Below are 54,844 nucleotides of genomic sequence, written 5' to 3'. Positions count from 1 at the left end.
TGCGCGCCAGCAAGCTCAGGCGCAGCTTGTTCAAGGGCTGCTTGAGTCGCCGCTCCAGCAGTTGTGAGGCCACCAGCGGTTCGTCGCCCGCCACTTCGCGCACCATGAACAGACGCCGCTTGGATGCCTGGCTGTCGGTCAGCACCATGTCCAGCACCACTTCATGGATGCCCAGGAAGGCGTCGATCAGCACTGCCGTGCTGGACTGGCCCTTCAACGTGCCCGATGCCTGCTGCATGGCAGGTTCAAAGCGGCCGCGGATGTCATCGGCGATGAACTGGGCGCAGGCCCGGTAAACCCCCTCCTTGTTCTCGAAGTAGTACTGCAGCGCCGGCGCGTTGACGCCGGCCGCCGCCGCGATATCGCGCGTGGATGCGCCCGCGTAGCCATGCTCGCCGAACAAGGTCACGGCCGCGTCGATGATGCGCTGGCGCGTTTCATCGCCGCGCGCATAGCCTCCGGCCGACGAGTGCCGAGGACGTTTGGATGGGCTCATGCACGGTTCTCCTGCTTGCTCCCCGGAAATATATCATTTGACAAAGTTATTCCAATCGGAATAAATCTTCCAGCTGGAATATATTGGACACACCCTCATGCCCGCCTCCTCCGGCTCCACGCCCGGCGAAGTAAAGAAAGATCCCGCCATCCCCAGCTCGCGCCGCACCAGGGCGGGCAAGATCCTGCTGCCCGTCGCCATCGTCCTGGCCGTCATCGCGGTGCTGGCCCTGGGCTATTGGTGGGTGGTCGGCCGCTACATGCAGAGCACCGACGACGCCTATCTGCGCGCCGACAGCATGACCGTGGCGCCCAAGGTCAGCGGCTATGTCACCGATGTCTATGTGGGCGACAACGCCACGGTGAAGGCCGGTGATCCGCTGGTGCGCCTGGACGGGCGCCAGTACCGCGCCGCGCTGGACCAGGCCCAGGCCACGGTCGATGCACGCCAGGCCGATATCCAGCGCGCGCAGGCAGCCATCCTGCAGCAGCGCGCCGCGATCGAGCAGGCCAAGGCCCAGCAGCTGACCGCCCAGATCAGCAGCCGCCACGCCGAGGAAGAAGTGCGCCGCTACGGCCCGCTGGCCACCACGGGTGCCGAGAGCAGCGACCAGCTGTCGGTGCTCACCAGCAACCGCGACCAGGCCAGGGCAACCCTGGCGGCAGACACGGCCGCGCTTGACCAGGCCCAGGCGAAGATCGCCGACCTCAACGCGCAGATCGCCCAGGCGCGCGCGCAACTGGAAGCCGCCCAGGCCTCGGCCCGGCAATCGAAACTTGACCTCGACGACACCTTGATCCGCAGCTCGCTGCCCGGGCGCGTGGGCGATCGCACGGTGCGCGTGGGTCAGTACGCGCAACCGGGCACGCGCATGATGACGGTGGTGCCGATCGAAGGCGTCTACCTCACCGCCAATTTCAAGGAAACCCAGATCGGCCAGATGCGCGCAGGCCAGCATGCCAGCGTGCGGGTCGATGCCTTGCCTGATACCGAGTTGCAGGGCGTGGTCGAGAGCTTCGCGCCGGGCACCGGTGCGGAATTCGCCCTGCTGCCACCCGAGAATGCCACCGGCAACTTCACCAAGATCGTGCAACGCGTGCCGGTACGCATCCGCCTGGAGACCGACGAACAGACCCGCAAGCTGCTCGTGCCGGGCCTGTCGGTGACGGTGAAGGTGGACACGCGCCAGGCGCACGAAGACGGCAAAGTCGCGTCAGCAGAACGACGTCATGGCTGAGGCAGTCGCCCAGCCTGCCGCGCATCCTGAGCGCGCGAGCGTCGCGGACTGGATCGCCGTCGCGGCCGGTTCGTTGGGTGCATTGATGGCGACGCTCGACATCTCCATCACCAACTCGGCCCTGCCGCAGATCCAGGGCGAGATCGGTGCCACAGGCACCGAGGGCACCTGGATTTCCACCGGCTATCTGATGTCGGAAATCGTGATCATCCCGCTCGCCGCGTGGCTGACCCGCGTGTTCGGCTTGCGCAACTTCCTGCTCGGTTGCGCCGCGTTGTTCATCCTGTTTTCGATGATGTGCGGCATCTCGACCACGCTGATGGCGATGATCATCGGCCGCATCGGCCAGGGCCTGACCGGCGGTGCGATGATACCCACGGCGCAAACCATCATCCGCAGCCGCCTGCCGATGTCGCAGCTGCCGATCGGCATGACCGCGTTCGGCCTGATCGTCCTGCTCGGTCCGCTGCTGGGCCCGGTGCTGGGCGGCTGGCTGACGGAGAACATCAGCTGGAGCTGGTGCTTCTTCATCAACCTGCCCGTCTGTATCGGCCTGATCACCTTGCTGCTGGTCGGCCTGCCGTCGGACAAGCCGCATTGGGAGGCTTTGCGAAAGGCCGACTGGCTGGGCGTGTTCGGGCTCACCATCGGACTGAGCTCCTTGACCGTGGTGCTCGAAGAAGGCCAACGCGAACGCTGGTTCGAGTCCGGCATGATCATCTGGCTCAGCCTGCTGTCATTGGCCGGCATGGTCCTGATCGCGATATCGCAGTTCACCGCTGCCAAGCCGGTGATGCGACTGAGCCTGTTGAAGAACCCGCGCTACGCCAGCGTGATCTTCATCGTGCTGGTAGTGGGCGCGGCGCTGTACGGCGTGATCTATGTGATTCCGCAATTCCTCGGCCTGATCGCGGGCTACAACGCCGAGCAATCGGGCTGGGTCATGCTGGTATCGGGCGTACCGGCCTTCATGATGATGCCGATCTTGCCGCGCCTGCTGGGCAAGGTGGATTTCCGCATCCTGGTGATCACCGGCCTGCTGTGTTTCGTGGGCAGCTGCATGCTCGACATCCACCTGACCGCTCAGTCCGTCGGCGATGACTTCTTCTGGTCGCAGCTGGTGCGCGGCGCCGGCCAGATGCTGGCGATGATGCCGTTGAACCAGGCGTCGATGGCGGCGGTGTCGCGCGAAGAATCGGGCGATGCGGCCGGCATCTACAACATGGCGCGCAACCTGGGCGGCTCGATCGGCCTGGCCATCATCGGCACCGTCATCGACCGGCGCAACACCTTTCATGTGGCGACCATCCGCGAATCGCTATCGGCCAATTCCGTACTCGGCCAGGATCGCATGGCAGCCAATGCAGCGAGCTGGTTCGCGCAGACCGGGGATATGGCCTATTCGAAGATGCGTGCCCTGGCTCAGCTGGCGCAGCAGATTCAGCAGCAGGCCCTGGTGATGACGTATTCGGAAATTTTCTATGTGCTGGGCATCGCCCTGCTCTGCTGCATACCGCTCGCCTTGCTGCTGAAGACGCCAAGCCACCACGCGCCGGCGGCGACGGGCCATTGAGGATGTTTGTCATGACTACGCTACCATCGCGCGCGCCGTGCACCTTGCTGCTGGCACTGCTTGCCTCGGTCACTGCACTTTCGGGCTGCACGGTCGGCCCCGATTACCGCGGCGCGCCTGATATTCCCGGCAGCCAGGGAAATGCTTTTGTACGTGCGCCAACCGCAGGCCTCGCCACGACACCGGCGCCCAGCCCGTGGTGGACCACGCTCCATGATCCGCAACTCAATGCGCTGATCGACGCGGCACTGGCACACAACCCCAACCTGCAGGCGGCACAGGCACGCCTGCGGCAGTCGCGCGAGCAACTGTTGCAACAACGCACGAAAGCACTGCCCAACCTGTCGGTGGACGCGGCGGCCGTGCGCGTGCGCGAACCGGATCTATCGCTGCTGCAGTCTTCCAACAACACGCAGGGCGGCCAGGGCACGAACCCCTCCAGCGGACGCGGTCCGCTGCAGTTGTATACCGCTGCATTCGATGCCTCCTGGGAGCTCGACCTGTTTGGCGGCGTGCGGCGCGCCACCGAGGCCTCGTCGGCGCAGGCCCAGGCCGTCGAAGCCGACTTCGCCGATGTCCAGGTATCGTTGGCCGCCGAAGTGGCCCAGGCTTATATCGGCCTGCGCGATCAGCAGCAGCGCCTGGTGCTGGCCAATCAGTCCAGCGAGCTCGCGCAGAAGACGCTCGAGCTGGTGCAGCAACGCCGTGCACGCGGCGTCGCCGCCGATGCGGACGTCGAGCGGCAAACCACCCAGGTTGAGAATACGCGGGCAACCCTGATTCCGCTGGACGAGCAGATCACCGAATCGCTGGATCAATTGGCGGTGCTCACCGGCCAGGCGCCTGGGGCGCTCGACCAGGAACTGTCGAAGCCGGCCGCACTGCCGGTCTTGCCGGCAGCGGTGCCAGTGGATGATCCGGCAAGCCTGCTGCGACAGCGCCCGGATATCCGCGCCGCCGAGCGTCGACTGGCCTCGAGCAACGCGCAGATCGGCCAGCACACCGCCGATCTGTTTCCCAAGGTGACCTTGATGGGCTTCCTCGGCACCACGGGTGTGAACCCCGCCGACCTTGCGAAGAAGAGCGCTTTCACCTGGCTGGGCGTGCCTTACCTGCAGTGGAACGTATTCGATTTCGGCCGCACCCACAGCAGCATCCGCCAGGCCGAAGCTGGCCGCGATGAGGCCGCCGCCACCTACACGCAGACCGTGCTCGCCGCGCTGCAGGACGCCAACAACGCCCTGTCCCGCTACGGCCACCAACGCGACAGCGTGACGCGCCTGCAGCAGATCGAGGCATCGGCCAATCGCTCTGAGCGTTTGATGCACCAGCGCTACGGCGCCGGCGCATCCTCGCTGATCGACCTGATGGACACGCAGCGTACGCAGTTCACCGCCCAGCAGAACCTGATCGAGGGGCAGGCCGATCTGCTCAAGGACCTTGTGTCATTGCAGAAGAGTCTTGGACTGGGTTGGCAATAAGCGTGGCGGCGACGCACGACTGAACTATCGACGTCGCGCTCAGGCATGAGCGTGGAGCCAAACGCTCACCAGGGCCCTGTACCCGCGTCGCCGGCGCGCTGGAACGCGCAGCCCTGTTCTGCACGAGCTAGTCGCTGGCCGCGCACGCGGCCCGCCGCTCAGCCGCGATCCCCGAACAGGATGGCAAGCAGGAAGGCCTCGACCAGATGCTGCATGCCTTGCGACACCAGCGCGTCCGCCGTATCGCCGCCCAGCTCGGCGATCGGCGTCTGGTGCCACCATTCGGAGATACGCAGCTCGTCGGGTTCGATCATCAGCGCCAATTGCAGGAGCTGGTGCTGTCCCACGCGGTCGATGACGCGCGCGTTGCCGCTGGGCTTGCTCCAGCGGATGGGTACCGGCATGGGATTGCACGATGAGCGTGGCTTGACCAGATACATAGTCATTCACCGCTGCGCTTGCGCGTCGGCCCCGACGGATTGCCGGCCAACCGAGGGCCAATGTAAGTCGATCCAGCACGCTCGTCGATTGTACCTGGGTATCGTTTTTCCCGAGAAAAACCCGATGAAAAGCGCTTACATCGCCTGCTGTCATCGAAGCGCGGACTGCCCGACGGGCACCATCAAATGATGTCCACGTCGACGGCCCGGAATCGTTTCACTCTTGATACAGTGAAATTAATCACATTGAAAACGCGCGAAACGCGGCGTAGAACCGAGTTGCAGGCCAACGACGTCGTGCTCGCCAGCATGAAGCCGCCGTCGATCGCCTGCATGAGCCACGTGCGGATCCGTGCGGGTCGCGGCGCCACACATCTTGAATCGCGCGACAGGGGCGCCTCTGCCATCGGAGATAACGATGCGCCCGCCCCACTCACCGGACCGGGACTCCGCGCACCCTCCTATCCCGTCTGCCACGCCCATGGTCTTCGTCGTCGACGATGACTTGTCGGTGCGCGAGGCGCTCGAGGCGATGATTCGCCTGGAGGGATGGCAAGTCGAAACGTTTGCGTCGGCCCAGGCCTTTCTGGCACGCCCGCGCGTGTTCGCGCCCAGCTGCCTGATCCTCGACGTCTCCCTGCCGGATCTTGATGGCCTGGATGTGCAGGATGCCATCGCCCATGACCGGCTCGACATGCCGATCATCTTCATCACCGGCTTTGGCGACGTACCCACCACGGTACGCGCCATGAAGGCGGGCGCGGCGGAATTCCTCACCAAGCCGTTCGACAACGAGGTGATGCTGGAGGCCATCCGCCAGGCCATCGAGCATAGCCGCGCCACGCTCGAGCAGGAGCTCGATATCCTGGTGCTCGAACAGCGCTGCGCCTCCTTGAGTCGACGCGAACGGGAAGTGATGGCGCTGGTGGTGGTGGGCCTGCTCAACAAACAGATTGCCGCGGAACTTGGCATCAGCGAGATCACCGTGAAGGCCCATCGCGGTCAGGTGATGCGCAAGATGATGGCCGGCTCACTGGCCGAACTGGTGCGCATGGATGCCCGGCTTCAGCAGGCGCACGCGGCAAGGGAGGCGCACGATCATCCACGGTGATCAGCGAATCGCCTGGAACGACGATCGATGATCACACGCGGCGGTGGTCAGACCGGCGGACCAAACAGCTTGTGCGCAATGCGCCACTGATCATCACGACGCAGCAGCGACAGCACGTTGTAAAAGTGGTTGCCGAGAAAACGCAGCTCCGCCGTCACCGTGGCCATATCGCCCAGCACCTGGATGGACAGCACACTCATGTTGAACGACTCGCCAGCCGCGCGTGGGCTTTGGCGGGAGCCAACGGCCTCGATGTATTGATGGGCCGTGCGCGAGCGGAAGCTACCGGTCACCAGGTCCTCGACACGCGCATCCGGCATGAATACCTCATGCAAAGCTTGCGTGTCGCCCTCATAGATGCCACGCAGGTACCGATGGGCCAGTTCGAGTACTGCCTGATCATGAGTCATATGCGTTGCCTTATCCGACCCTGGTGTCGAAACGCGAACCGGTCACGGTGCGCACCCGCGAAATCAGCTGCTGCGCGTCGATATACCCCGGCGCGACGCTATAGAGTTTATCGCCATCCTCCAGCAGCAAGGACGGAAAACTCGCGATGCCCCAGCGACGCGCCTGCAGGAAATCCTCCTGTGTTGCCGTCACGGCCTCGACCGATTGCCAGGCGGCCAGGAAATCCGCTGCGGTGGTTGCAAAACCCAGCGTGTCCATGATGGCGGATGCCACCTCGGCGAGTACGTCACCCTTGGTGATATCGCGCCCGTCGACATAGAACGCGCGCTGGATGCTGCGCAGCACTTCAAGCTGATCGATGCCGGGCGCCAGTCGTCGCGCAGTGACCACGGCACGGCATGCCGGCTCGGCGTCATAAACCAGATGGTCGTTGGCCAGGAACGCTTCGCGATTGAACGGCAGGCCGCTGGCGGCTTCCACGCGCGACCAGTGCTCCAGCCGCGCCACACGCTGCGACCGCGGCATCACGGCCGTTTCACCGGGGCGCAAACCGCCGACCACGACTTGCAGCTCAAGCCCGGGCACGGCTTCACGCAATGCCGTGACCTCTTTGCCAAAGCCATAACACCAGGAACACATGGGGTCGGCGATCAGGATAAGTTTCATGCGTATTGCCTCGAATGCTTCACGGAGCACGCACTCTATTCCTGCATTCCATGGCGTTGAATGTGGTTCAATGCATTTCACTTGATACGTGGCGTAACGAATCATGCGTCGCCAATTTGACGATGTGCTGCTGGGTAGCATCGAGCTGTTTTGCCTGGCCGGGGAACTGGGCAGTTTCACGGCCGCCGCTGCGGCGGCTGGCGTCACTCCCGCCGCGGTCAGCCGTTCGGTGGCCAGGCTGGAAGAGCGCATGGGTGTGCGCCTGTTCGTGCGCACCACCCGACAGATCCGCCTGACCGATGTCGGTCGCGCCTATTTTGAAGAATGCCGGCAGGCACTCGCCCAGCTGATCGAAGCCGAACGCATGGCCACCGGCGAGCAGCTGCGCCCCGTGGGCACACTGCGCATCAGCGTGCCGACCACCTACGCCCACTACCGCTTGCTGCCGCTGCTGCCGGCGTTCCGCGCGCAGCATCCGGAAGTGCAGCTGGACGTGCACGTGAGCAATCGCAATGTCGATTTCTCCGAGGAAGGCTACGACCTGGCCATCCGCGTGCGTGCACCTGCCGATTCGACCCTGATCGCCCGCCACCTCGAAGATGCCGAACTCGTCGTCGTGGCGACGCCCGAATATCTGGCCAGGCGCGGCACGCCGGTAGTACTGGACGACCTCAACCGTCACGAATGCATCCAGTTCGATCTGCCCAGCAGCGGCAGGCGTATTCCTTGGCTGTTCCGGGACCAGGGCAAGGATGTCGAGATCGCCGGCGACGGCGGCTATGTCCTGTCCGAAGATGTCTTGGGCGGCGTCACGCTTGCACGCCACGGCGCCGGCCTGTTCCAGACCTATCGTTTCATCGTGGAAGACGACTTGCGCGATGGCCGCCTGGTGGCGGTGCTGCCTGCCTTTGGCGGACGATCGCGCCCCTTCAGCCTGCTCTATCCGCACGGTCGTCACCTGCCCTTGCGCGTGCGCAGCTTTATCGACTTCCTGGTGCAGCAGGTCGCCTGAGCGCCCGAAGGCTTGTTACGCCAGGTATCAACAGAAATGTTTCACGGCGCGTATATGCGCGCCATCGCATTGACTAACATACCCGGCTGCCCCAGCCACCCACGCCGAGCGCCCCATGATCGATCTGTACACCTGGAAAACGCCCAATGGCCGCAAGCCGGTCATCGCACTGGAAGAACTGCAGCTCGACTATCGCGTGCATGCGGTGGACATCGGCAACGATGAGCAGTTTCTGCCCGACTTCGTCGCCATATCGCCCAACAGCAAGATACCGGCGATGGTCGATCGCGAGAACGGCCTGACGCTGTTCGAAAGCGGCGCCATCCTCCAATATCTCGCCGACAAAACCGGCAAGCTGCTGCCCACCAGCGGCACAGCGCGATACACCGCGCTGCAGTGGCTGAACTGGCAAGTGGGCGGCGTGGGTCCGATGTTCGGCCAGCTGGGCTTTTTCGCCAACCGTGCCAAAGAGCGCCTTCCGCTGGCGATCGATCGCTACCTCACCGAATCCAATCGCCTGCTCGATGTGCTCGAGCAACGCCTGTCCCACTCGGCTTACGTGGGCGGCGATGCGTACGGCATTGCCGATATCGCGATCTATCCGTGGGTGGTGGCGGTGATCACCGCCAACCCGAGCCTGCTCGGCGAGGCTCGCGCCAGGCGCCCGGCCATGGATCGCTGGATGACGCAGCTTGCCGCGCGCCCTGCGGTGATCAAGGGCATGAACGTACTGCAGGATGCGGCCTGAGGCGGGATGCCACGGTAGGTGCGGCTGCCCGAATCACTTATCATGCGCGCATGCGCAATCGAGCTGATCTCCCGTTGTCGACGCTGCTGAACGAAGTCAGCCGCGATGGTTTCGCTTTTGCGGCGGCCGACCGCATGCAACCGCTGCTGACTGCAGCGGGTGAGTTGTCCGACTGGTCGGCATTCGCGGACAGCTGGAACCATCTGGAGCCGGATCCCTACCTGGCTGCCAAGGGACGCTTCCGTCGCCGCCGGCACGCCACCTTCTCCGCCACGGCACAAGGCGGCGTCAGGCCCGAAGCCCATCAGGCGCATTTCCAGGCGCTGCAGTACAACGCCTTGCAGGGCGATATCGAGCGATGGTTCGCGCCTATCGAAGCTTCCGTCGTTGCGGGCGCCAGCATGCGCCGCGTCCTCGACTTCTGCCGGGAGTTCTTCGGGACGCTGGCGCCCGGCGTGCCTCGCTGGCATATCGAGGTCCACCAGTTTCGCATCGAGGCCACCCGCGACGCCGCGGGCGAGCCCACGCCCGAGGGCAGCCATCGCGACGGTGTCGACTACGTGCTGGTGCTGCTGATCGACCGACACAACATCGCCAGCGGCACCACCACCATCCATGCGCCGGATGGGCGCCTGCTCGGCGACTTCACCCTCACCCATCCGTTGGATGCGGCGCTGATCCACGACCCCAGCGTCTTCCACGGCGTCACGCCGGTGCGGCCGCTGGTTGCCGACGAACCGGCGTTCCGCGACGTGCTGGTGGTGACGTTTCGCGCGTCAAGCTGATCCACTAGCGCTTGCGCACACCCAGCTCGACGCCCTGCGGCTGCTGCGCGCGATAGATCAGGTAGGACAGCGTCCAGGCCAGCGCGAACATGCCGATCACGGCGAAGCCAAGGCTGTCCGTGTGGTTGTTGAGCGCATCGATGATCGTCCATCCGGCGCCCTGCCAGCGCATCGTTTCGCCCAGCCATCCCATCGCTTCGGTTCCCGCCACCGCGATCGCCACCAGGGCGGATACGAGCGTGATGGTCATGTTGTAGTAGAGCTTGCGCACGGGCCGCACGAATGCCCAGTCGTACGCGCCCAGCATCAGCACGCCATCGGTGGTGTCGATCAAGGACATGCCTGCGGCGAACAAGGCAGGCAGCACCAGGACCGCCATGATGGACACGCCCTTGAGCGCCTCCTGCGCGGACACGGTGAACATCGCGATCTCCGTGGACGTATCCAGCCCCAGGCCGAACAGCAGGCCGAGCAGGAACATGTGATGGCTGCGCGCCACCAGGCGAAACAGCGGTCGAAAAATACGGGCCAGCCATCCACGCTGATGCAGCAGGCGATCGAGGTCTTCCTCGATATACACACCGTCGTTGCGATAGCGCCGATAGCTCTTGTGGATCGACAGGAAGATGGCGAGATTCATCACCGCAATGGCAAGCAGAAAGGCAACGGACACCGACGTGCCAATGGCTTCGCCCAGGTTGCGCAGATGCTGGAACACCGCCAGCGAGCGCGTCGCGAAGGCTACGCAAACGGCGACCAGCACCACGATCGTCGAATGACCCATGGCAAACCAGAAGCCCACGGCAACCGGCCGCTGTCCCGCCTGCATGAGCTTGCGCGTGACATTGTCGATGGCGGCGATATGGTCGGCATCCACGGCGTGACGAAGGCCAAGCCCGTAAACCAATAACGCCACGCCCAGCAGCGCAGGCCTGGCATGCAGCGCCGCGATCGCCCAGAGCCATGCGCCCACATTGAAAACGATCAGCAAGGCGTAGACGATCTGCAGCTTCTTGCGAATGCCGGCACTGTTGGCTTGCGCGGAGAGAGCGAAGCGTCGCCGATGGGTGGTGGGGAGCTGTCGGCATGGGCCGTGCGCAGAGTGCATCGCCCTACTAGAGCGCCCCCTGCCATCCACCGCAACCCATACTTCCGCACAATTGCGTGCCCCGTGCACGCAGCGCAGCATCCGGTGGTCCGTTTGCGTGAGTGCGAAACACCCTGATGCCGTCATGAAGACGCATACGCCTGATGGAACGGCGCGGGTCGCGCCATGCATCCCTCCATCACGAGCAGGCGGTGACTCATGTCGCACCACTATCCCGGCCCGGACTTCGGGTTTCCCCATGGCGATGCCCGCCTCAATCTCACCGACTTGTATGCCTTCCCTAAACCAGGCAGTCCGGACAAGTCGATCCTGGTCATGAATGTGCACCCTTCGGTGGGCTTGAGCCCCGAAGGGCCCACCACCAACGAACCGTTCTCGGCAGAAGCGATCTATGAACTGAAGATCGATACCGACGACGACGCGGTCGCCAATATCTCGTACCAGGTGCGCTTCTACTCCAGCAAAGGCTGGGCCCTGGCTGCCACGCTGCACCGACTTGAAGGAGCACAGGCCGCAGGCATCGGCAACGGTGGCAGCTTGATCGTCGACGAAGCGCCGGTGTCCACCGGCCCCATGGCCGTGGTCACGGAGGCTGGCGACTACCGCTTCTTCGCTGGCTGGCGCAGCGATCCGTTTTTCTTCGATACGCGTGGCGCGCTGAACAATCTTCAGTTTACGGGCGAGGATTTCTTTGCCGAAGGCGATGTATGCAGCATCGTGCTGGAAGTGCCCAACGCCGCGCTTGGCGCCGGCGAACTAGGCTTGTGGCATCGCACGCTCAATCGCGTGGACGGGCAATGGGTGCAGGCGGATCGTACCGCGCGTCCATCGCAGGAAGTCTTTCTGGCGGGCGACCAGAAGAGTCTCTATCTGGCCAGCGAGCCCGCGCAAGATGCGCGCTTCATTCCCACCTTTGCTCACTCGCTGGAACACACCGGCGGATATACGCCGGCAGAAGCCACGCGCGTCGCCACGTCGATGCTTCCGGACATCCTTCGTTACGATCCCGGGCAACCCGCCTCCTTCCCCCGCAACGGCAGGACCCTGACCGACGACGTCATCGATGTGTTTCTTCCCTTGATCACCAACGGCAAGGTGCTGGGAGACAAGGTAGGGCCGCACAAGGATCTGCTCAGCGAATTTCCCTATCTTGGGCCGCCGCACAAGGTACGCACGGAGGCCTGACGCCGATACCGCTGGACGCGCCCTGGCCTATAGACCGTCGACGGCGGCTCTGGCAGCGTCGTCTGCGCCTCTATCGCGAAGCTGCTCGCCATAGTGCCTCGGCGAAAGACCGACCACACGCTTGAACGCGTGACTGAAAGCGCTCTCAGAGGCATAACCCAAGGTTTCTGCCAGTGTCGCCACCGGCGCGTCGCCGCGGCGCAGCGCCTGTTCGGCCAGCCGCATCCGCCAGCGCGTGAGATACGACAGAGGGGCTTCGCCTGCCACGGCCTTGAAGTGCGTGGCGAAGCTGGTGCGCGACATCGCTGCGGCGCGCGCCAGCTGATCGAGCCGCCAGGCGCGCCCGGGTTCGCCATGGATCAGGCGCAAGGCAGGCGCGAGGCGCGCGTCGGTCGCCGCCCGCAACCAACCGGCACGCAACGCGCCGCCCGCGGCCAGATGCGCGCGCAGCACCTGGATAAACAACAGATAGCCCAACTGCATCGTGGCCAGGCTCGATCCAGGCAAGTCGGCGCGCTCGCGCTGCAGCTGATCGAGGATCCAGCGCAAGGCCTGTGCCTCCGGCGCAGCGCCGTGCACGTGGATATAGGTCGGCAACACATCCGCCAGCAACGCGCCGTAGGAATGATGCAGATGCACATGGCCACCGATCTGCACGACGTCCGCGTCGGCGATCGCCACGCCATCGACGGCCACCATCGGCTCGCTGCGTCCGGCAAACAACTCGTGCGAGTCGTGCGGCGTTGCCGTCAAGTCACTCGCCAGCACGAAGTTGCGTTTGGCCGCGAGCAGGATCACGTCACCAGGCTCCAGCCGCAGCGGACTTGCCTCGCCTTCCAGTTGCAGCCAGCACGCGCCACGCACCGCCGCGAAAAACTTGATCTTGTCCGGTGCTGGAAAGCGGATCGCCCACTGACCTGACGCGGCAAAGCCGCCGGTCACCAGCGATTGCACATTGGCCAGCTTGAGCACATCGGAAAGCGGATCGTTGAGCATGCCTGAACGATTGGGCATGAATGCAGGATTTTCAAGCATTCATCGTACGAGTTGCGCTGCCTAGACTAAGCGTCACCTTCATCGGAAACCTCCCCATGCCCAGCCTGCAAGCCCCCATCCATTCCGGCTTTTCTGCGGCCTCGACGGCGCAGGACGTGCTGGCCGGCATCGACCTTGCCGGCAAGACCGCCATCGTCACCGGCGGCTACTCGGGCATCGGCACCGAGACGGCGCGCGCACTGCGCGAAGCAGGTGCGCGCGTCATCGTGCCGGCACGCGATATCGAAAAGGCCAGGAACGCCCTGGCCGGCATGGATGTAGAGATCGCGGCCATGGATCTCAGCGACCCGACGTCCATCGACGCCTTCGCGGCGGCCTTTGTGGCCTCCGGCTCGCCATTGCACATCCTGATCAACAGCGCCGGCATCATGGCCTGCCCGCTGATGCGCGATGCGCGCGGCAATGAAATGCAACTGACCACCAATCACCTGGGGCACTATCAGTTGACGGCGTGCCTGTGGCCGGCCCTGCGGCGTGCGCGCGGCGCCCGCGTGGTCGCGTTGTCGTCGCTGGGTCATCGCTACGCGGCCATGGATTTTGACGATCCCAATTTCGAACATCGCGAGTACGACCGCTGGATCGCCTATGGCCAGTCCAAAACGGCCAACGCATTGTTCGCCATGGGCTTGGATACGCGTGGCGCGCCTCACGGCGTGCGCGCCTTCTCCGTCCATCCAGGCCGCATCGTCACCGATCTGGCCCGACACATGAGCACCGAAGAGCTGCAGAAGATCGGCGCCATCGACGAACACGGCCAGGCGGTGGTCGATCTTGCGCGTGGCATGAAGAGCGTGGCGCAAGGTGCCGCGACCAGTGTGTGGGCAGCCACCAGCGCGCAACTGGATGGCATGGGCGGCGTCTACTGCGAGGATGGCGACATCGCCGAGCTTGCACCCGACACCGAAGCTACGGCGGCAGGCCAGGCGAGCCTGTCGAGCGGCGTGCGCCCGTGGGCAGTCGATCCGCATGCAGCCGAGCGCCTGTGGACGCTCAGCGAACAATTGACCGGCGTGAGCATGACATCGACGTAAGCTTTACGGCGCATCGCGTCTAATCATTCGGCTTGCTGATCCACACAGCGCGTGATCAGCACACGAGTGAACGCCATGACGACGTATCAGAGCGTCCAGGTCCAAGGCCTGAATCTCTTCTATCGCGAAGCCGGCAGCAAGAGCGCGCCCACCGTGCTTCTGCTGCACGGCTTTCCGTCGTCGTCAAGGATGTACGACAAGCTGATACCCATGCTCGCCGTGCGCTATCACGTGATTGCCCCCGACTATCCGGGCTTCGGCCATTCCGATGCGCCAGACCCTGCCATCTTCGCCTATACGTTCGGGCATCTTGCATCGGTCATCGAGGCCTTCATCCGGCAGCTCGGCCTGCAGCAGTACACACTGTTCATGCAGGACTATGGCGGGCCGATCGGTTTCCGGCTGGCGCTCATGCATCCCGAGCGCATCCATGCGTTGGTGATACAAAATGCCGCGGCGCACGAGGAAGGGCTCGGGCCGCTTTGGGTCACGCGCCGCGAATATTGGGCCGACCGGACCGCCTGGGCCGACAAGCTGCGCGCGAACCTGATTTCCTTCGAGGCGGCCAGGCAGCGACACCTGGGGACTGATCCGCACACCGAGCTATACGATCCGGATCTGTGGACCGACGAGTCGGCTTTCCTGAGTCGCCCCGGCCAGGATCGCATCCAGGAAGATTTGTTCTACGACTACCGCACCAACGTGGCGTCGTATCCGCAGTGGCAGGCTTACCTCAAGACACACCAGCCACCCTTGCTGGTGTTGTGGGGAAAATACGATCCGTCGTTCGTGGAGCCCGGCGCCTGGGCCTACCAGCAGGATGTTCCGGCGGCGGAAGTCCACCTGCTGGATGCCGGCCATTTCGCGATGGATACCAAGGCCCTGCAAGTGGCCGATCTCACCCTGCAGTTTCTGGATCGCCATCGCATGCGCATGGCGCAGGCCTGAGGCAGCCTGCCGGAAAGGCACTAAGGGATTGTTGCTGCTCGCGGAAGACTGACTATCGATTCGTGGCTATTCGATCCTTGCGTGCAGCGTCATAGAGTTGAAGCCAGTCGCATGACGTTCGCGGTGATCCGGTGCCAGGGCAAGGCCGGCAGCGGGCGCCGCGTTGGCCACCCACGATGAGGTGTTCGCATGGCTCGTGATCGCATCCGTCTGATCTCCCTGCTGCTACTGCTGCCTTTCGTAGGACTGCTTTGGGTCTCGTCCTATAACAAGGCCGAGCCGGCGCTGTGGGGCTTCCCGTTCTTCTATTGGTACCAGTTGTTGTGGGTGCCGATCACGGTGATCCTGCTGTGGATCGTCTACGGGACATCGCGCCATGACGACTGAGCCCGACTATGTCGCCATCGGCGTGTTCACGGCGCTGTTTGCACTCGTCACTGTGATGGGCTTTCTGGCGGCGCGCTGGAAGCAGTCTTCCGAACCGACGAACCTGGATGAGTGGGGCCTGGGCGGACGACGCTTCGGCACCTGGATCACCTGGTTTCTGGTCGGCGGCGACTTCTACACCGCCTATACGATCATTGCCGTGCCTGCCCTGGTCTACGCCGTGGGCGCGTACGGTTTCTTTGCCCTGCCCTACACCATCATCGTCTACCCGTTCGTGTTTGCCGTGATGCCGGTGCTGTGGCGCATCGCCAAGGCACAGGGCCATATCACGGCGGCGGATGTGGTCTACGGACGCTTCGGATCGCGCGCGCTCGAACTGGCCGTGGCGATCACCGCCGTGATCGCCACCATGCCGTATATCGCGCTGCAGCTGGTGGGCATGGCGGCCGTGTTTGCCGCGCTGGGCTTGCGCGGTGAAATACCGCTGATCATCGCGTTCGTGATACTCGCCGTTTATACGTACTCCTCCGGCATTCGCGCGCCGGCACTGATCGCCTTCGTCAAGGACATCCTGATATACGTCGCCGTGATCGCGGCAGTGGCCGTCATTCCCAGCAAGCTGGGCGGTTATGGCGCCGTGTTCGATGCCGCCGCGCAGGCGTTCAAGGACAAGGGCAGCGGCGGCATCCTGCTGGATCCCAATCAGTTGCTGCCCTATGCCTCGCTGGCACTGGGCTCGGCGCTGGCAGCGTTCATGTACCCGCACACCCTGACCGGCATCTTTGCCAGCAAGAGCGCCAACACCATCCGCAAGAACGCGATGCTCCTGCCTGCCTATACCTTGCTGCTGGGCCTGCTCGCCTTGCTCGGTTACATGGGACACGCCGCTCATCTGAAGCTGGCCAGCAACAACGACGTGGTGCCGGCCTTGTTCAAGGCGCTGTTTCCCAGCTGGTTCGCCGGCTTTGCCTTTGCTGCGATCGGCATCGGCGCGCTGGTGCCTGCCGCGGTGATGAGCATCGGCGCGGCCAATGTGTTCACCCGCAATTTCTGGAAGGCCTATGTGAATCCGGCGGTCAGCCCGCAGGGCGAAGCGCGTATTGCCAAGATCGCCTCGCTGGTCGTCAAGGTGGGCGCGCTGCTGGCGATCCTGTATCTGCCCACGCATTTTGCGCTGGACCTGCAACTGCTGGGCGGCATGTGGATCCTGCAGACTTTTCCTGCACTGATGTTCAGCCTGTTCACCTCGCGCGTCGCTGCGCGCTGCCTGATGACCGGATGGGTCGCCGGCATGATCAGCGGCACCTGGCTTATCTGGTCGGATGGACTCAAGCCCATCCATCACTTCGCCTGGGGATCGCTGTCGATCTCGCTGTATACGGGGCTGGTGGCGCTGATCCTCAACCTGCTGGCGGTGGCGATCGTACACGCGATCGGCAGTCTCTCGTCCGCGAAGTCAACACACCCATAACCACTGCATCGAAGGAGTGAATGCCATGTCCTCTGCAAGAATTCTTGCGCTCGCCATGTTCGCTGCGCTTGCATGGTCGGCGCCACTGCCGGGCCATGCCGGCGGCTTGCCGGTCAAGACTTTCGGTTCCGTGTTGCCAGAGGACATTCAATGGGAAGCGTTCCCCGCCTTTCCACCCACGGCGCGGCTGGCCATCGTGGTCGGCGATCCGAAGCAACCGGGTCCTTACGTGGTGCGCGTCAAGGTTCCCGCAGGGGTCAAGCTGATGCCGCACACGCATCCCGAGGATCGTATTTACACGGTGATTTCCGGCGTGTTCTATATCGGTCTCGGCAAGACCTTCGATGAATCCAAGCTGGTGGCTTATGGTCCGGGTAGCGTGATCGTGCTGCCTGGCAATACGCCGCATTTCCATTGGGCAAAGTCGGGGGAATACGTGACCCAGGTTTCGGGCTATGGGCCGCTGGGCATCGATTACGTCGACGCCAACAACGATCCACGGCATCACTGATTTCACCCTGCCGTGTCGCAGCGTCGAGGCGACTGGTACGTAAGTGCAATTGCCCGTTCACGCCGCCCTCCGCAAGAATCAGGTGAATCATGGGGTGAGAGAAACACGCTCACCCCGGTCACCACGGGAGAGCGCCGACCATGGACCGCATCGAGGCCATGAAGATTTTCGTCGCGACCATCGACGAAGGCAGCCTTGCTGGCGCAAGCAGGAAACTGGGGCGATCGCCGGCGGCGGTCAGTCGCGCTGTGGCCTTTCTGGAAGCCTATGTGGGCGTCCAACTGCTACACCGCACGACGCGATCGATCCGGCTCAGCGAAGCCGGTGAGCCCTACGCCAGCGCCTGTCGCCGGTTGCTCGCCGACTTGCGCACGGCCAATATGCAGGCGGCACGGCAAAAGTCTGTCGCGCGTGGAACGCTCACCGTCACCGCGCCGGTGATGGCTGGTGAAGCTTTTGTCCGTCCCATCGTGGATGCCTTTGTGCAGGCCTATCCCGCAGTCAATGTTCGCCTGCATCTGAGCGACTGCCCCGCACCGTGGCTCGACGACGACATCGACGCGGCGCTGCGCATCGAACAGCTCGCCGATTCCAGCCTGATCGCCTTGCCCGTGGGCGAAGTGCGTCGCGTGATTGTCGCCTCGCCTCACTATCTGACGGGGCATCCCGTGATCCGCGAACCGGTCGATCTGGCGGGTCACGCGATCATCGCGATGACGCAATTCGGGCTGGACTCGTGGAGCTTTCCCGCGCTGCCCGGCGCGTCCACGCCGCGTGTCGTCCATTTCATGCCACGCCTGATCGTCAACAGCGTGCGCGGCGCCATCGATTCGGTGCTCGCCGGCGCCGGACTCACGCGGCTGTTTTCCTATCAGGTGGCTGCCGAAGTGCGCGAGGGTTCACTGCTCGTGGTCTTGGCCGATGCGGATCGGGCCCTGACCCCGGCGCAGCTGGTCATTCCCCATGGCCGTCTGTCCGTGCCCAAGGTCCGTGCGTTCGCGGACTTCGCCGTGCCGCGGCTGCGCGCGCATTTCAGCGGCGCCGCGGCGCCATGGCGGGCGCCGCGCCTGGCGGAGTTGTCCGTTCCGGTGGAATAGACGGCCACTCAGAGGTGATCGACATCCACCATGGCTTTGGCGAAGGCCTCCGGTGCCTCCTGCGGAAGATTGTGGCCAATGCCGCCGGCGATATCGCGGTGCGCATACTTGCCGGTGAATTTCTTCGCGTACGCGCTGGGATCAGGATGCGGCGCGCCGTTGGCGTCGCCTTCCATGGTGATGGTGGGCACGGTGATGACGGGACCGGCCGCGAGCTTCTGCTCGTACTCCTCATACTTCGCCTCGCCCTGGGCCAGGCCAAGACGCCAGCGGTAGTTGTGGATCGCAATGGCCACATGATCGGGATTGTCGAAGGCCGCCGCGGAACGATCGAAGGTGGCGTCGTCGAAATTCCATTTGGGCGAGGCAAGTTGCCAGATAAGCTTGGCGAAGTCGTGCCGGTATTTGTCGTAGCCCTCCTTGCCGCGGTCCGTCGCAAAGTAGAACTGATACCACCACTGCAGTTCCGCCTTGGGCGGCAGCGGCGTCTTGCCTGAGGCCTGGCTGCCGATCAGGTAGCCGCTTACCGACACCATCGCCTTGCAGCGCTGCGGCCAGAGTGCCCCGATGATATTGGCCGTACGTGCGCCCCAGTCAAAGCCGCCGATGGTCGCCTGCTTGATCTTGAGCGCGTCCATCATCGCCACGATGTCGACCGCCAGCGCTGCCGGCTCGCCGTTGCGCATCGTGCTGTCGGAAACAAAACGGGTGGTGCCATAGCCGCGCAAATACGGCACGATCACCCGATAGCCCGCCGCCGCCAGCAAGGGTGCCACGTCCACGAAGCTGTAGATGTCGTAGGGCCAGCCGTGCAGCAGCAAGGCCACCGGTCCGCCGGCGGGACCGGCTTCGGCATAGCCGATATCCAGGTCGCCGGCCTTGACCTGCTTGAGCGGTGCAAACGAGGTGTGTGCACTCGCCTTGGCGCCACCCTGCTGCGCATGGCCCAGGGTCGCCACGCCCAGCTGCGTCGCGGCGAGCGTGACTGCCGCGGCGCCAACCAGCTGGCGACGGCGAACGTCGATGTCATCGGTGGAGTCGGTGCGATTCATGGCGGGCCTCATGGGAGTGGAACACGTGCAGCCTTGCTCACGCAGTGGGCGATTCAGCCAAAGGTGAAGACAAACGCTTCGGCACCCGGATCGAGAAACTCGATTGCAAACTCGTGATCGAAAATCGGCAGCGGTTGCCGGATCAACTGATACATCCGCGGCGCCGTCACCGTGCCCTCGCCCTGCTCGTTCACGTCGATACCATGGGCTGACCCTGGCGGCTTGCCGTCGATGCTCACGCGAAAGCGGATGGACGATCCAGGCGTTGCCGGCCCCATCACCAGATGCAGGTCGCGCGCATGAAAGTGGTAGACGATGCGCCCTTGCGCCTTGTTGAGCACGGCCGAATGCTTACCCACCGTCCAGTCGCCCACCAGCGCCCAATGGTTGAGGCTGAGCAGCGAGGGCTTCGCGTAGATATTTCGCTCGCTGAAAAGACTTGCGCCGGTCGAGGCGAAATTCTCGCGTCGCTCGGAACCGACATAGGTTTCCGGTGACCTCACGTCATCCCAGTCAGGGGCCGCTTCGACACCGCGCGCATCGACGGTCACCAGCTCATGGCTCACCTGGGTCGCGCCGGCTTCGATCAGCAATTGCTGGATGATCCGCTCGGACGTGTCGTACTCGCCTTCGCCAAACACATGATGGCGTATCGCGCCCTTGGCATCGATAAAGTACAACGCCGGCCAATACTCGTTGTGGAAGGCGTTCCAGATGGCATGATCGCTGTCGATCGCGGTGATCATCGGAGGCCCGAAGCGCAGATCCTTCACCGCCTGGCGAACGTTGTCGGGGTCTCTTTCAAACGCGAACTCGGGCGCATGCACGCCGATCACCACCAGGCCCTGGTCCCGGTATTTGCTCGCCCAGGCGCGGATATAGGGCAGCTGCCGGATCGAGTTGATGCACGAATACGTCCAGATATCCACCAGCACCACCTTGCCGCGCAAGGCCGCCGGCGTCAGTGGCGGCGAATTGAGCCAGGCCACGGCGCCACCCAGCGACGGGAAGGATCCTTCATGAGGCAAATGGATCGCTCCGGACGTCGGCGCCTCGGCGCCAAGCTTTTCCCGCGCATGCGTCGCCAGTAGAAACACGGTGGCGAACACCGCCAATGCGACCAGCAGGCGCTGGTTTGCTTTCATGTCTTAGCCTTGATCCTCGTCGCAAACTGGACACCCGCGGCCGCGCTACGGACGTCTACTGCGCCATGCCAGGCAACGCCCGCGTCGTCGCGTCATCGCCAAACCTGGTGGTCCGCCTGCGCCCGCTGCCCTACCCGTCCGCGAGGCTGCACCCGTCGCCCATCCAGCGTCTATCGAGCTTTGGTATTGGTCTGCCTCGGACCCAACCGGCGCGCCGTGCCCGCGTCGTCACATCGTCTCCACACATGACGGCGCGAGCTGGGAGGGTCGTATGCCAGCGTTGTTGCTGGACGACAGGGTCGACATTGAAGTCACGCGCCGGCGGCCACCATGCGCACAGGCCGCGACGCGTCCGGCCGCTCGTCGACACCAAAGTACCATGGACGACGCTCGGAACTGTGGCGCATAAAACGTCGAGGAAGACCGTCGTGCAACACGAGTGGAACCGCATCTTCGACGCGCTCCCTGTCCCTGCGTGGACGGCGCTTGCCGACGGATGCGCGGACTTCGTCAATCCAAGCTGGTGCGAGTACACGGGACTGGGTTTCGATGAGGCCTTGGGCCAGGGCTGGCAAATGGCGATACATCCTGACGATCTTTCGGCGCTGCTTGCTAACTGGGATGCCATGGTGGCTACCGGAGCCCAGGGGGAGCTCGAAGTGCGAATGCGGCATTGCGAGGGAAACTATCGCTGGTTTCTGCTGCGGATGGGCCCGCTGACCGACGCGTCCGGCCTGGTGGAGCAATGGTGCGGCATCACCACCGACATCGACGAGCGCAAACGCGCCGAACTGGCCGCGCCAGCAGGCTTGCCGGATTTGCGCGCCACGCTGGACAGCATGCCGGTACCGGCAGCCGTCACGACCCGATCCGGCAAGTTGCTGCGCATCAACCAGCCCACGCGCCAGTACTTCGGCAAGACTTTCGCGCAACTCAAAAGCCTCAAGCCGTCCGATGTCGTCCATCCCGACGATCTGCCGTACATCCTCGGTGCGCAGTCCAAGGCATACGAGAGCGGCTCCACCTACAACGTACAGAGTCGCCACCGGCGCTCCGACGGCGTCTATCGGTGGTTCAACGTTATCGGCATGCCGTGGCGCGATGGGCATGGCGAGATCGCCTGCTGGCTGCATCTGCTGATCGATATCGACGATCAGCGTCGGCCCGAGGAAGCCCTGCGCACCGCCGAACGCAACCTGCACGCCACCATCCACACCATTCCTGCGCTGGTGTGGTCGGCGCGCACCGACGGATCGGCGGAGTTCTTCAACCAGCATTATCTCGACTATGTCGGACTGAGTGCGGAGCAGGCGCTGGGCTGGGGCTGGATGGTGGCCGTGCATCCGGACGATGTGGACAATCTCACGGTCTCCTGGCGCCTTATCCTGGCCTCGCACGAACCCGGCGAGATCGAAACCCGCCTGCGACGCTGCGACGGCGAATACCGCTGGTTCCTGTTCCGCGTCAATCCGCTGCGCAACGAGTACGGCGGCATCGTCCGCTGGTATGGCATCAGCATCGACATCGACGATCGCAAGCGCGCCGACGAAAAGCTGCGCCGCAGCGAGGCGTTTCTTGCCGATGGACAACGCATCAGCCTTACCGGCAGTTTTTCGTGGTGCCTGGACAGCGACGAGATCGTTTTCTCCGAAGAGCTCTATCGCATCTTCGGTTTTGCCCAGGGCAGCGCCGTCACGCTGGAGCGGATCACCGATCGCGTTCACCCCGACGACCTGCCGCTGCTTACCGAGAAGCGGATCGACGCGCGCACCGCGGGCAACGACCACGATTACGAAATGCGCCTGCTGATGCCCAATGGCTCGATCAAGCACGTGCACATCGTTTCCCACAGCACGCGAGGCCGTTATGGGCGGGAGTATCTCGGCGCCGTGCAGGACGTCACCCAGCGCCGCAATTCGGAAGAAACCCTCGGTGTCCTACGCGCCGAGCTGGCGAGCATGGCCAAGATCAACAGCCTGGGCGTGCTCACCGCATCGATCGCGCACGAGGTCAACCAGCCCTTATCCGGCGTCATCACCAACGCGAGCACCTGCCTGCGGCAACTGGCGGCCGATCCGCCGTGCATCGAAGGGGCCATCGACACCGCCAGGCGAACCATCCGCGACGGCCATCGCGCGGCCGATGTGATGACGCGCGTGCGCGCCCTCTTCAGCAACAAGGCCACGGTGTCCGAGTGGGTGAATTTGAACGACGCCACCCGCGAGGTCATTGCGCTGTCGCAGAGCACGCTCAAGAGCAGCCGCGTGATGTTGAAGGCCGAGCTGCTCGATGACATGCCGCTGGTGATGGGCGACCGCGTGCAACTCCAGCAGGTGATCCTCAATTTGCTGATGAACGCCACCGAAGCCATGCGCGAGGTCGACGATCGTCCCCGGCAAGTGGTGATCCGCACGGAGCGCGACACCGGCGATCGCGTACGCCTGACGGTGCGCGACTCGGGGGTAGGTTTCGGCCCCAAGGGCGTGAGCAAACTGTTCGACACGTTCTATACGACCAAGGATGGCGGCATGGGCATCGGGCTATCGATCAGCCAGTCCATCATCGAGCGCCACCGGGGGCGGCTATGGGCCGTGCCCAACGACGGGCCGGGCGTGAGCTTCTGGTTTTCCATTCCGCGCGCCAGCAAAGACGAGCCCGCCACACAGGCCGCAGCCACCAGCACGACGCGCAGCACGGGGCCGCTGTGACCGCAGGCCCCCTGGTCACCGTGGTGGACGACGACGAATCCGTGCGCGAATCGTTGCCCGACCTGCTGATGGAATTTGGCTACTCGGTGCGGGCCTTCCCATCGGCGGAGGCCTTCCTCAATTCGGACTGCATCGGCGCCGCGCGGTGCCTGATTCTGGACATGGCCATGCCGGGCATGTCGGGACTGGAATTGCAGCAGGTGCTGGCCCAAAGCGGACGCGATATCCCCATCGTCTTCATCACCGCCAGCCGCGACGAAACCATACGGGCGCTGGCGCTCAAGCGCGGCGCGGTCGATTGCCTGTTCAAGCCATTCAGCGAGTCGGTGCTGCTTGCCGCACTCAACACCGCCTTTCAATGAAGCGGACACCGAAGGTGCCCTCTGCGTGGAGACCGTCATGCGTTGGTTGAATGAGTTGGACCATCAAGCCAAACCCGGCAGCGACACGCCCGCTGCGCCCACCGTCTACATCGTGGACGACGATCTTTCGGTACGTGAATCACTCGATGCGCTGATCCGCTTCGAGGGTTGGCAGGTGGAGACGTTTGCTACGGCCGCGGACTTCCTGAATCGCCCACCGGTGCTGTTGCCCGGCTGCCTGGTCCTGGATCTCGCGCTGCCAGGGCTCAGCGGACTGGACCTGCAGAAACGCATAGCCGTCGAATGCGGTCATCTGCCTATCATCTTCATCACCGGCCATGGCGACGTCCCCACCACGGTCCAGGCCATGAAGGCTGGCGCGATCGAATTCCTCACCAAGCCGTTCGACCACGGCGTGCTCTTGCGCGCGATACCCAACGCCATCGAGCGTAGCCAGCATGCGCTTGAGCAGGCCGCCCAACAACGCGAGCTCGAAGATCGCTACGCCTCACTGAGCCGGCGCGAGCGCGAGGTGATGGCGCTGGTGGTGGCGGGCCTGCTCAACAAGCAGGTCGCCTGGGAACTGGGCATCAGCGAGATCACCGTGAAAGCCCATCGGGGCCAGGCGATGCGCAAGATGCAAGCAGGCTCGCTGGCCGAACTGGTGACCATGGCCGCGCGCTGCCAGCTTGCGCCACCGGAAAAGCGGCTCGCCTTCCCGCCTGCGGCCGTGGCCGGTTGAAACCCTACGGGGCGAGGTGCGCGGCAGCCGCCGCGCACCCGTCGCGATTACGGCGCCTTCGGGCTCTTCATCTGCTCGACCACGCTGAGCGACTTGCTCACGTGATCCTTGGGATGCAGGTGGTCGGTTTCCGAGGAAAGCACGGCAGCGATCTTGCCGTCGCTTCCGATCACGAAGGTGGTGCGTTCGATGAAGCCGTGATCGATGGCCACGCCGCGCACGTCGACCGCCTTGGGATCGGCGGCGGAGACCTTCAGGCCATAGGACTGGGCGATCTTGCCGTCGGGATCGGAAGCCACCGCAAACTTGCCGGCGCAGTAGTTGGGATCGGAGGAGAAGGTATTGAGGCGCTGGATGCTGTCCTCGGAGACGCCGATCACGGTGGCACCGGCGGCCTTGAACTTCTCCGTCTCCTGCGCAAACTCATGCGCCTCGATATCGCAGCCGCCGGTATAGGCCGAGGGGAAGAAGTAGACGACCACCGGACCCGTCTTCAGGGCGTCGGCCAGCGAGAAGGAGATGGTCTTGCCCGCCTTGCTGGCCGGAGCGTTGAAGCTGGGCGCGGTGTCGCCCTGGCCGGCGGCTGCAAAGGCTGACGTCGCCAGGGTCAGGGCGGTGATGGCGAGCGAACGGACAAGAACGTGTTTCATGGCGTGGAGCCCTTGTGGTGGAGAGGGAAGCCTGGCCGGGTAAGCCGCAAGCGTCCGCGGTTAGTACCCGTTGTGCGCGGGAAGGTTGCCATCTTGCTCCAACATGGGGCAATCCGCTCGTGTCACGGTTCGAGATGAAAGAGTTTTCATCTCGCCCGCGACGCCGCGCCAGCGCTCGGCCTGCACGCGCCTCAGACGGGCAGCTCCAGCGCCACCGCCGTGGCTTCCCCGCCGCCGATGCAGAGCGCGGCCACCCCTCGCTGCAGCTTCGCGCGCCGCAACGCGTGCACCAGGGTCACCAGCAAACGCGCCCCGGTGGCGCCAATCGGGTGGCCCAGGGCACACGCGCCACCGTGGACATTGATCTTGTCGCGCGGGATGCCCAGCTCCTTGGCGGCAATCATCGGCACCACGGCAAAGGCTTCGTTGATTTCGAACAGGTCCACGCTGTCGATCGACCAGTCCAGGCTCGCCAGCAACTTGCGGATCGCCGGCACCGGCGCGGTGGTGTACCACGCGGGCTCGTGCGAATGCGTGGCGTGGCCTTTCACGATGGCCAGCACGGGCCAACCCTGCTGCTCGGCGATCGAACGCCGCGTCATCAGCAAGGCGGCCGCGCCATCGGCATTGGCCGAGGCACTGGCGGCGGTGATGCTGCCGTTTTCCCGAAAGGCGGGCTTCAAGGCGGGAATCTTTTCGACGGAGACACGCTGTGGGTGTTCGTCGTCCTGGAACACGCTGGTACCCGTGCGGTCGTGCAGTTCGATCGGCGCGATTTCATCGGCAAAGGCCTGCTCGCGTGCCGCGGCCTGCGCGCGCTGCAGGGTCTCGATGGCCCAGGCATCCTGGGCGGCGCGATCGAAGCCGTAGCGCTCGGCGGCCATTTCGCCGAAGTCGCCCATCGGACGGCCCTGCTCATAGGCGTCCTCCAGACCATCGAGCATCATGTGGTCGAAGATCTGCTCGTGACCGACGCGATAGCCGCCCCTGGCCTTGGACAGCAGGTAGGGCGCGTTCGTCATCGACTCCATGCCGCCGGCCATGACCACCCGCGCCGAGCCGGCAGCGAGCAGGTCGTGCGCCAGCATGGCCGCCTTCATGCCCGAGCCGCAGACCTTGTTGATGGTGGTGGCGCCTACCTCGCGCGGCAGGCCCGCACCCCAGGCTGCCTGGCGCGCCGGCGCCTGCCGCTGCCCGGCCGGCAGCACGCAACCCATCAGCACTTCGTCAATGATGTCTGGCGCAACGCCCGAACGGGAGATGGCGGCGCGCATGGCGATGCTGCCCAGCGCATGACCGGCAAGACCGGATAAAGCTCCCTGGAAACGCCCCAGCGGCGTACGGGCGGCGGCGACGATAACGACGGGGTCGGCGGTGAGCATGGTGGGTCCGTAATCGAGTTTCTGGTATCCAGATTGTTATATGATTAGTGTCATATACAAGTTAAGGGCGGAGCAGTCGGGCGTTTCGCTCGACGCGCGCAGCGCTATCCTGCAAGCCCATCCAACGAGCGCCCCGACATGACACGTCTGCAGCTCCCGCTGGTTCCCGCAAGCTTCTTCGGCATCGTGCTTGGCCTGGCCGGACTGGGTAATGCCTGGCGCGTCGCCCATCGGGTATGGCAGTTGCCGGCCGTGGTTGGCGAGTCGCTGCTGCTACTGGCCGCCCTGGTATGGATCACCCTGGTGGCCTTCTATGTGGCCAAATGGATTTACGCCAGCCAGCACGCCAAGGGCGAGTTGGGCCACCCCATCCAATGCTGTTTCGTCGGCCTGATCGGAGTCACCGGTATGCTGGTGGCGGGCGCTGCCCTGCCCTATTCGCGCGGCTTCGCGCTTGGCCTGTTCGTGCTGGGCGTGGTCTATACGATCGCATTCGCCGCATGGCGTACCGGCGGACTCTGGCAAGGCGGACGCGACACGAGCCACACCACAGCCGTGCTCTATCTGCCCACGGTGGCAGGCTCCTTCGTCACCGCGGCGATCGCGTCCACCCTGGGCTATCCACAATGGGGTGAGCTTGCCTTCGGTGCGGGCCTGTTTTCCTGGCTGGCGATCGAATCGGTGCTGATCCACCGGCTCTACACCGCCGATGCATTACCGCTGCCGATTCGTCCCACCTTGGGCATCCAGCTGGCGCCGCCGACCGTGGGCGCCATCGCGTATCTGAGCCTGAGCAGCGGCCCGCCGGACCTGTTCGTGCATGCGATGCTCGGCTATGGCTTGCTGCAAGCCCTGATCCTGCTCCGCCTGCTGCCGTGGATCCGCGCGCAGCCGTTTTCGGCCGGCTACTGGGCCTTCACCTTCGGCGTCACGGCCCTTGCGGCCGCGCCGCTGCGCCTGATCGAACGCGGGGAAACCGGGCCGCTCGCGCTGCTCGCACCCTATCTGTTCGTCATCGCGAACCTGATCATCCTGGTGATGTCCGTGGCGACACTGAACCTGCTTGCCCGGGGTCGCTTGATACCACCGGTGGCCGCAGCGACACCGCCGGCGCCTGCTGCGCCATAAGCCAACGCCACGCCGGGGAACACCCGGCGTGGCGCGGCATCGATCAGGCAGCGAGATCGAAACGGTCCAGGTTCATCACCTTGACCCAGGCCGCCACGAAGTCGCGCAGGAACTTCTCCTTGCCGTCCTGTGCCGCATAGACTTCCGACAGCGCACGCAGCTGGGCATGCGCGCCGAAGATCAGATCGACGCGACTGGCCTTCCACTTCACCTTGCCGCTCTTGCGCTCGCGCCCCTCGAACACATCGTGCGAGGTCGACGACCATTCCACGCCCATGTCGAGCAGGTTGCGGAAGTAGTCGTTGCTGAGCGTTTCGGGCTGGTCGGTGAGTACGCCATGGGCGTCCTTGCCGGTGTGCACGTTGAGTACGCGCAAACCACCGATCAAAGCGGTCATCTCCGGCGCGGTCAGCGTCAGCAGCTGGGCCTTGTCGATCAGCAGCTGCTCGGCCGGGATGCTGTACTTGCCCTTGAGGAAGTTGCGGAAGCCATCGGCCACGGGCTCGAGCATGGCCACCGACTCGACTTCGGTCTGTTCCTGCGTCGCGTCCATGCGGCCTGGCGAGAACGGCACGTTGAGCGGATGTCCCGCGTTTTTCGCCGCCTGTTCGATGCCGGCGCTGCCGGCGAGTACGATCAGGTCGGCCAGCGAGATCTTCTTGCCGCCAGACTGGCTCTTGTTGAAGTCGTCGCGGATGCCTTCCAGCACCTTCAGCACCTTGGCCAATTCTTCGGGCTGGTTGACCGGCCAGTCCTTCTGCGGCGCGAGGCGAATGCGTGCGCCATTGGCGCCGCCACGCTTGTCCGAACCGCGGAACGTCGATGCCGAAGCCCACGCCGTCTGTACCAGCTGCGCGACGGAAAGTCCGGACGACTGCAGCTTCTGCTTGAGCGACGCGATGTCCTTCTCGTCCACCAACGGATGGTCGACGGCGGGAATCGGATCCTGCCAGATCAGTTCTTCCTTGGGCACTTCGGGCCCGAGATAACGGGCGCGCGGCCCCATGTCGCGATGGGTGAGCTTGAACCAGGCGCGGGCGAACGCGTCGGCGAACTGGTCCGGATTCTCCATGAAGCGCCGCGAGATTTTCTCGTACGCCGGATCCACGCGCAGCGCGATGTCGGTGGTGAGCATCGATGGCGCGATGCGTTTGTCCTTGTCGTGCGCATGCGGCACGGTGCCGGCGCCGGCACCATTCTTCGGCTGCCACTGGTTGGCGCCGGCCGGGCTCTTGGTGAGCTCCCATTCGAAACCGAACAGGTTCCAGAAGAAGTTGTTGCTCCAGCGCGTGGGCGTGCTGGTCCAGGTCACTTCCAGGCCGCTGGTGATGGTGTCGGCACCCTTGCCGCTGCCGAACGTGCTGACCCAACCCAGGCCCATATGCTCCAGATCGGCGCCCTCGGGTTCGGGGCCCACATGATCGGCGGGACCGGCACCATGCGTCTTGCCGAAGGTGTGGCCACCCGCGATCAGCGCCACCGTCTCCTCGTCGTTCATCGCCATGCGGCCGAACGTATCGCGGATGTCGTGACCGGCAGCGGCCGGATCGGGATTGCCGTCCGGGCCTTCCGGATTCACATAGATCAGGCCCATCTGCACGGCGGCCAGCGGGTTTTCGAGATTGCGTCCGCCGTCGGTGCGGCTGGTCTCGCTGCCATGCAATTCCGGCTCGGCCACCAGCACGCCTTCCTTCTCGTTGCCGGGCGTGCCCTTGCCGTAGCGGATGTCGCCGCCCAGCCAGGTCTTCTCATTGCCCCAGTAGACGTCCTGGTCGGGTTCCCAGGTGTCCTCGCGTCCGCCGGCGAAACCGAAAGTCTTGAAGCCCATCGACTCCAGCGCGACGTTGCCGGCGAGGATCATCAGATCCGCCCAGGAAATGCTCTGGCCGTACTTCTGCTTGATCGGCCACAACAGGCGGCGTGCCTTGTCCAGGCTCACGTTGTCGGGCCAGCTATTGAGTGGCGCAAAACGTTGCTGTCCGCGCCCGCCACCGCCGCGGCCATCGCCGATGCGGTAGGTGCCGGCGCTATGCCAGGCCATGCGGATGAACAGCGGGCCGTAGTGGCCGAAGTCGGCGGGCCACCAGTCCTGCGAATCGGTCATCAGTGCGGTCAGGTCCTTCTTCACCGCGGGCAGGTCGAGCTTCTTGAATGCCTCGGCGTAATTGAAGCCTTGATCGAGCGGATTGGATTTGCTCGAGTGCTGTGCAAGCAAGTCCACTCGCAATTGCTTGGGCCACCAGTCCCGGTTCGTCGTACCGCCACCGGCGGCATGGATGAAGGGGCACTTTGCTTCGGTTGACATGCGCTCTCTCCTTGGGAGGATGAACCCACTACACGTTCTTTCGATGCGTCAGGCGTCTATGCCCCTGTCGTGGCGGGAAACCGAAAGCGGTCGCCCAAGGTGCATGAGCCTGGTCCGGTGGGGCCGCCTGGACGCGCGTCGGGCGGGTTCTGGCGCGCGTCGACGGTGCCCGCAGTTGCCGGAGCTTACGCCCACCGGAGCGAAAGTTCCGTATTCGAGGAGAACCCGCATGGGCTGGCGCGCGGCGCGCCCTTGCTCGGTCATGCGCCTGCCACATGGGGCGGGCATGGTCGCGTCGTATCGGCTTAGAGAGTCTTGCCATGGCCAGCAAACACACAGCCATTGAGCCGTTGCGCGCATGGGATGGCGCCGTGCCGCTGCTGATGTCGCTCGCGGTCTTGCTGATGATCGCGTCCGAGCTGCTGAGGTACGGCCTGCACGCGCACCACGTCAACGACCTGGCCGATCACATCGCCCAGCTGCTGATGTTCGGGCAGATTCCCATCATGTTCTGGTTTGCCGCGCCCGGAAGTCGACGCGTCCGGCAGATCCTGCCCACGCTGGCCCTGCAGCTCGCGCTCTGGGCCATCACGTTTGCGCTCGCGGTCATGCTGACCTGAGCAGGCATCGCGCGGCGGTGGCCGTCAGGCCGACGACCACCGCAACGCGTTCAGTCCGTCTTAGGCTTTCTTCCGGCCAGCCGTCTTGCGCACCGCGCGCTTGACCGCCTTTTTCGCGGTCTTTTTCGCGGCCTTCGCGCGTTTGGGCTGGGCGGCCTTGGCGGCGCCACCGTCGATCAGCAGATCCGCTTCCGTCACGCCGCGACGCTTGAGCGCCTGCACGAACCAGATCGGCTGGCGTCCGCGTCCGGACCAGGTTACCGACGGATCGGACGGGTCGCGATACTTCGGCGCCACCGAGCCGGTCTTGCCCTTCTTGCCCGCGACCTTCTTGCCGCGCGAGGGATAGATATCGTCCAGGCTCAGGCCCGCATGGCTCAACAGGGCATCGATCTTTTCCTTGATGGCCCGCACGTGGGCCACCCGTGCCTCCTGCATATGGGCGCTCGCGTTGGCAATGAGAGCCTGCAGTTCTTTGGGCGTAAGGTTCTTTAGATCAATAGCCATCGATATACCTGCGTAGTGGGTTCACGCCCAGTCTATGACATTGAACGGCGCATGGCCCCATCGACGCGTCTGATTCGTACACGCCGCGGCATCGGTCGTCGACCAGGTCACTGCGGCGTTGACACAATCTCCACACGATCCGTCGCTGACTCTGCACATGAACAGCGCCATGAACCATCGCCAGCTGCGCGTGGGCGGCATCATCCTGGCAGCCGACAGCGCCAGCCGACTTGCTGCACTCAGGCAGGTGATCGCCATCGATGGCGAGCCCACCGTGCGGCGCGTCGCGCGCGATGCGCTGGCCGCGCGCCTGCAGCCCGTGGTGGTCGTGGTTGGTGCGCAAGGCGACGGCGTGATCGACTGCCTCAACAATCTGGATATCGTCCCGGTCGAAAACCCGGCATCGGCCGATGGCGCAGGCAGCTCGCTGGCCGAGGGCGTGAAAGCGTTGCTGGCCAGCGCACAGCCGCTGCGTGCGTTGATGGTGCTGCTGGCCAACCAGGCCTCGATCCGCGTCGGCCATATGGAAAAAATGCTCGCCGCGCACGCCGCCAAACCGGACCGCATCCTCGCCTGTGGCCGGCAGCGCACGCTGCGCCTGCCATGCATTTTCCCGATTGCCTATGCGCAGGAGCTCGCCACGCTGCACGCCGCGACCGGCGCACAGTCCCTGCTGCAGAAATACGCCGCGCAAGTCGACGCCTTCGACCTGCCCGAAGCCTTCCTCGATACCGACGACCCGGACGAAGGCGGCGCATGGCCGAGCCAGCAGACCAAGCCACCCACGGAAGACGGAGCCTTTTGAGGGCCGGACGGCCCTCTCGATTTCAGCCTGATCGCCCCCATCTTCAGGCCGATCCCAAGCCCTACGCCCTGCCCACCCGTGACGCAATTTTCGCTGTTTGCCCAAGGCCCCCTGATCCTGCTGGACGACGCCAGCGGACGGATCGTCTATGAGGAAAACCTCATCCCCGCCGAGCAGGCGTCGCAATGGCATGCACAGTTGCTGGACAGTCCGATCTGGCGGCAACAGCGTCGCATGATGTACGAACGTGAGCTCGACGTGCCGCGTCTGACCGCGCATTTCGCCGCCGAGGACGCCGATCTGCCGGAACCCTTGCGCAGCGCACTGGAGCAGGTTTGCGCCAGCACCGGCGAACACTTCAACAGCATCGGCCTCAATCTCTATCGCGATGAACACGACAGCGTCGCCATGCACAACGATCGCCTGGGCGATTTGCAGGAAGGGCATCCGATCGCGCTGATCTCACTCGGCGAGACGCGCCGCATGCATATCCGCAGCAAGAAGCATGCGCCGCCCCGGCGTTTGGACCTGGATCTGGCGGCCGGCAGCCTGTTGCTGATGAGCTGGGAAACCCAGTTGCATTACGACCACGGCATTCCCAAGCAGACCCATCCGCTGGGTCCGCGCATCAGCCTGGCATTCAGGACCCGCAAGGGCGACTGAGCGTCACGCTGAATCAGCAACGCCGCACTAACGTGGACGCGACGCCGCCTTGAAGCGCCAGGCGACAGCCTCGAGGCATTCCATGCAGAGGCCTCGGCCATGAGCACGCGCAAGAAAGAGCAGGACCCGCATCATCAACCGCCGGGCACGTCGGGCTATCCCGAACCGCAACCCACGCCGTCCAAGGGCAAGAGCATGCCCGACGAGAACACGCCGCACGAGCCGCAAAACAACCCTCGACAGAAACCCAAATCCTCGTGAGTGGATGAATCGGCCTGCAGGCTCAGGCCGTCGATCGTGCCGCGCGCTTGCGGGCGGGCGCTTTCTTGGCTGTCTTCTTGGCCACTCGCTTGCGGGGCGCGGTGGCCTCCTTGGCCTTGCCGCGTGTAGCCGCCTTCTTGGCCGGCGTGCGTTTCTTGCTGGCCAGGCTCTTCTGCAGCAGTGACATGAAATCCACCACGTTGGTGCTGGCGTTTTCCGGCGCTGCCGCCTCGTCTTCCACCGGCGTCACCACGCCCTTGGACTTCATGCGTTTCTCAATCACCTTGTGCAGGCGGTCGCGGAATTCATCCCGGAAGTCACCCGGCTCCCACTTTCCCGACATGGAATCGACCAGTTGTTCGGCCATCTGCAGTTCCTTGGCGGTGATGCGATAACTGGCCGTCTTGCCCGAGGGCAGCGCGTAATCGTCCACGTCCACCAGCTCCTGCGGATAGCGCAGCAGCACCAGCAGCAGGCTGTCGTCCTTGGGGATCACGGCGGAGAGATAGCCGCGTGTACGGATCACCACGCGTGCGATGCCGATCTTGCCGGTGCGCCGCAGCGTTTCACGCAGCAGCACGTAACCCTTTTCGGCTTTCTTGCCGGGCACCAGCACATAGGGCTTCTCGTAGTACTCGGGCCCCACCGCCGCCGCATCCACAAAGGCCTCCACTTCCACCGCCTCGCGGCCTTCCGGCGAGGCGGATTTGATATCCTCCGGCCGCAGCACCACGTAGCTGCCTTTTTTGTATTCGTAGGCCTTGACGATGTCCTTCCACGGCACTTCCTCGCCGGTATCGGCGTTGACGCGCTCGTAGCGGATGGGCGTGTTGCTGCGGCTGTCGAGCATGCGAAAATGCAGGTCGACGCGCCGCTCCGCCGGCATCACCGATACCGGCACGTTCAACAGGCCGAACGACAGCGTTCCAGTCCAGATGGGGCGGGCCATGGCAGGACTCCTCGAAGGACGAAGCCTGAGCAAAAGCCCTGTCGCGTGAGCCCGCGGTGAGCCACGCGTGAAATCACCGCGCGGGAGTTCGCCCGTCAGGCGTGCTCGCTGCTGCCGTCCTTGATCGCCGCCAGCATCTCGCGCGCGAGCTCCACCATGGTGAACGGCTTGCTGATCAGCCGCACGCCGGGATCGAGGATGCCGTTGTGGACGATCGCGTTGCGCGTATAGCCGGTCATGAACACCACGATCAGCTCGGGATAGCGCTGCCGGGCCTTGCTCGCCAGCTGGCGGCCGTTGGTGACGGGCATCACCACGTCGGTCAGCAGCACGCTGATGTCGGGATGCTCATCGAGCAGCACCAGCGCCGCCTCGGCGCCGCCGGCCTCCAGCGCGATATAGCCGATCTCGCGCAGCGCATTGACCACGAACAGGCGCACATCCTGATCATCCTCGACCACCAGCACCTTGTGCTGCGACAGCATGGCCTCCTCGCGATGAGGTGCGACGGTCTCGTCCAGCGCCTCGGAGAAATCGCGCGGCAGATAGATCTTCACCGTCGTGCCGACGCCGATCTCGCTGTAGATCTTGATGTGCCCGTGCGACTGCTTGACGAAGCCATGCACCTGGCTCAGGCCAAGGCCGGTGCCCTTGCCCAGCTCCTTGGTGCTGAAGAACGGGTCGAAGGCCTTCTGCATGACCTCCGCGCTCATGCCGCCACCAGTGTCGGTGACCGCCACCATCACGTACTGGCCGGCGGTCACTTCAAGGTGCTGCTTGGCGTAGGTGCGATCGAGCACGGTATTTGCCGTCTCGATGGTGAGCTTGCCCGAGCCGCCCATGGCGTCGCGGCTGTTGACCGCCAGATTGACGATGGCGCTTTCCAGCTGCGCGCGATCCACGAACGCCGGCCACAGGCCACCGGCCTGCACGGTTTCGATCTGGATGTTTTCGCCCAGCGACCGGCGCAGCAGCGCGGACATGTCGCGGATGCACTGGTTGATGTCGGTGGGCTTGGGCTGCAGCGCCTGCTGGCGGGAGAAGGCAAGCAGCTGCTTGGTCAGCTCGCCCGCCATCATCGCGCCATTGAGCGCGCTGTTGGCCGGCCCCTGCAGCCGGGCATCCTCGGCCGGCAGCCGCCGTATCAGCAATTCGAGATTGCCGATGATGATGGCCAGCATATTGTTGAAGTCATGGGCGACGCCGCCGGTGAGCTGGCCGATCGCTTCCATTTTCTGCGCCTGGCGCAGCTGCGCCTCGACATCCTCGCGCTGCTGGATTTCCTGCTCCAGGGCGTGCACGGATCGACGCAGCGCATGGGCGTGCTGCCGGCCTTCGCGTATCACCATATAGGCCAGCGCGCAGGCCAGGCCGATCGCCAGCACGATGGCGATCATCAGCAGCAGGCGCTGCGTATCCATGGCGGAGGTGCGTTTGCGCAGCACCGCCTGCTCGCCCCGGTCCATGCCGGTGACGACGCTGCGTATCTGCACCATCAACTGGCGACCGGTGTCGCCCTTGACCAGCGCCCCGGCTTCATCCAGCTGGCCGTTGTCGCGCAATTGCACGGTGCGGCCAAGCTCATCCATCTTCGCGGTGATGAGATCGAACAGCTGATTCTGCTGGGCGGCCCGCTCGGGGCTCAGCGCCACCATGCGGCGCAGCTGGTCCTCACGCTCCGGCAGCTGCGCCTTGGCCTCAAGGAAAGGCTGGAGGTAGGAGCGATCGCCCGTGAGCAGATAACCGCGCTGTCCCGTTTCAGCGTCCTGCACGAGACTGAAAAGCTCCCAGGTACTCTGCTGCAACTCCAGCGAATGCTCCACCCACCGTTCGGCCCGAAAACTCGAGGCCACGGCAAACACGATCAACACGCAGGCCACGCCCAGCAGCGCGAAGCCGCCAACGATGCCCCGCCGCATGCGTGAGCGCATGGTTACCGATACCATCGAAACCCCTTGGGACACCATCGCCGTTTCCCCCGCCACGCGACGAAGGCGCGCTGCCGGCGTGCCGGCAGCGTCACCGTTTCATAACGTTGATCCGGCGATTTTGCCTATACGCCAGGTGCTGTCAATGCAGTCTTTGTGGAGTGCCGGGAGCTCAATTCCATTCACACGATTTCTTGATACGGTCATCACCTTCCCTGCCGCTACCATGCCTTCACGCGCCACGTTGGCGCCAGGCTGGGGGAAATCGAATGCGCATGATGGCCACGCGTGAACGCAGTGTCACCTCGCTGGGGGAACGGGCGGCGTTTGACGAGGCCATGGCCATTTACCTCAGGAAGGTTGCCGATTGCCGGCGCAGGCGCCTGGGGGCGGATCTGCTGCTGGTGCTGGCGTGCGTGCTGCTTGCCGGAAGCGGACTGGTATCGCCCGCACTGCGTCTGGCGGTGTTGCCGCTGGCGTTCGGCGTGGCGTGGACCGGCGTCCACCTGGGCGAGCGGGCCTCACGTGCGCGGGCACGCCTACGCTGGTGAGCTGGACCGAGGGTTCGGATACCCGGTCACGCGGCAGCTCACTGATTGATTTCTCCGTCACCGACCAAGGTGACTGCAGGCAAGCCATGAATACATCGCCGTCGAGCTTCAGCAGCGCCATCCCCGGCTGGATCGGCGAAGCCTTCGGCCGACCCTCGGCGACGGAGGCCATGCAGTGGCTGCTCGCCACCATCGGTCAACAAGTGGGCGCCGACGTCTGCCTGGTATTGCGCCTCAACGGCGCGGGCACGCATGGCTCGCTGGCGTCGTCCTATGGCCCTAGTGCTCAATCCCTCTCGCGCGATCTCTATCCGCTCGGCGGCAGCACCATCGAACAGGTGTTCGGCGCGCCCTCGCCGGTCGCGCTCGAACGCAGCATGCTCAGTCGCGATCCCTGGCTTGCCCACCTGGGCATTGCCGGTGGCGCCACCGTGGCCCTGCAGCAGGGTCCGATGAAATTCGGCTCGCTGGGCGTCTACTTCACCCACGAGGACGTCGATGTCACCGATACGATCGCCCTGCTGACGGAAATTCGCCTGCTGATGTGGCCGCTGCTGTGCTGGCAGATACTGGGCGGGGACAACGGAGCGTCCAGTGCGGCGATGGACGCCGTGCACCGCGCCAACAATATCCTCAGCAATATCGTGCTGCTGACGGATCTGGCGCTGGATACCCCGTGCGGACGCGACGATGAGCATCTGCGCGCGCTGCTGCTGCGCATGGCCAGCGAGAGTGTGCGCTGCGCCGACGTGCTCAGGGAAATCAGTCCGGGCTAACTAAAGAGTAGCGGCGCCCGGCCGAGCGCCGCCCTCCCTGTTGGAGCGTACTAGTTAGTGGTGCTTGTCGAAGTCGCGCTGGCGATCGTGCTCTTTGCCGATTTCCTTCTGGATCTTGCCAGCATTCTTTTCGATGTTGCCTGCGGCTTCTTTGGCGGGATTGTTGGTGACCTTGCCGACGCCTTCTTTGATAGCGCCCTTCACTTCATGCTTGGTGCCTTCAACGCGATTCTTATCCATAACATCCTCCAGCGCCGCCGAATTGCGACAGGACGTTTTTAGGAATCGAGCGGTGCCCATCCTGTGAAAATAGAAGAAAGCACACCGTTCCCGTGAACCCGTCTTCAGCTGCATGCGCCACTTGTTAGAAGAGCGGCAAGGACGCATGCGCAGCACGTGCGCATTCACGCTCCAGTGGGCCCGCTCAGTTGAGCATCCCGCGCACCTTGGTCAGCAGCTGATCGATCTCAAAGGGCTTGATCAGGATATCCATGCCTTCGTCGAGCAACTCTTCGCCGGTCAACGCACGCTCGGCATAGCCGGTCATGAAGAGGATCGGCAAGGCCGGTCGCCACGCCCGCGCCGCTTCCGCAAGCTGCCGGCCATTCATGCCCGGCAGGCCGACATCGGTCAGCAGCAGGTGGATCGCCGCATCGCCACGCAAGGCGCGCAGCGCGGCATCCACATCCTCAGCCTCGGTACAGTGATAACCCGCATCGGACAGCAGCTCGCGTGCCAGCGCACGCAGCGAGGTGTTGTCTTCCACGATGAGGATGCTTTCGCCCTGCCCCTGCGGCCAGTCGGTCGCGGCATCGACTTCTTCCTCCACCTGCAATTGCCCTCGTGGCAGGGTGAGCCGCACTTCGGTGCCCACGCCCTTCTGGCTGCAGATGGCCACGCGTCCGCCCGACTGGCGCGAGAATCCGTAGATCATCGACAGCCCCAGGCCCGTGCCCTTGCCGATCGGCTTGGTCGAGAAGAACGGCTCGAACACGCGCTCCAGCACGTCGGGCTCGATGCCGGTGCCGTTGTCGATCACGGCCACCTGCACGTAGTCGCCATCGGGCAACTCGCCATCGCCTTGCAGGCTGACGGTGGAGGTCAGCACGCGTATCTCGCCGCCATTGGGCATGGCGTCGCGCGCATTGATCACCAGGTTGATGATGGCGTTCTCCAGCTGGTTCGCATCGACCTTGGCGATGCCGGTGCCGTCCATCAGGTCGAAGCGCAGTTCGATATGCTCGCCGATGGTCCGGCGCAACAGGTCGCCCAGCGAACGCACCAGGTGATTGATGTCCACCGGCTTGGGATCGAGCGGCTGCTGGCGCGCAAAGGCCAGCAGGCGATGCGTCAGCGACACGGCGCGGCGCGCCGAACCCAGCGCCATGTCGGCAAAGCGCTGCACGCCTTCCACGCGCCCCTCGGCGACATGGCGGCTCATCAGGTCGATGCCGGTGATGATGGTGGTGAGCAGGTTGTTGAAGTCGTGCGCGATGCCGCCGGTCAGTTTGCCCAGCGCATCCATCTTCATGGCCTGGTGCAGCTGCGACTCCGTGCGTTCGCGCTCGGCGATTTCCTGGGCCAGCTTGGTGTTGACCGAGGCCAGGGCTGCCACGTGGCGTTGCTCGCGCCGCCACTGCTCGGTGACGTCCTCGACGAAGACCAGGCCAAGATCCGGCGCGCGATAGGGCGCGATACGCCACTCGATATAACGCGGGACGCCGCGAATGCGCATGGAGAACGTGCCGCGCCAACGCTTGCGCTCGGACAGATGCGTACGCAATTGCTCCAGGGCGTCGTCCTGATTGAGCTCGAACGCGGTGGGCAGCTTGCCTTCATCCACCGCACCATCCAATAAACGCATGAAGGCTTCGTTCGCCTCATGCACCACCAGGCCCGAGTCCATTACCGCAATCGGCGCGATGGCGCTGGTAAAGATCTCGCGGAAGCGGGCCTCACTCTCCAGCAATGCGTCTTCGGCAATGCGTACGCGCAGCAAGGTGCGCAGCGTCGCCAGCAGCACGTCGGGGTCCACCGGATGGATCAGATAGGCATCGGCGCCCGCATCCAGCCCGGTGATCAGATCGTTGGTTTCGATCGACGCCGCCGACACGTGGATCACCGGCAGCAGGCGCGTGGTCGCCTGGCTGCGCAGATGGCGCACGATGTCGAAACCGCTGATATCGGGAAGATTCACATCCAGGATCAAGGCGGCGAACGCGTTCTGCGCCATCAAGGCAAGACCTTCCGAGCCCGTGCCCGCTTCCATCACGGGGTAGCCATGGCGTTCGAGCACACGCCGCATCGCGTAGCGCGTGGCGGCGTTGTCGTCGACGATCAGCAGCGGGTTATGGCGTGGCATCGACAGCAGCCTCCGGCAGCGTACGCGGAAGAACCACAAAGAACACCGAACCCTCGCCCGGCTTGCTCTCCATGCCGACATGGCCACCCAGCAATTCCGCATAGCGCTTGCATAGCGCCAGGCCCAGGCCGGTACCGCGCAGGCGCTTCTGCAGCGGCGATTCCAGCTGGCTGAAATCCTTGAACAGATCCTGCTGCAGGTCCTCGGGGATGCCGATGCCCGTATCGCGCACGGCAAAGCACACGGTGCCGTCATCCTGCAGGTGGGCCGATACTTTCACCGTGCCGCGCGGCGTGAACTTCAAGGCATTGGAAATGTAATTACGCAGGATCTGCGCCACCTTGCGATCGTCGGTGTAAAGCCTGGGCATGCCTTCTGGATCTTCGAAGATGAGGTCGGCATCGGTCATCTCGGTGATCGGGCGGAAGGTACCGCGCAGCGCGGAGAACAAATCCACCATGTCGAACCAGGCCGGCGAAATGGTGATACGCCCCGCCTCGATCTTGGCCAGGTCCAGCAAGTCGTCGACCATGTCGCTCAGTTCGCGCGCGGCGTTGGAGATGTACCTGACCTGCCGGTGCTGTTCTTCCGAGAGCGCCCCATCCATTTCGTCGGTCATGATGCGCGCAATGCTCAGGATCGAGCCCAGCGGCGTACGGAATTCGTGGCTCATATAGGACAGGAAGCGGCTCTTCAGCTCGGAGGCTTCGCGCAACTGCTCGGCCTGCTTGTCCAGCTCGGCGTAAAGCGCGACCACGCCCTGGTTGGTTTCCTCCAGCTCGGCGCGCAGCGCGGCCGACTCCTCGCGCAGCCGCTCCAGCTCCTCTCTCTCGGAGGCCGGAGACCCGGGCTTGATGGATTCAGACATGCGGCCGCTCCAGGGCTATCACCATCACGGTGGCGTCGTCGCGACCCCGGCTGAAGTCGCGATGCAGTACCGCGGCGATCACCGCCGGGTGCCGCTGCAACAGGCCCGGATAATCGGCCATGCGCCAACGCGACTGCAGGCCATCGCTATGCATGATCAGCAGCTGCCCGATGATATCGCCGAAATCGAAGGCCTGGGCGCGCCGGAACTGCGCGCCGACGATACCCGGATGCGAGGCCAGGCCACGCGCGGACTCCATCGTAATCAAGGACGCGGCAATGTTGCCGATGCCGGCAAAGCGCAGCGTGCCCTGGGCAGTATCCACCCGCGCCAGCGCCACGGCGCCTCCGCGGGTACCCATCATGGCCTGGTGCAGGTCCACCATCAGCGCGGCGGGTTCGCCCAGTGGCTGTGCGACAAAGGCCTGGACGGCGGCCGCTGCCGCCATCGACGCCGCCTCGCCATGCCCCAGCCCATCCACCATCAGGAACGACCACGTGGTGTCCTTGTTCGCCAGCGCCCAGCCGTCGCCGCAAAGCGTTTCACCGTGCAGCGCCGTCTGGCTCACGCCGAAACGCAGGTCTTCATCGGCCTGCTGGCGCGGATAGAAACGGGCCAGCACCACCGAACCACGGCTGTCGGCATAGACATCCATCACCTGCGACTGGCGTACCACCGCACCGAGCCCGATACCCTGGGTGCCCCCGGTGGAAAATCCATCGGGCAGGCAATTGGCAAGACTGAAGCCAGGGCCGCGATCCACGGCAATGATCTCGACGCCGCGCGTGCGCCTCCCGGGGATTTCCCGCAGGTAGATCACGCCGCCACCGCCATGCTTGATGACATTGGTGGCCAGCTCGGTCGCCACCAGCGCGACACGTCCACCATCGGCATCGTCGAAGCCCGCTTCGTCGGCCAACTGCTGCGCGCAGCGGCGTGCCTGACCGACCTGCGTGATTTCATCGATCACGATGGCCGCGCCCAGCGACCCGGGCAGCGTCAGTTCCATTTGGTGATGGTGACGCGCGTACCCTGCCCTGGCGCGCTCTGGATTTCGAATTGATCGACCAGCCGCTTGGCGCCGGCCAGTCCCAGTCCCAGACCGGTGCCGGAGGTCCAGCCATCGGTCATGGCCTGCTTCAGATCGGCAATGCCCGGGCCGGTGTCGCGAAAAACCAGCTGCACTCCCTTGCGCGCGCCCTCTTCGACGATCGTCCAATCCATGTCGCCGCCACCGCCGTAAATGACGGCGTTGCGTGCCAACTCGCTCACCGCGGTCACCAGCTTGGTCTGATCCACCAGGCGCAGGCCGCACTCCTGCGCCAGCTTGCGCACGGCCTGGCGGCCAAGCACGACGTCCTGCTCGGAGCGGATGGCGTAGGTTCCACTGCGCGGCGTGCTCATTGGGACTGCACGCGCTCGCGCAGCAGTTTCATGCCGCGCTCGACATCGAGCGCCGTGCTCACGCCGGACAAGGTGAGCCCCAGTTCCACCAGGGTGATGGCCACGGCCGGCTGCATGCCGACCACTACGGTTTCGGCATCCATGATGCGCGACAGGCCCGAGATCATGCCGATCATCCGGCCAATGAAGGAATCGACCACGTCGAGCGCGGAGATATCGATCAGCACCCCTTTGGCGGAGGTTTCGCTGATCTTGGCGGACAAGTCGTCCTGCAAGGTCATGGCGAGCTGGTCATGCATGTCCACCTGGATGGTGACCAGTAGAAAGCTGCCCATGCGCAAGATGGGAATGCGATCCATGAGCTTACTCGGCCCGCGTCACGCTCAGGCCCGAGCGCTTGAGCGCCAGTGCCAGCGCGTCGGCCAGGTTGGCCTTCGTCACGATGCCTCCCAGGTCAAGACCCAGGTGCACGATGGTCTGCGCGATCTGTGGCCGGATGCCGCTGATGATGCAATCGGCGCCCATCAGCCGGATCGCCGTCACCGTCTTCAACAGGTGCTGGGCCACCAGCGTATCGACCGTGGGCACGCCGGTGATGTCGATGATGGCGATATCCGAACCGGTTTCCACGATACGTTGCAGCAGCGATTCCATCACCACCTGCGTGCGCTGCGAATCGAGCGTACCGATCATCGGCAAGGCCAGCACCCCGTCCCACAGCTTGACCACCGGCGTGGAAAGCTCGAGCAGCTCCTCTTGCTGGCGCCTGATCACTTCTTCGCGCGACTTCTGGAAGGCGCGTATGGTGTGCATGCCCAGGGTGTCGAGCAGCTCGGAGATGGCCCACAGCTCGGCCGACAGCGCCATGGGATCGCTCGCATAAGTCTTCTGCAGCAGATCGAACAGAGGGCGCTTCAACGAAAAGATGAAGTGCGCCGTGTGATGCGAATCGAAACCCTGCATCGCGCGGCTGCGCGACAGCGTTTCGAGGAATTGGCGCGACTCGGACCATTCAGTCCTGGCCAGGTCGGCCACATCACCGGCGACCGAGGCGCTCACCAGCAAGGCAAGAAACTCCTTTGCCTGGCGGCTCACGTCGTCGCGGCTGATGCGGTTGTCCGACAGCGAGCCACCCTGCTGCAGGTTCGCGATCCAACCGTCCAGCAAGGCGGATTGGTGGTGCTTGATCGCGTCGATGGTTGCCGGCTTGAGTATCGACATAAGGCAGTCTCCCCATTCAATTCATTCATCATCAGGGATCATGCGTAGCTTGGGAATAGGCGTCGAGGAAAACTTCCGTGTGTATGGAAATTTGACACGCTGTTGACGTTCCCGCCTTTAGACAGATCGGTTACGGCCTTTTGTCCAGCAAGCGACTCCATGAACCCCGATCACGTCCTGACCATCCTGCTCGTCGAAGACGATGACGGAATCCGCACCATTGCCAGCGTGCTGTTGGAGTCGGAAGGCCATCTCGTGCATGCGATGGCCAGCGGCGAACTGGCCAGCGAGTGGCTCAAGCAAGGCCAGCCCGACGTGCTGTTTACCGATATCAATCTGCCGGGCGGCATGAACGGCACGGAGCTGGCGCGTCTCGCGCGCCTTGCCCATCCCGGGCTGCGCATCCTGATGACCTCGGGCGAGGCGATACCCGATCCCGCCTGGCTGGCATCGGGCAATCATTACCTCAACAAGCCCTACGACCGCCGTTCCCTGCTGGCGGCCATCGAAGCGACGGCCAAGGCGGCGGCCTGATCGATCACGGTGCTGGCGGCGCGCCCATGCCGACCTCGGCCACCATGCATCGAATGCGCTGCAGCACCCAATCGTGATCGTCGCGCGCGGCATTGCGCAGCACCTCTTCCGCCAGGCCTGAGAACTCCTGCCAGAACAACGGCGGCTCCGGATATTTCCGGGCCAGTGCCTGCGCATAGCCCTGCAGTCGATCCAGATCGCTATCGAGATTGTCGCGATTCTTGGTCATGGTGATTCAACGGCTCATCTGGCCAAAAGTCTCCTGTGCCTTGCACGTTGAATGTTGTAGCGGCCGCACGTTATGCATCACGTCGCGAACGTGTCAGCTGGATGTGATGCGCTCAACACTCTTGCAACGCCAGCCAAACGCAACGTGCAGATCCTCGCCTCGCTTCGGATGTTTCACATTTGAGCGGCAGTGCACTCACGAGCGGATCGCCATGGTCAACGCACACCCCACGACGAGGCTATCCCCATGAGTCAGCACGACCACGAAATCAAGGTGCTTAACGGCCTGATCGAAACCACCATCGACAGCGTCGACGGTTATGCCGAGGCCGCCAAGGATGCCGAGAACGCCCAGTTTCGCGATCTCTTCCTTACCCGCGCCGCCGAGCGCCGCCAGGTGGCTGCGCGCCTGCGCGAGGCCGTGCGTCGCGAAGGTGGCGAGCCGGCCGATGACGGCACCGTGCTCGCATCGGCCCATCGCATGTTCACCGGCCTGCGCAGCTCCATGAGCCATGGCGACAAGGCGGTGATCGCGGAAGTGGAACGCGGCGAAGATCACATCAAGGCGAAGTACGATGAAGCGCTCAAGGACGACAAGCTCTCGCTTTCGGCGCGCGAATCCATCCAGCAGGCCTATACCTCGGTGCGCCAGGGCCATGACCAGATGAGTGCGATCAAGCACGCGGTGCAATAAACCACCGGCAACGCTACGCTCGTAGCGATGACCAGCGAGGGACGGCATGCCGTCCCTCGCTGCTTGATCACATCTGCGGCTGCTGCTCGGGAGGCGGCACCGGATCGCCCACGGCCGGTGGCTGCGGCTCGGGATCGGTCAAGGGCGGACGCGCCGGCGTGGGCATCGGCGGCTCCGGCGGCGCGGGCGGTTCGACCGGGCTGGGCGGGGCCGGCGGCTTGACCGGATCAGGCGTGGGCGCCGGCACTTCACCGTGCGCGGCAACCATGACGAACTTCTCGACGATCATCGTGCGACTCCTGCATGGACGCATTCATCGTCGCCATTGCCGATTGAACTGCGTGCACGATCCGCGTGAATGCCCGCGTTCACGGCGTGCCGTATCGGAACGATTCATCACCCTGTACGCATCGCTGCGAACAGTGCAACCGCAGCTGACTTGCACCATCAAAATTTGACCGGCTGGTCACTTGTCGGCGCGTAATTCTCGTCGTCACGCCAACGGAGGACCGACGCATGAAGACGCGTGCCATCACTTCCCTCGCCATCATCCTGGCGACCTTCACGGGCGCCACGTTTGCGCAGACGCAGACCCGCACCGTGTGCGAAGACGTGCCGGTGAAGCAGGTCAATTCCAGCGACACCCATCGCGTCGCAGGCACCGCCATTGGCGCCGTGGCCGGCGGCGTGCTCGGCAATCAGGTCGGTGGCGGCAAGGGCAAGACGCTCGCCACGGTCGGCGGCGCCGTCGCTGGCGGCGTGGTGGGCAACCAGGTGCAGAAATCGCATCAGGACAAGAACGCCACCTACACCACCGAGCGCCGCTGCCATCAGGAGCAGTACTGAGCTGCGCTCCATCACCGCCCATCCATCGAACCAGGAGAACCCTGCATGCAAACGTCCGTCTATTGCATGGCCCGCACTTCGGAGCAGGCTGAAGTGATCCTGCTGGAACTCAAGCAGGCCGGTTTTACCAATAACGATATTTCCGCCCTGCTTCCGGATCGACGCGGCACCAAGGATTTTGCCCACGAACACAACACCAAGGCGCCCGAAGGCGCGACCGCGGGCGGCATCGCCGGCATGGGCGTGGGCGCCGCGCTCGGTTGGCTGGCCGGTGTCGGCGCATTGGCGATACCGGGTGCCGGGCCTTTCATTGCGGCCGGTCCGATCATGGCGGCCCTCAGCGGCGCCGCCGTCGGCACCGCGACCGGCGGTGTGGTCGGCAGTCTGGTCGGACTGGGCATGCCTGAATTCGAAGCCAAGCGCTACGATGCGAAGATCCGCGAGGGCAATATCCTCATCTCCGTGCATACCGAAAGCGGCAAGCAAAAAGACGTGGCCAAAGACGTCTTCAAACGCAACAATGCGGACGACATCTCGACCGCTGCGGAGGCTCGCGTTCATTGAGCCTATGGCGAGTTTGACGCCAGCTGACTCGGCCCAGCGCCGGCAACGAGGTTTTCACACGTGGCTCACGACCGGAACGATCTGATCCGGTCATTCACCACGTACAGCACAGTGGGGGCAATGATATGCACGCCAAGAAACGTCGATCCGGTTTCGTCATCCTGGTGGAAGACAACCGCCAGAACGCGCAGGCCACGGGTGAATACCTGGAAAGCCAGGGTTACACAGTGGATTATGCCTACGATGGCATCACCGGCCTGCACCTGGCCTCGTCCAACGATTACGACGCCGTCGTACTCGACGGGATGCTGCCCGGCATGGATGGCCTGGAGGTCTGCCGTCGCCTGCGCGGCGAACACAAGCTGGCCGCGCCCATTCTGATGCTCACCGGCCGCAATACGCTGGACGACAAGGTCGCCGGCCTCGACACCGGTGCGGACGATTACCTGTGCAAGCCCTTCGATCTGCGCGAGCTGGAAGCACGCCTGCGCACGCTCATCCGCCGTGAGCGTCACCAGGTATCGCGTGAGGTCCTCACCGTGGGCGATCTCACCTTCGACACCGGCACGCTGAGCGTGACGCGTGCCGAGCAGGAACTCACGCTGTCGCCGATCGGCTTGCGCCTGCTGGCCATCCTGATGCGCGAGTCGCCGCGCGTGGTCAGCCGCTCGCGCCTGGAACGCGAGGTCTGGGGCGAATCGCTGCCCGATTCGGATACCTTGCGCTCGCACCTCTATATCTTGCGCCGCGCGATCGACAAGCCGTTCGCCAATCCCTTGATGCACACGTTGCCGACAGCAGGTTATCGCCTTGCCGATCTTTCGCCCGCCGCCAAGGGCGCCACACCCAAGGCATCCGGCACGACTCTCGCCATGGCCTGATACATCGGCAGCAGGCGCGAATCCGACGGCCGCCGAGCGATCGGCGGCCGTTCTTTTTTCCAGAAACGATGGCGTCAAACATCGTCTCCACGCAGGCTCCACTATCAACCACGCAAAGTCCAAGGCACGGACCCACACCGCCCCGCGCAAGCACCACATCAACCGCAAGCGCCGCGATACCAGCCTCGCCGATTGAACGCATGCAGCCATCTGGCTCGCTCGCCGCACGCCAATCGCCCGGCCTCCCGCATGGATGCGCTATCCCATCGATGACGCCACGCGGCGCCGTCCGCCACCAGCGAGGTGACCGTGCGTATCGCCCAGATCTCACCGCTCTATGAATCGGTTCCGCCCAAACTCTATGGTGGTACCGAGCGCATCGTCGCCTACCTGACCGACGCCCTGGTCAGGCGCGGCCACGACGTCACCCTGTTCGCCAGCGCCGATGCCCAGACCCGGGCGCGATTGTGTGCCACGCGCGCGCAGTCGATCCGGCTCGACCCCTCGCCGCTGAAATCCGATCTGGCCGCGCACCTGACCTTGCTGCACGAGGTGCAGCGACAGATCGATCGATTCGATGTGCTGCACTTCCATATCGACCTGCTGCACTTGCCCGCGTTCGAAGCGGTGGCCTCGCGCACCATCACCACCTTGCATGGCCGCCTGGACCTGTCCGACCTGGGCGATGCCTATGCGCGCTGGCCACAATATCCGCTGGTCTCGATCTCCCGGCAGCAGCGCGCGCCGATGCCCCATGCATCGTGGATCGCCACCGTGCCGCACGGCATACCGGCCGAGCTTTATCGTGCCCACCCTCAATCGGGCGAGGGCTATCTGGCCTTCCTCGGACGCATCTCGCCGGAGAAGCGCCCGGATCGTGCGATCGCCATCGCCCGGCGTGCCGGCATTCCGCTGCGCATCGCGGCCAAGGTAGATGCGGTGGATCAGGCGTATTTCCACGAGCATATCGCGCCGATGCTCGACGATCCGCTGGTGCAGTACGTGGGTGAGATCAGCGACGCCGAAAAAGAGGCCTTCCTGGGCAACGCGCGCGCCCTGCTGTTTCCCATCGACTGGCCCGAGCCGTTCGGGCTGGTGATGATCGAGGCGATGGCCTGCGGCACACCCGTGATCGCATGGAACTGCGGATCGGTGCCCAGCGTCGTCGACGATGGCTTGACCGGCTTCATAGTAAACAGTGAGGACGAAGCGGTCCAAGCCGTCAAACGCATCCCCAGGCTCAACCGCAAGAGTATCCGTAGCGTCTTCGAACGGTGCTTCACTGCCGACGTCATGGCGGCCGCCTATGAGACGGTTTACCGCCAGGCCTTGATGGAGTCGGCCGATCTTCGCGCGGTAGGAACCTGAGCGGATGAATGAAGACGCGTTTACTCCCAATGAGATAACCGACAGCCTCAGCATCGGCGAAACGCGTGCCATGTTTGCGCTCAAGGCGGCGCACAGCTTTGCCGTGAGCGACGCACGCGGCGATATGCTGGGCGGTGCCGAGGGCATGTTCCGCAACGATACCCGCGTGCTCTCGCACTTGATCCTTGAGCTGGGCGGCGAGCGCCCTTCGCTGCTCAGCGGCGCGGTCAGCCACGACAACGTGTTGTTCACCGCCGACCTCACCAATGAGCCCCTGCCGCCGACCGGCGGCAAGGCCGCGCCGGCGGGCGTGATCCATGTGCAACGCACCAGGCTGCTGTGGGACAACCGCCTGTTCGAGCAGATCCACCTGCACAATTTCGACGACAGCGATCTGACGGTGCTGGTGCGCCTGCGCTTTCATGCCGATTTTCGCGACATCTTCGAAGTGCGCGGCATGACCCGCAAGCAGCGCGGCGAGGCGCTGCCCGCCGAGCTCCATGGCGACCACGTCAAGCTGGGTTATCGCGGACTCGATGAGGTGCTGCGCAGCACGGTGATCTCGTTTTCCGGCAAGCCGCAGCACCTGGGCGCACAGCGGGCAGACTTCGAACTGGCCATTCCCCGACTGGGCAGCACCTCGCTTTACCTGGAGGTGGGCGACGAATATCTGCAGCCCACACGCGAGCGCTATCGCGCTGCAGCCGCTGCAGCGCGTGCCACCATGCGCCGCCGTCGTCATCGTGGCGCCTGTCTCAAGAGCAACTCGCGCCTGTTCAACAACTGGCTGGATCGCTCGCGTGCCGACATCGCGCTGCTGGTGGCCGACCTGCCTACCGGCCCCTACCCTTACGCGGGCATTCCGTGGTTTTCCACGCCGTTCGGACGCGATGGCCTGATCACGGCGCTGCAGACGCTGTGGGTCGATCCCAGCCTGGCTCGCGGCGTGCTGGCGTATCTATCCAGTCGGCAGGCCACGGAAACCTCGGCGTTTCGCGATTCGGCGCCGGGCAAGATCATGCACGAGACGCGCTCAGGTGAAATGGCCTCGCTGGGCGAAGTGCCGTTCGGCCTCTACTACGGCGGCGTGGACAGCACACCGCTGTTCGTCATGCTGGCCGGCGCCTATGCGCAGCGCACCGCCGATTACGCCTTCATCGACCAGTTGTGGCCCTCACTCAAGGCCGCCATGGGCTGGATTGAAACCACCTGCGATGCGCACGCCCACGGTTTTCTCGCCTATGCGCGCGGCGCCGAGGGCGGCCTGGTCAATCAAGGCTGGAAGGACAGCAATGATTCCGTCTTTCACGCAGACGGGCGCATTCCGCAGGGACCGATCGCCCTGATCGAGGTCCAGGGCTATGTCTATGCCGCGCTGCGCAGCATGGCCAAGCTGGCCGAACATCGCGGCGACAGCGATTGCGCGATGCGCTGGCGCACGCGCGCCGCCGCCATGCGGCACGCGGTGGAGGAGCTGTTCTGGGACGAGGAGATGGCCAACTACGCGATCGCCCGCGACGGCGACGATTCGCTATGCCGCGTGCGCGCCTCCAATGTGGGACATCTGCTGTACACCGGACTGCCGCGCAAGAAACGGGCGCGCCAGGTGATCCGCCAGCTCTGTTCGGCGGCCTTCGACGGCGGCTGGGGCATCCGCACGCTGGCCAACGAGCAGGCACGCTACAACCCCATGTCCTATCACGACGGCTCCGTGTGGCCGCACGACGTCGCCATGGGCGCCGCCGGCATGGCGCAATACGGCGAGCGCGCCGATGTGGTGCGCCTGGTCGGAGAAACTTTTGAGGCCGCCACGCATTTCGGCATGCGTCTGCCGGAACTGTTCTGCGGTTTTCCGCGCCGCGCCGGCGAGCCTCCGGTGGCCTATCCGGTGGCCTGCATGCCGCAGGCCTGGGCCGCCGGCACCATGTTCATGCTGATGCAGGCCTGCCTGGGCGTGGAGATCGACGGCCGCCGCGGCATCGTGCACGTGCGCCGCCCACGGCTGCCCCAGGGCATCGACCGACTGGTCGTCAACGGCCTGGAGGTGGCCGGTGCGCAACTGGACCTGGGCTTCGAACGCATTGGCGGGCGCGTGGTGACCTTCCGCGAACGCGGCGACAATGATCTGCGCATCCAGGTGGAGCAATGACCACTAGAACATCGGGTAACACCCCTGCACCCCGTGCGTGCTCAGCATGGCGCCGATGCGCGCGGTCAACCAGTCTTGATCAAGTGGATCGCTGCGTTGCATCAGCTCGTCGGCAAGTTCGGCGAAGCGCGGCCAGAATTCGGTCGCCGAGGGATGCGCCTGCAGCAACGAGGACACTTCGATATCCAGTTCGTCGAGGCTGCGTTCCAGGCGTAGTCGATTGGGCTTCATGCGCGCAGCGTAAGCCCGGATTCATCACGGCGATGTGGGATTTTTGCGAGCGAGGCGTCTTGCCTAAAACCGCCCGCGCCACGCCAGCACGCTATCCGGAAACAGGTCGGCCAGCGGCAGGTCGACCGCCTCGCAGGCATCCATCACATAAGCCAGCGAACGGGCCGCATCACCCCGTTGCAGTTCACGCGGCACATTGAACGCCTCGTACTCGATCGCCTCCAGCATGCGCAGCGACCACTCGTAGAGCACGTCGCCCTGGTCCAGGAACCACTGCTGCAGCCAGCTTTTGAGCGTGTGCAGGGGCAAGTCATCGCGCGCCGACACCGCCTGCAATTCGGCGGTCACCTCGGGACACACGCCGCGCAGCCATTCACTGTAGCCGGCGGCGGCATCGGGTATCACCAGCGGCGCGGGCGAACGCTGCTGGGCGTGCCGCAGCAGGATGCTGCGCTCGACCTGGCGCGCCTGCGCAAGCCGCTCGGTTTCAAGCAGCAGTCCGCGATCCAGATCGAACACGTCGAAAAACCGCCGATGCAGGCTGCGCATGCGCACCAGCGGCTGCCGCGAGTAGCCGACCTTCAGCAGGTCTTGTTCCCGCCACGGCAGCATATAGACGAAGGTACGCCCCTTGCTGAGCGTCCTGGGCATGACGAATTCATCCATGCCGGTGATGGTTGCACAGGCAGCGCCCCAACCGGAGCCCATGCCAAGGTCACAAAAGCCAATCAGGCGATTCACGTCGCGCGTGAAAGCCTCCACACATGACCGTGAACAAGCAGGCTGCCAGCCGCCCCGAACGCGATGCCGCGTCCGAAGGGCTGGTCTACATGCGCGGCGACGAACCCGGCCTGCGCCGGCGACGCCAGGGCAAGGGCTTTGTCTATCTCGACGCCCGCGGGCATCGCATCACCCAGGCGCGCGTGCTCGATCGCATCCGCCTGCTCGCCATACCGCCGGCCTATGTCGACGTCTGGATCAGCGCCAACCCACGCGGCCATCTGCAGGCCACCGGGCGCGATGCCAAGGGACGCAAGCAGTATCGCTACCACGCACGTTGGCGCCGCGTGCGCGATGGCGGCAAGTTTTCGCATATGGCCGAATTCGGGGCGGCGCTACCGCGTATCCGGCGGCGTGTTCGTGTCGATCTCGCCTTGCCCGGCTGGCCCAAGGAGAAGGTGCTGGCGCTGCTGGTGCGGCTGCTGGATGAAACCCTGATCCGCGTGGGCAACGAAGCCTATGCCGCGGACAACGGCAGCTACGGCCTCACCACGTTGCGCTCGCGCCACCTGCGTACCGAAGCAGGCAAGCTGCACCTGATTTTCCCCGCCAAGAGCGGCCGTCAAAGCGACGTGACACTCGGCAATAAACGGCTGGCGCGCCTGTTGCGTCGCGTCCAGCAGTTGCCGGGGCAGCGACTGTTTCAATACGTCGACGATCAAGGCAAGCGCCATGCCGTCGACTCGGGCATGGTCAACGACTATCTGCACGAAGCCGGCGGCGGCGACTTCACCGCCAAGGATTTTCGTACCTGGGCCGGCACGGTGATGGCGATCGGCCTGCTTGCCGAGGCACCCACGCCGGTCGACGCCAGCGAGCGCGAGTTGCAGGAGGCGATCAACCTGGTCGTCCGCGAGGTGGCCGATGCGCTGCGCAATACGCCCAAGGTCTGCCGCACTTCGTATATCCATCCCAAGGCGTTCGAAGGATGGAAGGATGGCAGCCTGCATCGCCTGGTGCCCGCATCGGTGGCGCATCAATCGAGAAAGCTCGAAAGCGCCACGCTGCGCTTTCTCAAATATCGCCCGCGCAGCCGCTGAGTCGATTATTGCTCAGTGACGACAGCCGGCCGATGCATGCGTCGATAGTCCGCAGGCGTGACGCCCAGCTGGCGCATGAAGGCACGACGCAGGCCATTGGCATCCGCATAGCCGCACATATCGGCCACGCGCTTGGGCGGCTCCTGCCCCAGTTCCAGCAATCGACGTGCCGCTTCCACCCGCACCTGTTCCACATACTCGGCAGGCGGCACGCCTACTTCCTGATGGAACACGCGGGCGAAATGACGTGGACTCAAACCCGCACGCTTCGCCAACGCCGCCACCGAGTGATCTTCGCCGGGATGCGCGCCGATCCAGCGCTGCAGTTCCTGGATGGCCGCGTGCCCCGCGAGCTCCGCTTCGCCATGCCGGCTGAACTGCAATTGCCCACCGGGACGCTTGAAGAACATCACCAGCTCGCTGGCCACCTGCATCGCCACGTCGCGGCCAAGGTCTTCCTCGACCAGGGCCAGCGCGAGATCCATGCCCGCTGTCACGCCCGCCGCGGTGCACACCGGACCATCGCGCAGATAGAGCGCATCGGGCTCAACCTGGATCTGCGGGTGACGCTCGCGCATCACCTCGACCACGCCCCAGTGCGTAGTGATGCGACGCCCGTCGATCAGGCCGCTGGCCGCCAGCACCAGCGCGCCATTGCACACGGAGCCATAGCGCCGACTGCGCCTGGCGGCGCGCCGCAGCCAGTCCAATGCACTGAGATGAACCGGCGCATGGGCCATGCCGGGCGCGCCGGCCACGAGCACGGTATCGAAGCGAGGGAGAGGATCGCGCAGGGTCAGGTCCGGCATCAGCCGCACGCCGGACGAACTCTCGATCGCACGGGTGGAGGTGCCCACCACCAGCGGCTGATAAACCGTCTTGCCCAAGCGTCGATTCGCTTCGGCAAACACGTCCAGCGGACCGGACACGTCCAGCAGCTGCACGCCGGGAAAGGCCAGGATGGCGATGGTGCGGATCATGGCGCCTCCGACACGCGTCCGTCCTGGCGACAAAATGGCATTATTTGCTACTTTGAGTCAAATCAAGACGGGCCATTTCGGCGCTCCAATAGCTGCGAGGGCGGCATGCCGTATGCCGGCCACCACGGAGCATCCATCATGACCGCCATTGCAGGCATTGCCATACCGGACAGCCAGCTCGCCCGGGAAGTCACCGACCTGGTGCGCGACACCGAAACCGATCTGCTGTACCACCACTCGCGCCGCGTGTTCCTGTTCGGCGCTCTCACCGGCCGCCGGAAGCAGCTCAGCTTCGATGCCGAACTGCTCTACATCGGGGCGATGTTCCACGACATGGGACTGATGCCCGCGCACAGCAGCGCGGACCGACGCTTCGAAGTGGACGGCGCCAACGCGGCGGCGGACTTCCTGCGTCGTCATGGCATTGCACAGCAGAGCATCGAACTGGTGTGGACCTCGATTGCGTTGCACACCACGCCAGGGATACCCGAATTCATGCGGCCTGAAATCGCGCTGCTGACTGCCGGCGTGGAAATGGACGTACTGGGCCTGGGCTTCCCCAACGTCACCGACGGCGATCGCGCCACCGTGGTGGAAGCCCATCCGCGCAGCCCGCAGTTCAAGCAGGACATTATCGAGGCGTTCTACCAAGGCATACGCCGCAAGCCCGAAACGACCTTCGGCAATGTCAAAGCCGATGTGATGGCCCTGAAGGAGCCGCATTTCCACCGCGGCAATTTCTGCAGCGTGATCCTTGATTCGGCGTGGCCGGGCTGAGATCAAGCCTTGTAGGAGCGCACCCTGTGCGCGACCGCGGCGCCTGGATGTGCCGCTTCGCCGGCGGGTCGCGCACAGGGTGCGCTCCTACAAATAGGGGCCTGCAACTCCCGATCCGCGACGCATCGCGTTCAACCCTCTCTGTTCAGCCGCAGATCGTTGAACTTGCGCCGCTCGATCAGCGCGGTGATCTTGCCGTGGGCGTCGCGCTGGAAGACCAGCAGGTTGCGCTCGTCATCCGTGCCCATGAACACATCCTTGGCCACGGGCTGCAGGGTGTTCACGGGACCGCCTGGGCGCGTGACATAGGCCAGCACGCCATGGTCCACCGAAACCGTCCAGGCACGATTGGGCGCGAAACGATAGGTGCCGGCGTAATCGCTCAAGACCAGACCCGGCACATCGATTTTCGGCGGCGCCGTGGGAATGGTCACGTCCTCGAAGCCTGCCACCTTCCACTCGCCCGACTGTTTCACAAAGGTCAGCAAGGCGCGGTAGCGAACCACGAACGTCTGTCCAAAATACGTTTCGCGCTCGTACTGCTCCACGCTCAGCAGCGCACTGTCGCCGTGCACCCAGGCGTGCGGATCGAGCATCTCCATGCTGCCGGTAATGCCGGCAGGAAATGG

The 54,844-nt window shown here is 64.4% G+C and carries 60 protein-coding genes (2 of these 60 only partly in view); 33 read left to right on the top strand and 27 right to left on the bottom strand.

The features are described from left to right. Positions 1-496, bottom strand: the 5' portion of a protein-coding gene (locus tag Y882_RS05675) for a CerR family C-terminal domain-containing protein (protein WP_046970906.1). 206 nt of this gene lie to the left of the window's left edge; 496 of the gene's 702 nt are visible here — the first part of the coding sequence; the start codon lies at positions 494-496; its stop codon lies off the left edge, out of view. A 97-nt stretch (positions 497-593) separates the two neighbouring features. On the opposite strand from Y882_RS05675, the gene Y882_RS05670 reads away from it, so the two are divergent. From Y882_RS05670 to Y882_RS05660, 3 genes are read left to right on the top strand one after another with little or no spacing between them, the layout of a single operon-like run. Beyond that, positions 594-1,733: an HlyD family secretion protein gene (locus Y882_RS05670; protein WP_052949701.1), complete on the top strand. Its 1,140-nt coding sequence runs from the start codon at positions 594-596 to the stop codon at positions 1,731-1,733. Next, positions 1,726-3,306 (top strand): MDR family MFS transporter, encoded by a 1,581-nt coding sequence (locus Y882_RS05665; protein WP_046970905.1) that lies wholly within the window; start codon positions 1,726-1,728, stop codon positions 3,304-3,306. The genes Y882_RS05670 and Y882_RS05665 overlap by 8 nt, the downstream gene beginning before the upstream one ends. 11 nt (positions 3,307-3,317) lie before the next feature. Further along, positions 3,318-4,787 (top strand): efflux transporter outer membrane subunit, encoded by a 1,470-nt coding sequence (locus Y882_RS05660; protein WP_046970904.1) that lies wholly within the window; start codon positions 3,318-3,320, stop codon positions 4,785-4,787. 158 nt (positions 4,788-4,945) lie between these two features. Here Y882_RS05660 and Y882_RS05655 read toward each other — a convergent pair whose 3' ends face one another. Next, entirely contained in the window at positions 4,946-5,191 is a 246-nt protein-coding gene (locus Y882_RS05655; RefSeq protein ID WP_156171329.1) for a hypothetical protein, read from the bottom strand. A 517-nt stretch (positions 5,192-5,708) separates the two neighbouring features. Between Y882_RS05655 and Y882_RS05650 the strand changes: the two genes are divergently transcribed. Next, positions 5,709-6,338 carry a response regulator transcription factor gene (locus Y882_RS05650; RefSeq protein WP_244466245.1) on the top strand — a complete coding sequence of 210 codons (630 nt, stop codon included), beginning with the start codon at positions 5,709-5,711 and terminating at the stop codon, positions 6,336-6,338. 47 nt (positions 6,339-6,385) lie between these two features. Here Y882_RS05650 and Y882_RS18765 read toward each other — a convergent pair whose 3' ends face one another. Then, the gene (locus Y882_RS18765) at positions 6,386-6,748 is read right to left on the bottom strand and encodes a nuclear transport factor 2 family protein (protein WP_052949699.1); all 363 of its coding nucleotides are present in this window, start codon (positions 6,746-6,748) and stop codon (positions 6,386-6,388) included. A 10-nt stretch (positions 6,749-6,758) separates the two neighbouring features. Beyond that, the gene (locus Y882_RS05640; protein WP_046970901.1) at positions 6,759-7,415 is read right to left on the bottom strand and encodes a DsbA family protein; all 657 of its coding nucleotides are present in this window, start codon (positions 7,413-7,415) and stop codon (positions 6,759-6,761) included. 103 nt (positions 7,416-7,518) lie between these two features. On the opposite strand from Y882_RS05640, the gene Y882_RS05635 reads away from it, so the two are divergent. From Y882_RS05635 to Y882_RS05625, 3 genes are all read left to right on the top strand, one after another. Then, a complete protein-coding gene (locus tag Y882_RS05635; RefSeq protein ID WP_046970900.1) occupies positions 7,519-8,427 on the top strand; it encodes a LysR family transcriptional regulator in 909 nt (302 codons plus the stop codon). A 115-nt stretch (positions 8,428-8,542) separates the two neighbouring features. Beyond that, complete coding sequence (locus tag Y882_RS05630; protein ID WP_046970899.1) at positions 8,543-9,175, top strand: glutathione S-transferase N-terminal domain-containing protein; 633 nt, start codon at positions 8,543-8,545, stop codon at positions 9,173-9,175. A gap of 50 nt (positions 9,176-9,225) precedes the next feature. Further along, complete coding sequence (locus Y882_RS05625; protein ID WP_046970898.1) at positions 9,226-9,960, top strand: 2OG-Fe dioxygenase family protein; 735 nt, start codon at positions 9,226-9,228, stop codon at positions 9,958-9,960. A gap of 4 nt (positions 9,961-9,964) precedes the next feature. Here Y882_RS05625 and Y882_RS05620 read toward each other — a convergent pair whose 3' ends face one another. Next, positions 9,965-11,068, bottom strand: coding sequence for a HoxN/HupN/NixA family nickel/cobalt transporter (locus Y882_RS05620; protein WP_082120944.1), 1,104 nt, complete (start codon positions 11,066-11,068; stop codon positions 9,965-9,967). A gap of 198 nt (positions 11,069-11,266) precedes the next feature. On the opposite strand from Y882_RS05620, the gene Y882_RS05615 reads away from it, so the two are divergent. After that, positions 11,267-12,253 carry a DUF4331 family protein gene (locus tag Y882_RS05615; RefSeq protein WP_046970897.1) on the top strand — a complete coding sequence of 329 codons (987 nt, stop codon included), beginning with the start codon at positions 11,267-11,269 and terminating at the stop codon, positions 12,251-12,253. Positions 12,254-12,280: 27 nt separating this feature from the next. Here Y882_RS05615 and Y882_RS05610 read toward each other — a convergent pair whose 3' ends face one another. After that, a complete protein-coding gene (locus tag Y882_RS05610; RefSeq protein WP_211259123.1) occupies positions 12,281-13,267 on the bottom strand; it encodes an AraC family transcriptional regulator in 987 nt (328 codons plus the stop codon). A 77-nt stretch (positions 13,268-13,344) separates the two neighbouring features. Here Y882_RS05610 and Y882_RS19925 point away from each other — a divergent pair, with 77 nt between their 5' ends. The 6 genes from Y882_RS19925 (at position 13,345) to Y882_RS05580 (ending at position 18,754) form a co-directional block, all read left to right on the top strand. Then, positions 13,345-14,340, top strand: a complete 996-nt coding sequence (locus Y882_RS19925) for an oxidoreductase (protein ID WP_046970895.1) — start codon at positions 13,345-13,347, stop codon at positions 14,338-14,340. Between the two features lie 75 nt (positions 14,341-14,415). Next, the gene (locus tag Y882_RS19920) at positions 14,416-15,288 is read left to right on the top strand and encodes an alpha/beta fold hydrolase (RefSeq protein WP_046970894.1); all 873 of its coding nucleotides are present in this window, start codon (positions 14,416-14,418) and stop codon (positions 15,286-15,288) included. Positions 15,289-15,477: 189 nt separating this feature from the next. Then, positions 15,478-15,675, top strand: coding sequence for a DUF3311 domain-containing protein (locus tag Y882_RS05595; protein ID WP_046970893.1), 198 nt, complete (start codon positions 15,478-15,480; stop codon positions 15,673-15,675). Next, positions 15,665-17,146, top strand: a complete 1,482-nt coding sequence (gene mctP / locus Y882_RS05590; protein WP_046970892.1) for a monocarboxylate uptake permease MctP — start codon at positions 15,665-15,667, stop codon at positions 17,144-17,146. The genes Y882_RS05595 and mctP overlap by 11 nt, the downstream gene beginning before the upstream one ends. 25 nt (positions 17,147-17,171) lie before the next feature. Continuing rightward, complete coding sequence (locus tag Y882_RS05585) at positions 17,172-17,657, top strand: cupin domain-containing protein (RefSeq protein ID WP_046970891.1); 486 nt, start codon at positions 17,172-17,174, stop codon at positions 17,655-17,657. A 158-nt stretch (positions 17,658-17,815) separates the two neighbouring features. After that, positions 17,816-18,754, top strand: coding sequence for a LysR family transcriptional regulator (locus Y882_RS05580; RefSeq protein ID WP_244466243.1), 939 nt, complete (start codon positions 17,816-17,818; stop codon positions 18,752-18,754). 8 nt (positions 18,755-18,762) lie between these two features. Here the strand turns inward: Y882_RS05580 and Y882_RS05575 are convergent, their stop codons facing one another. Further along, positions 18,763-19,806, bottom strand: a complete 1,044-nt coding sequence (locus tag Y882_RS05575; protein WP_046970889.1) for an alpha/beta fold hydrolase — start codon at positions 19,804-19,806, stop codon at positions 18,763-18,765. A gap of 53 nt (positions 19,807-19,859) precedes the next feature. Next, positions 19,860-20,951, bottom strand: coding sequence for a redoxin domain-containing protein (locus tag Y882_RS05570; RefSeq protein WP_052949697.1), 1,092 nt, complete (start codon positions 20,949-20,951; stop codon positions 19,860-19,862). Between the two features lie 428 nt (positions 20,952-21,379). Here Y882_RS05570 and Y882_RS05565 point away from each other — a divergent pair, with 428 nt between their 5' ends. The 3 genes from Y882_RS05565 to Y882_RS05555 are packed head-to-tail and all read left to right on the top strand — an operon-like array spanning position 21,380 to position 24,763. Next, complete coding sequence (locus Y882_RS05565) at positions 21,380-23,659, top strand: PAS domain-containing sensor histidine kinase (protein ID WP_211259122.1); 2,280 nt, start codon at positions 21,380-21,382, stop codon at positions 23,657-23,659. Further along, complete coding sequence (locus Y882_RS05560) at positions 23,656-24,021, top strand: response regulator transcription factor (RefSeq protein ID WP_046970888.1); 366 nt, start codon at positions 23,656-23,658, stop codon at positions 24,019-24,021. Before Y882_RS05565 ends, Y882_RS05560 begins: the two co-directional genes overlap by 4 nt. A 37-nt stretch (positions 24,022-24,058) precedes the next feature. Further along, positions 24,059-24,763: a response regulator transcription factor gene (locus tag Y882_RS05555; protein WP_046970887.1), complete on the top strand. Its 705-nt coding sequence runs from the start codon at positions 24,059-24,061 to the stop codon at positions 24,761-24,763. 47 nt (positions 24,764-24,810) lie between these two features. On the opposite strand, the gene Y882_RS05550 is transcribed toward Y882_RS05555, so the two are convergent. Beyond that, complete coding sequence (locus Y882_RS05550) at positions 24,811-25,413, bottom strand: peroxiredoxin (RefSeq protein ID WP_046970886.1); 603 nt, start codon at positions 25,411-25,413, stop codon at positions 24,811-24,813. A gap of 191 nt (positions 25,414-25,604) precedes the next feature. Then, the gene (locus tag Y882_RS05545; protein ID WP_046970885.1) at positions 25,605-26,795 is read right to left on the bottom strand and encodes an acetyl-CoA C-acyltransferase; all 1,191 of its coding nucleotides are present in this window, start codon (positions 26,793-26,795) and stop codon (positions 25,605-25,607) included. A gap of 138 nt (positions 26,796-26,933) precedes the next feature. Between Y882_RS05545 and tehA the strand changes: the two genes are divergently transcribed. Beyond that, positions 26,934-27,923 carry a dicarboxylate transporter/tellurite-resistance protein TehA gene (tehA, locus tag Y882_RS05540; protein ID WP_046970884.1) on the top strand — a complete coding sequence of 330 codons (990 nt, stop codon included), beginning with the start codon at positions 26,934-26,936 and terminating at the stop codon, positions 27,921-27,923. Positions 27,924-27,966: 43 nt separating this feature from the next. On the opposite strand, the gene katG is transcribed toward tehA, so the two are convergent. Next, positions 27,967-30,228 (bottom strand): catalase/peroxidase HPI, encoded by a 2,262-nt coding sequence (gene katG, locus Y882_RS05535; RefSeq protein WP_046970883.1) that lies wholly within the window; start codon positions 30,226-30,228, stop codon positions 27,967-27,969. 320 nt (positions 30,229-30,548) lie between these two features. On the opposite strand from katG, the gene Y882_RS05530 reads away from it, so the two are divergent. Beyond that, a complete protein-coding gene (locus Y882_RS05530) occupies positions 30,549-30,848 on the top strand; it encodes a hypothetical protein (protein ID WP_046970882.1) in 300 nt (99 codons plus the stop codon). 60 nt (positions 30,849-30,908) lie between these two features. Here Y882_RS05530 and Y882_RS05525 read toward each other — a convergent pair whose 3' ends face one another. Then, complete coding sequence (locus Y882_RS05525) at positions 30,909-31,355, bottom strand: H-NS histone family protein (RefSeq protein WP_046970881.1); 447 nt, start codon at positions 31,353-31,355, stop codon at positions 30,909-30,911. Between the two features lie 169 nt (positions 31,356-31,524). On the opposite strand from Y882_RS05525, the gene Y882_RS05520 reads away from it, so the two are divergent. The 3 genes from Y882_RS05520 to Y882_RS19915 all read left to right on the top strand — a co-directional run bounded on the left by Y882_RS05520 (position 31,525) and on the right by Y882_RS19915 (position 33,084). After that, positions 31,525-32,160, top strand: a complete 636-nt coding sequence (locus Y882_RS05520; RefSeq protein WP_046970880.1) for a nucleotidyltransferase family protein — start codon at positions 31,525-31,527, stop codon at positions 32,158-32,160. Positions 32,161-32,238: 78 nt separating this feature from the next. Further along, positions 32,239-32,823 carry an alpha-ketoglutarate-dependent dioxygenase AlkB gene (locus Y882_RS05515; protein ID WP_244466241.1) on the top strand — a complete coding sequence of 195 codons (585 nt, stop codon included), beginning with the start codon at positions 32,239-32,241 and terminating at the stop codon, positions 32,821-32,823. A gap of 99 nt (positions 32,824-32,922) precedes the next feature. Beyond that, positions 32,923-33,084 (top strand): hypothetical protein, encoded by a 162-nt coding sequence (locus tag Y882_RS19915; RefSeq protein WP_156171327.1) that lies wholly within the window; start codon positions 32,923-32,925, stop codon positions 33,082-33,084. Between the two features lie 22 nt (positions 33,085-33,106). Here Y882_RS19915 and ku read toward each other — a convergent pair whose 3' ends face one another. Together ku and Y882_RS05505 are read right to left on the bottom strand one after the other, a co-directional pair. After that, positions 33,107-34,033 (bottom strand): non-homologous end joining protein Ku, encoded by a 927-nt coding sequence (gene ku / locus Y882_RS05510; RefSeq protein ID WP_046970878.1) that lies wholly within the window; start codon positions 34,031-34,033, stop codon positions 33,107-33,109. Positions 34,034-34,128: 95 nt separating this feature from the next. Continuing rightward, on the bottom strand, positions 34,129-35,964 hold the full coding sequence (locus Y882_RS05505; RefSeq protein ID WP_162207394.1) for a CHASE3 domain-containing protein: 1,836 nt from the start codon (positions 35,962-35,964) through the stop codon (positions 34,129-34,131). A 272-nt stretch (positions 35,965-36,236) separates the two neighbouring features. Here Y882_RS05505 and Y882_RS05500 point away from each other — a divergent pair, with 272 nt between their 5' ends. Beyond that, positions 36,237-36,512: a hypothetical protein gene (locus Y882_RS05500; RefSeq protein ID WP_156171326.1), complete on the top strand. Its 276-nt coding sequence runs from the start codon at positions 36,237-36,239 to the stop codon at positions 36,510-36,512. 86 nt (positions 36,513-36,598) lie between these two features. Then, complete coding sequence (locus Y882_RS05495) at positions 36,599-37,288, top strand: hypothetical protein (protein ID WP_046970875.1); 690 nt, start codon at positions 36,599-36,601, stop codon at positions 37,286-37,288. A 54-nt stretch (positions 37,289-37,342) separates the two neighbouring features. On the opposite strand, the gene Y882_RS20920 is transcribed toward Y882_RS05495, so the two are convergent. The 7 genes from Y882_RS20920 to Y882_RS05460 all read right to left on the bottom strand — a co-directional run bounded on the left by Y882_RS20920 (position 37,343) and on the right by Y882_RS05460 (position 43,143). Continuing rightward, on the bottom strand, positions 37,343-37,642 hold the full coding sequence (locus tag Y882_RS20920) for a CsbD family protein (RefSeq protein WP_342018510.1): 300 nt from the start codon (positions 37,640-37,642) through the stop codon (positions 37,343-37,345). 70 nt (positions 37,643-37,712) lie between these two features. Continuing rightward, a complete protein-coding gene (locus Y882_RS05485) occupies positions 37,713-39,650 on the bottom strand; it encodes a response regulator (RefSeq protein WP_046970873.1) in 1,938 nt (645 codons plus the stop codon). Then, complete coding sequence (locus tag Y882_RS05480) at positions 39,637-40,518, bottom strand: sensor histidine kinase (RefSeq protein ID WP_046970872.1); 882 nt, start codon at positions 40,516-40,518, stop codon at positions 39,637-39,639. The genes Y882_RS05485 and Y882_RS05480 overlap by 14 nt, the downstream gene beginning before the upstream one ends. Continuing rightward, positions 40,511-41,527, bottom strand: coding sequence for an ATP-binding protein (locus Y882_RS05475; RefSeq protein WP_211259121.1), 1,017 nt, complete (start codon positions 41,525-41,527; stop codon positions 40,511-40,513). The genes Y882_RS05480 and Y882_RS05475 overlap by 8 nt, the downstream gene beginning before the upstream one ends. Continuing rightward, positions 41,518-41,922, bottom strand: a complete 405-nt coding sequence (locus tag Y882_RS05470; protein ID WP_046970871.1) for an anti-sigma regulatory factor — start codon at positions 41,920-41,922, stop codon at positions 41,518-41,520. The genes Y882_RS05475 and Y882_RS05470 overlap by 10 nt, the downstream gene beginning before the upstream one ends. Next, on the bottom strand, positions 41,919-42,281 hold the full coding sequence (locus tag Y882_RS05465) for an STAS domain-containing protein (protein ID WP_046970870.1): 363 nt from the start codon (positions 42,279-42,281) through the stop codon (positions 41,919-41,921). The genes Y882_RS05470 and Y882_RS05465 overlap by 4 nt, the downstream gene beginning before the upstream one ends. A gap of 4 nt (positions 42,282-42,285) precedes the next feature. Further along, complete coding sequence (locus Y882_RS05460; RefSeq protein WP_046970869.1) at positions 42,286-43,143, bottom strand: STAS domain-containing protein; 858 nt, start codon at positions 43,141-43,143, stop codon at positions 42,286-42,288. Positions 43,144-43,302: 159 nt separating this feature from the next. Here Y882_RS05460 and Y882_RS05455 point away from each other — a divergent pair, with 159 nt between their 5' ends. Further along, the gene (locus Y882_RS05455) at positions 43,303-43,677 is read left to right on the top strand and encodes a response regulator (RefSeq protein WP_046970868.1); all 375 of its coding nucleotides are present in this window, start codon (positions 43,303-43,305) and stop codon (positions 43,675-43,677) included. A 4-nt stretch (positions 43,678-43,681) separates the two neighbouring features. Here Y882_RS05455 and Y882_RS05450 read toward each other — a convergent pair whose 3' ends face one another. Further along, on the bottom strand, positions 43,682-43,906 hold the full coding sequence (locus Y882_RS05450) for a hypothetical protein (protein ID WP_046970867.1): 225 nt from the start codon (positions 43,904-43,906) through the stop codon (positions 43,682-43,684). A gap of 246 nt (positions 43,907-44,152) precedes the next feature. Between Y882_RS05450 and Y882_RS05445 the strand changes: the two genes are divergently transcribed. After that, complete coding sequence (locus Y882_RS05445) at positions 44,153-44,599, top strand: ferritin-like domain-containing protein (RefSeq protein WP_046970866.1); 447 nt, start codon at positions 44,153-44,155, stop codon at positions 44,597-44,599. 67 nt (positions 44,600-44,666) lie between these two features. Here Y882_RS05445 and Y882_RS05440 read toward each other — a convergent pair whose 3' ends face one another. Beyond that, positions 44,667-44,888 carry a hypothetical protein gene (locus tag Y882_RS05440; protein ID WP_156171325.1) on the bottom strand — a complete coding sequence of 74 codons (222 nt, stop codon included), beginning with the start codon at positions 44,886-44,888 and terminating at the stop codon, positions 44,667-44,669. 227 nt (positions 44,889-45,115) lie between these two features. Between Y882_RS05440 and Y882_RS20855 the strand changes: the two genes are divergently transcribed. The 5 genes from Y882_RS20855 (at position 45,116) to Y882_RS05415 (ending at position 50,407) form a co-directional block, all read left to right on the top strand. Beyond that, positions 45,116-45,445: a glycine zipper 2TM domain-containing protein gene (locus tag Y882_RS20855; RefSeq protein WP_052949695.1), complete on the top strand. Its 330-nt coding sequence runs from the start codon at positions 45,116-45,118 to the stop codon at positions 45,443-45,445. 45 nt (positions 45,446-45,490) lie between these two features. After that, a complete protein-coding gene (locus Y882_RS05430) occupies positions 45,491-46,009 on the top strand; it encodes a hypothetical protein (protein ID WP_046970865.1) in 519 nt (172 codons plus the stop codon). A gap of 125 nt (positions 46,010-46,134) precedes the next feature. Beyond that, on the top strand, positions 46,135-46,890 hold the full coding sequence (locus Y882_RS05425; RefSeq protein ID WP_046970864.1) for a response regulator transcription factor: 756 nt from the start codon (positions 46,135-46,137) through the stop codon (positions 46,888-46,890). A gap of 309 nt (positions 46,891-47,199) precedes the next feature. After that, entirely contained in the window at positions 47,200-48,258 is a 1,059-nt protein-coding gene (locus Y882_RS05420) for a glycosyltransferase family 4 protein (protein WP_046970967.1), read from the top strand. A gap of 4 nt (positions 48,259-48,262) precedes the next feature. After that, positions 48,263-50,407 (top strand): amylo-alpha-1,6-glucosidase, encoded by a 2,145-nt coding sequence (locus Y882_RS05415; protein ID WP_046970863.1) that lies wholly within the window; start codon positions 48,263-48,265, stop codon positions 50,405-50,407. A 3-nt stretch (positions 50,408-50,410) separates the two neighbouring features. On the opposite strand, the gene Y882_RS05410 is transcribed toward Y882_RS05415, so the two are convergent. Beyond that, on the bottom strand, positions 50,411-50,638 hold the full coding sequence (locus Y882_RS05410) for a hypothetical protein (protein ID WP_046970862.1): 228 nt from the start codon (positions 50,636-50,638) through the stop codon (positions 50,411-50,413). 63 nt (positions 50,639-50,701) lie between these two features. Continuing rightward, a complete protein-coding gene (locus Y882_RS05405) occupies positions 50,702-51,346 on the bottom strand; it encodes a GIY-YIG nuclease family protein (protein ID WP_162207393.1) in 645 nt (214 codons plus the stop codon). A 56-nt stretch (positions 51,347-51,402) separates the two neighbouring features. On the opposite strand from Y882_RS05405, the gene Y882_RS05400 reads away from it, so the two are divergent. Continuing rightward, complete coding sequence (locus Y882_RS05400; protein WP_046970861.1) at positions 51,403-52,458, top strand: DNA topoisomerase IB; 1,056 nt, start codon at positions 51,403-51,405, stop codon at positions 52,456-52,458. A gap of 5 nt (positions 52,459-52,463) precedes the next feature. Here the strand turns inward: Y882_RS05400 and Y882_RS05395 are convergent, their stop codons facing one another. Continuing rightward, the gene (locus Y882_RS05395) at positions 52,464-53,438 is read right to left on the bottom strand and encodes a GlxA family transcriptional regulator (RefSeq protein ID WP_046970860.1); all 975 of its coding nucleotides are present in this window, start codon (positions 53,436-53,438) and stop codon (positions 52,464-52,466) included. Between the two features lie 138 nt (positions 53,439-53,576). Between Y882_RS05395 and Y882_RS05390 the strand changes: the two genes are divergently transcribed. Continuing rightward, positions 53,577-54,215: an HD domain-containing protein gene (locus tag Y882_RS05390; RefSeq protein WP_046970859.1), complete on the top strand. Its 639-nt coding sequence runs from the start codon at positions 53,577-53,579 to the stop codon at positions 54,213-54,215. 131 nt (positions 54,216-54,346) lie between these two features. On the opposite strand, the gene Y882_RS05385 is transcribed toward Y882_RS05390, so the two are convergent. Then, positions 54,347-54,844 carry the 3' portion of a nuclear transport factor 2 family protein gene (locus Y882_RS05385; protein ID WP_046970858.1) on the bottom strand. It continues 246 nt past the right edge of the window, so only the last 498 of its 744 coding nucleotides appear in the window; its start codon lies off the right edge, out of view — the gene reads right to left on this strand; it ends in the stop codon at positions 54,347-54,349.

Source organism: Dyella japonica DSM 16301 (assembly GCF_001010355.1).
In the GTDB taxonomy this organism is placed as follows: Bacteria; Pseudomonadota; Gammaproteobacteria; order Xanthomonadales; family Rhodanobacteraceae; genus Dyella; species Dyella japonica.
This window is presented reverse-complemented; position numbering and strand designations above follow the sequence as displayed.

Coding starts and splice junctions, on each gene's coding strand:
- Y882_RS20855 (WP_052949695.1), top strand. CDS start 45,116: ATGAAGACGCGTGCCATCACTTCCCTCGCCATCATCCTGGCGACCTTC.
- Y882_RS05445 (WP_046970866.1), top strand. CDS start 44,153: ATGAGTCAGCACGACCACGAAATCAAGGTGCTTAACGGCCTGATCGAA.
- Y882_RS05665 (WP_046970905.1), top strand. CDS start 1,726: ATGGCTGAGGCAGTCGCCCAGCCTGCCGCGCATCCTGAGCGCGCGAGC.
- Y882_RS05440 (WP_156171325.1), bottom strand. CDS start 44,888: ATGATCGTCGAGAAGTTCGTCATGGTTGCCGCGCACGGTGAAGTGCCG.
- Y882_RS05580 (WP_244466243.1), top strand. CDS start 17,816: ATGAAGATTTTCGTCGCGACCATCGACGAAGGCAGCCTTGCTGGCGCA.
- Y882_RS05570 (WP_052949697.1), bottom strand. CDS start 20,951: ATGAAAGCAAACCAGCGCCTGCTGGTCGCATTGGCGGTGTTCGCCACC.
- Y882_RS05635 (WP_046970900.1), top strand. CDS start 7,519: ATGCGTCGCCAATTTGACGATGTGCTGCTGGGTAGCATCGAGCTGTTT.
- Y882_RS05405 (WP_162207393.1), bottom strand. CDS start 51,346: ATGGGCTCCGGTTGGGGCGCTGCCTGTGCAACCATCACCGGCATGGAT.
- Y882_RS05630 (WP_046970899.1), top strand. CDS start 8,543: ATGATCGATCTGTACACCTGGAAAACGCCCAATGGCCGCAAGCCGGTC.
- Y882_RS19920 (WP_046970894.1), top strand. CDS start 14,416: ATGACGACGTATCAGAGCGTCCAGGTCCAAGGCCTGAATCTCTTCTAT.
- Y882_RS18765 (WP_052949699.1), bottom strand. CDS start 6,748: ATGACTCATGATCAGGCAGTACTCGAACTGGCCCATCGGTACCTGCGT.
- Y882_RS05525 (WP_046970881.1), bottom strand. CDS start 31,355: ATGGCTATTGATCTAAAGAACCTTACGCCCAAAGAACTGCAGGCTCTC.
- Y882_RS05425 (WP_046970864.1), top strand. CDS start 46,135: ATGCACGCCAAGAAACGTCGATCCGGTTTCGTCATCCTGGTGGAAGAC.
- Y882_RS05575 (WP_046970889.1), bottom strand. CDS start 19,806: ATGAATCGCACCGACTCCACCGATGACATCGACGTTCGCCGTCGCCAG.
- Y882_RS05670 (WP_052949701.1), top strand. CDS start 594: ATGCCCGCCTCCTCCGGCTCCACGCCCGGCGAAGTAAAGAAAGATCCC.
- Y882_RS05555 (WP_046970887.1), top strand. CDS start 24,059: ATGCGTTGGTTGAATGAGTTGGACCATCAAGCCAAACCCGGCAGCGAC.
- Y882_RS05620 (WP_082120944.1), bottom strand. CDS start 11,068: ATGCACTCTGCGCACGGCCCATGCCGACAGCTCCCCACCACCCATCGG.
- Y882_RS05550 (WP_046970886.1), bottom strand. CDS start 25,413: ATGAAACACGTTCTTGTCCGTTCGCTCGCCATCACCGCCCTGACCCTG.
- Y882_RS05410 (WP_046970862.1), bottom strand. CDS start 50,638: ATGAAGCCCAATCGACTACGCCTGGAACGCAGCCTCGACGAACTGGAT.
- tehA (WP_046970884.1), top strand. CDS start 26,934: ATGACACGTCTGCAGCTCCCGCTGGTTCCCGCAAGCTTCTTCGGCATC.
- Y882_RS05430 (WP_046970865.1), top strand. CDS start 45,491: ATGCAAACGTCCGTCTATTGCATGGCCCGCACTTCGGAGCAGGCTGAA.
- Y882_RS05640 (WP_046970901.1), bottom strand. CDS start 7,415: ATGAAACTTATCCTGATCGCCGACCCCATGTGTTCCTGGTGTTATGGC.
- Y882_RS05455 (WP_046970868.1), top strand. CDS start 43,303: ATGAACCCCGATCACGTCCTGACCATCCTGCTCGTCGAAGACGATGAC.
- Y882_RS05495 (WP_046970875.1), top strand. CDS start 36,599: ATGAATACATCGCCGTCGAGCTTCAGCAGCGCCATCCCCGGCTGGATC.
- Y882_RS05400 (WP_046970861.1), top strand. CDS start 51,403: ATGACCGTGAACAAGCAGGCTGCCAGCCGCCCCGAACGCGATGCCGCG.
- Y882_RS05470 (WP_046970871.1), bottom strand. CDS start 41,922: ATGAGCACGCCGCGCAGTGGAACCTACGCCATCCGCTCCGAGCAGGAC.
- Y882_RS05390 (WP_046970859.1), top strand. CDS start 53,577: ATGACCGCCATTGCAGGCATTGCCATACCGGACAGCCAGCTCGCCCGG.
- Y882_RS05610 (WP_211259123.1), bottom strand. CDS start 13,267: ATGCCCAATCGTTCAGGCATGCTCAACGATCCGCTTTCCGATGTGCTC.
- Y882_RS19915 (WP_156171327.1), top strand. CDS start 32,923: ATGAGCACGCGCAAGAAAGAGCAGGACCCGCATCATCAACCGCCGGGC.
- Y882_RS05450 (WP_046970867.1), bottom strand. CDS start 43,906: ATGACCAAGAATCGCGACAATCTCGATAGCGATCTGGATCGACTGCAG.
- Y882_RS05500 (WP_156171326.1), top strand. CDS start 36,237: ATGATGGCCACGCGTGAACGCAGTGTCACCTCGCTGGGGGAACGGGCG.
- Y882_RS19925 (WP_046970895.1), top strand. CDS start 13,345: ATGCCCAGCCTGCAAGCCCCCATCCATTCCGGCTTTTCTGCGGCCTCG.
- Y882_RS05545 (WP_046970885.1), bottom strand. CDS start 26,795: ATGCTCACCGCCGACCCCGTCGTTATCGTCGCCGCCGCCCGTACGCCG.
- katG (WP_046970883.1), bottom strand. CDS start 30,228: ATGTCAACCGAAGCAAAGTGCCCCTTCATCCATGCCGCCGGTGGCGGT.
- Y882_RS05520 (WP_046970880.1), top strand. CDS start 31,525: ATGAACCATCGCCAGCTGCGCGTGGGCGGCATCATCCTGGCAGCCGAC.
- Y882_RS20920 (WP_342018510.1), bottom strand. CDS start 37,642: ATGCAGCTGAAGACGGGTTCACGGGAACGGTGTGCTTTCTTCTATTTT.
- Y882_RS05655 (WP_156171329.1), bottom strand. CDS start 5,191: ATGCCGGTACCCATCCGCTGGAGCAAGCCCAGCGGCAACGCGCGCGTC.
- Y882_RS05485 (WP_046970873.1), bottom strand. CDS start 39,650: ATGCCACGCCATAACCCGCTGCTGATCGTCGACGACAACGCCGCCACG.
- mctP (WP_046970892.1), top strand. CDS start 15,665: ATGACGACTGAGCCCGACTATGTCGCCATCGGCGTGTTCACGGCGCTG.
- Y882_RS05660 (WP_046970904.1), top strand. CDS start 3,318: ATGACTACGCTACCATCGCGCGCGCCGTGCACCTTGCTGCTGGCACTG.
- Y882_RS05465 (WP_046970870.1), bottom strand. CDS start 42,281: ATGGATCGCATTCCCATCTTGCGCATGGGCAGCTTTCTACTGGTCACC.
- ku (WP_046970878.1), bottom strand. CDS start 34,033: ATGGCCCGCCCCATCTGGACTGGAACGCTGTCGTTCGGCCTGTTGAAC.
- Y882_RS05530 (WP_046970882.1), top strand. CDS start 30,549: ATGGCCAGCAAACACACAGCCATTGAGCCGTTGCGCGCATGGGATGGC.
- Y882_RS05595 (WP_046970893.1), top strand. CDS start 15,478: ATGGCTCGTGATCGCATCCGTCTGATCTCCCTGCTGCTACTGCTGCCT.
- Y882_RS05650 (WP_244466245.1), top strand. CDS start 5,709: ATGGTCTTCGTCGTCGACGATGACTTGTCGGTGCGCGAGGCGCTCGAG.
- Y882_RS05475 (WP_211259121.1), bottom strand. CDS start 41,527: ATGGAACTGACGCTGCCCGGGTCGCTGGGCGCGGCCATCGTGATCGAT.
- Y882_RS05505 (WP_162207394.1), bottom strand. CDS start 35,964: ATGCGCTCACGCATGCGGCGGGGCATCGTTGGCGGCTTCGCGCTGCTG.
- Y882_RS05585 (WP_046970891.1), top strand. CDS start 17,172: ATGTCCTCTGCAAGAATTCTTGCGCTCGCCATGTTCGCTGCGCTTGCA.
- Y882_RS05480 (WP_046970872.1), bottom strand. CDS start 40,518: ATGTCTGAATCCATCAAGCCCGGGTCTCCGGCCTCCGAGAGAGAGGAG.
- Y882_RS05625 (WP_046970898.1), top strand. CDS start 9,226: ATGCGCAATCGAGCTGATCTCCCGTTGTCGACGCTGCTGAACGAAGTC.
- Y882_RS05415 (WP_046970863.1), top strand. CDS start 48,263: ATGAATGAAGACGCGTTTACTCCCAATGAGATAACCGACAGCCTCAGC.
- Y882_RS05395 (WP_046970860.1), bottom strand. CDS start 53,438: ATGATCCGCACCATCGCCATCCTGGCCTTTCCCGGCGTGCAGCTGCTG.
- Y882_RS05615 (WP_046970897.1), top strand. CDS start 11,267: ATGTCGCACCACTATCCCGGCCCGGACTTCGGGTTTCCCCATGGCGAT.
- Y882_RS05460 (WP_046970869.1), bottom strand. CDS start 43,143: ATGTCGATACTCAAGCCGGCAACCATCGACGCGATCAAGCACCACCAA.